The organism is Corynebacterium hylobatis (genome assembly GCF_003955685.1).
Lineage (GTDB): Bacteria > Actinomycetota > Actinomycetes > Mycobacteriales > Mycobacteriaceae > Corynebacterium > Corynebacterium hylobatis.
Map to the genome: position 1 here is coordinate 1 of NZ_RXHJ01000006.1, position 56377 is coordinate 56377.

Here is a 56377-nt window from a genome sequence, read left to right on the forward strand (position 1 = left end):
ACCCTTTCTCATCGGAAAGTGTTGCAACGACCCTTTGGACTCAAGCCGGACTTCGATGCCTGGGGTTTATCTGATCAACTCACAGCCAGATTCCCGGGATTTTCCCCAGAGTTGATCAGAAAACCCGGGCCCCTACCGCGCCGCCTCCAGCTCCTCGACCCGCTTGTGCAGCGCGCGCTCGCGATTCCAGCGCTTGGTCACGTCCCGCAGGATGGCTGCCACGCCCTCGATGGCCCCGTCCGCGTCCTTGAGCAGGGTGATGGAGAACTCCAGGGAGACGATGCTGCCGTCCTTGCGCAGCCCCGGCACGGCGAGGGGGTCAGCGCCGTAGCGGGTCAGGCCGGTGTCCATGACGCGGCTCCAGCCCCGCCGGTGGGCCCGGCGGTGCTTCTCGGGGATGATCATGTCCAGGTTTTCACCGATGGCCTCCGTCTCCCGCCAGCCGAAGATCCGCTCGGCACCCTTGTTCCACATCTGCACGGTGCCGCTGCGGTCGGCGTAGATGACCGCATCCTGTGTGTCGGCGACGATCCGCGCGGCGATCTGATCCTGCTCCATGGTGACCCACCTCATAAAATGTCCGGTTTTTCCCGAACTTACCTGAGGCCTCAGCGCCACACCAACGGTTCGCGCGGCAGGTCGTCGGGGTTGAAGACCTCGAGCAGCTTATGCAGGGTGAACACGTCCGGGTAGCCGAGGGATCCGGCGAGCTTGCCGATGACGTGGTGCACCGGATCCTCCAGCAGCATCTCCCGCAGAGTCACGGCCCCGTCGCGTTTGGCCAGCCGCTGCCCGGCCTGGTTGACCACGAGCGGAACGTGGACGTATTCGGGGGCAGGGATGCCCAGCAGGCTGGCCAGGTAGGCCTGGCGTGGGGTGCTGGGCAGAAGGTCCTCGCCGCGCACGACCTGGTCGATGCCCTGGAAGCCGTCGTCGACGACGACCGCGAGGTTGTAGGCCCAGTCCGTGTCCTGGCCGCCGCGGCGCAGCACGAAATCGTCGATCTCGGTGGTGTACTCACCGTGGTAGCGGTCGTGGATGGTGAAGGTGTCCACGTCCGCACGCAGCCGCAGCGCAGGTTTGCGGCCCTGGGCGGCGAGCTCTTCTCGACGTCGCTCCCGTGCGGCGTCGTCAAGCTCGCGGCAGGTGCCCGGATAGCTGCCCGGCACGTGGTGCGCGGCGCGGGGCGCGTTCTGGACGTCCTTGCGTGAGCAGTAGCACTCGTAGACCCGGCCGTGGGCGGTGAGGCGGTCGAGGGCGCGCTGGTAGGCGTGGGAACGGTCCGACTGGTAGAGGATGTCCCCGTCGAAGGTGAGGCCGAGGGTGAGCAGGTCATCGATCTGGCGGTGGGCGGAGTCGATCGTGGAGCGCTGGCTGTCCACATCCTCCACCCGCAGCAGGAACTTCCGTCCCGACTGGCGGGCGAAGAGCCAGGCGATGAGACCCGTCCGGAGATTACCGAAGTGCAGGTCACCACTGGGGGAAGGGGCATAACGTCCGGCGTGCGCAGTCATGACTTACAGACTACTGCGGAAGTTGTGCGAATATTCCAGTCATGCCTTCCAATGAACCTGCACCTGGGCAGGGGATGAACGACCGTTTCATCCCCCTCCAGCCCAGTTATTACCCCGTCATCGTCGCCGTTTTCGTGGCGGTCTTCCTCATCTCCAATATCCTGGCCACCAAGGGCGTGTCCATCGGCCCGCTGATCACTGACGGCGCCTTCTTCCTCTTCCCCATCGCCTACGTCCTCGGCGACGTGCTGGCCGAATGCTACGGCTTCAGGGCTGCCCGGCGCGCCATCTTCACCGGCTTCGCCGTGACCATCCTGGCGGTGCTGTCCTTCTACGTGGCCATCTGGCTGCCGGCGGCCGATTTCTACGGCTCGCAGGAGGAGTTCGCCCACGTCCTGGGCCTCGTACCCCAGATCGTCGTCGCCTCCCTGACCGGATACATGGTCGGCCAGCTGCTCAACTCCTGGGTGCTGGTGGCCATCAAGCGGCGCACCGGAGAGAAGTCTCTATGGGCCCGCCTGATCGGTTCAACGGTGGTCGGCGAGTTCGGTGACACCCTGCTTTTCTGCATCATCGCAGCGCCGGTGATCGGCATCGCGACGGGCGCGGACCTGCTGAACTTCGTCCTCGTCGGTTTCCTGTGGAAGACGCTCATCGAGGTGCTGCTGCTGCCGGTGACCTACGCGGTCATCCGCTGGGTCAAGCGCCGCGAGGGCTACGACCGGGTGCCGGAACCTGTCGCGGTAGATATTGCCGCGACTGGAACCGGCACCAGCACCCCTACTTCTTCTGCCCCGCGTAGTAGCGGCCCATGAACTCCGTGCGGTACTCCTCGAAGTAGCCACCGTCGATGGAGTCGCGGATGTTGTCCACCAGCGTGATCATGAAGCTGAGGTTGTGGATGGTGCACAGCGTCATGCCGAGGAATTCGTTGGCCTTGAACAGATGGCGGAGGTAGGCGCGCGAATAGTTCTCGGAGACGTAACCGCCGAACTCCTCGTCGATGCCCCGGAAATCACGCTTGAAGCGCGCCCCCTCGAGGTTCATGCGCCCGTCGAGGGTGTAGACGCCGCCGCGGCGGGCCAGGCGGGTCGGTGCCACGCAGTCGAAGGTGTCCGCACCCGCCTCAATGGCGGTGAACATGTCATCCGGTTCGGAGATGCCCAGCAGGTGGCGGGGCTTGTCCTTCGGCAGTTCATCGCAGACCCAGCCGACGATGGTGCCCAGGTTCTCCTTCTCCAGGGCACCGCCGATACCGAAGCCGCCGAAGCCGCGGCGGCCCTGCTCCACGGCGGCGTCGGAAAGCGAGATCAGCCCGCGGGTGGCCTGGCGGCGCAGGTCCTCGTAGTTCGCTCCCTGCACGACGCCCCACAGCGACTGCAACGGCTTATCGGCCCGCTCATGGGTGAGCCGGTCATGCTCGTCGAGGCAGCGGGCCGCCCAGCGGTGGGTGCGGTCGACGGACTTTTCCTGGTAGGAACGGTCATCCATGAGGGTGGTCAGTTCGTCGAAGGCGAAGAGGATGTCGGCGCCCAGCTGGTGCTGGATCTGCATGCTGACCTCGGGGGTGAAGCGGTGGCGGGAGCCGTCGATGAAGCTGGTGAAGTTCACCCCGTCCTCGTCGACCTTGGCCATGTTCTTCTTCGCCGGCAGGTGTCCCTTGGCATTGGCCTCGGCGACGTCCATGGAGATGGTCTTCTGCCAGCCGGAGCCCTGGCTCATCACCTGGAAGCCACCGGAGTCGGTGTAGGTGGGGCCGGACCAGTTCTCGAAGCGCCCCACTCCCCCGGCCTCGTCGACGATGTCCGCACCGGGCTGCAGGTAGAGGTGGTAGGCGTTGGACAGAATCGCCTGGGCGCCGGTCTGCCGGATCTGCTCCGGGGTCAGTGTCTTCACGGTTGCCTTGGTGGCCACCGGGATGAACGCCGGGGTCCGGATGTCACCGTGGGGGGTGTGGATCGTACCCGTACGGCCGTGCCGGCCGGGGCCGGATTCCAGTTCGGTGCCGAGGGTGAAGGAGAGGTCCGTCATGAGTTAACTGTATCCATCTTCTTCCGGTGCTCCTCTTCGGCTGCGTGCCGGGCCTCCCATTCCTTCTCCAGGGCGGTGCCCTCGATGTCCATGTGCGGGATGAGGCGGTTGAGCCAGCGGGGGATCCACCAGGTGGCGTTGCCCATGAGGAACATGGTGGCGGGCACCAGCGCCATGCGGATGAAGAAGGCGTCGAAGAGCACGCCCACGCCCAGGGCGAAGCCGAAGATCTGGATGAAGGGCAGGGGCTGGTCGATGAAGGCGATGAACACGGCGATCATGATCAGTGCGGCGGCGGTGACCACGCGGGCACCGCGGGTGAAACCGACGACGGTGGACTGGTCCACCGCGTTCAGACGCGAGATGGCCCGCGGGGTGTCCGGATCGGGATTCTCCCGTTCCTGCACCCGCAGGCTGATGTAGTGCTCGCGGATGCGGGTGACCAGGAAAACCTGGTAGTCCATGGCCAGACCGAAGGTGACGCCGATGAGGAAGATCGGCATGAAGGAGATCAGCGGGGCGGGGGTGTTCACCAGGTCCCAGAGGCCCTCCTGCCAGACCAGGACCGTCAGGCCGAAGGCCGCGCCCACCGAGAGCAGGAAACCCAGGCCGGCGACGAGCGGCACCATCACGGAGCGGAACACACCGAGCAGCAGGAAAATAGCCAGGCCGACGACGACGGCCAGGTAGGTCGGCATCGCCCCGGAAAGCCGTTCGGTGATGTCCATCTGCACGGCCGTCAGCCCGGTCAGGCCGATCTCCACGCCGGTGGCGTCGGTGATCTGCATCCCCTGTTCGCGCAGCGCATGGGAGACCTGGGCGGTGTACTGGTCGTCGGGCCCCGTCAGCGGGGTGACCAGGATCTGGGCGGCATTGGTGTCCGCGTTCATGGCGATGAGCTGGGCGTGCTTCACCCCGCCGACGTTCTTGAGCTGGCCGACGGTGTGCAGGAAGGAGGCGGTCACCGCTGCTTCGCGACGCTCCACCGGTTCACCTTCCGTCGCCATCGACTCCTGTGCCAGGATCAGCGGCTGCAGGGCGGGGGCGTCAGCATTGACCTCGTCGGCGTCGACGATGACCAGGAAGGGGGCGTTGACCCCCGCACCGAAACCCTCGGCCATGAGGTCAGCGGATTTACGCTGGGTGGTGTCGAGGTTGGAGGTGGAGTCCGAGGGCAGCGACAGCTCCATGTTGAGCACCGGGTAGGACATCGCCCCCAGGGAGAGCACCACGACGGCCATGACCAGCCCCGGGGCCCTGCGCACGAAGTTGATCCAGCGGTTGCCCATGGTGGGCTTCTGGCGGCGGGGGCGGTTGCTGCGGATGTCGCGCTTGCGTCGGTTCCCGGCCACGCCGGGTACCCGCCCGGCGAAGGTACGGTCGCGGAGCACACCCAGCAGGGCGGGGATGAAGGTCAGTGCGACGAGCACCGCGACGAACACGGTGAAAGCAGCCGACAAGCCCATGGCCGTGAGGAACTCGATGTTGACGATCGCCAGTGCCGCCAGGGCGACGATGACGGTGGCGCCGGCGAAGACCACCGCGGATCCGGCGGTGCCCACCGCCATTCCGGCGGCCTCGTCGGCGGGCATCCGTTCCCGTTCGGATCTGTACCGGGAGAGGATGAACAGGGCGTAGTCGATGCCGACGGCCAGGCCGATCATCACCGCCAGGACCGGGGTGATGTTGTTGAGGTCGGTGAAGGCCGTGGCGATGACGATGGTCAGCACGCCGATGCCCACGCCGACCACGGCGGTGAGCACCGGCAGACCGGCGGCCACCAGGGAGCCGAAGGTGAAGATGAGCACGATGAAGGCGATGATCAGGCCGACGATCTCACTGCTCGTCTTGATCATGATGGGATCGCCGAAACCGGCGCCGCCGGCCTCGACCTGGACGCCCGCCTCACGGCCCAGGTCCATCGCCTCGTTGACCACGCGCCGGTGCTCGTCGGTGACATCCATCGAGGAGGGGACGTCGATGGTGAAGGTGGTGTATCCGATGCGCCCGTCGTCGGAGAGCAGCGCCAGGTTCTCCGCGTCGGCGCGGGCGGTCTCCTCCGGCAGCCCCTGCTCCGTCATCATGGCGATGACGCTGTCCTGCAGCGCCGGGGAAACCTCCACCGGGTTACCGAACCGCTCCGTGCCCGTCAGATCGGGCAGGTTGGCTTCGATGTGGTCGACGACCCGGTTGATGGCAGCGGAGTTCTGCGGTTCCGCCAGGGTCTGCCCCTCGGGTGCGGAAAAGACGACGTTCACGCCGGCCGCGCTGACGGGGTTGCCCTCCCCCGGGAATTTCTCCACCAGGGAGTAGGTCGCGTCAATGGAAGGGGTGTTGCCCATGGGGAAATCATTGGTGAAGGGCTTCTGGAAGGTCACGGCCGCGCCGGCCACACCAGCCAGGGTCACCAGCCACAGGACAATGACAATCCACTTGTGCTGAAAGGACCAACGTCCCAGCTTGAACAGAAATTTAGCCACGAGGTGGGGGCTTCCTCAATACCGTCGACAATCAAACAGGGCCAGTCTACCGTCCGGACACGGAGAAGGGCCCCGGTGCGCATCACTGCGCACCGGGGCCCTTCAGCTGCGGTGGCGGAGGGATTTGAACCCTCGGTTGGGGGTTACCCAACAATCGCTTTCGAGGCGATCACCTTCGGCCGCTCGGACACGCCACCTGGTCAGGCCGATACTCGACCAGGATCCAAGACTAACGGAGGGTGTCCGGACGGGCCAAATCAGCGGCGCTTGTCGTCGTCCTGGAAGGAACCGAGTACCCGGTCGCTGGCCTCCTTGGCCTTGTCGCCGGCCTTCTCGACGCCTTCCTTGACGTTGGCCTTGGTCTGGTCCGCCTTGCCCTCGGCCTCCAGACGCTCGTTGTCGGTGGCCTTGCCCAGGCCCTCCTTGGCCTTGCCCTTCAGTTCCTCGGCCTTGTTCTCGAACTTGCTCATGATGATCACTCGCTTTCTTCGGTTCGGTGCTCGTTCCTCCACGCTAATGACACATCGGCAGGCGCGCATAACGTCAACGTAACGATCCGAAGAAATCTTCCAGCAGCCCGGCGCACTCCGTCTCCAGCACCCCGGCGCGCACTGCGGGGCGGTGGAGCTGGCCGGGGGCACGGACGGCGTCGATAAGCGAGCCGCAGGCGCCCGTCTTCGGTTCGAAGGCCCCGAAGATCAGCTCCCCGACCCGCGCGCCGAGCACTGCGCCCGCACACATCGTGCACGGTTCGAGGGTGACCACCAGGGTGCAGCCCGTCAGCCGCCAGGAATCCCCGTGCTTCTCGACACCCCGGCGGATCGCCAGCATCTCCGCGTGCGCGGTGGGATCCCGGTCGGCCTCCCGCCGGTTCGTGCCGGTGGCCAGCTCACACCCGTCAGGACCGAAGAGCACCGCCCCGACCGGGACATCCCCCGCCGGGGCGGCGCGTGCGATCTCGAGGGCACGCCGCATGAGGTGCTCGGCACGCACCAGACCTTCCTCGCGCGGCAGAACCCTAGTCCTCGATGCCGGCGGCGGCGATGAACTCATCCGCGAAACCCAGCTCCTCCGCAATCTGCACCAGCTGCTCCGAAGGCAACGTCTCCGTGTCATCCACAATGACGCCGAGTACCTCGTCGCTGAGCCCCAGGTCCGCGAGCAGTTCGAAGTCGCCGTCCGCCCAACCGTCGACCTCATCGAGCTCGTCCGGGTCCAGGTCGGGGATCTCCGCATCCAGTTCCCCGAGGATGGCGGCGGCGAAATCATCGTCCACCGCCATCGTCGCGTCCGAGAGCAGCGCCTGCACCCCATTGGGGGTGGGGCGGACGATGACGAAATAATCGTCGTCGACGCACAGCAGCGCGAAGGCGGGCCCCTCGCTGCGCAGCGCACGGACCGCGTTGACGGAGGTATCCAACGAGGAGAAGTCATCGTCGAAGGCACGCACCACCCACTCACCCTCCGTGCGGGTGACCGTGACGGCGAAACTCTGGCCGTACTCCTCGTGTTCCATACCGGTGAGATTAGCCTGCTTGTGCCACACTTGTCAGGTGACCTCGACAAACCTTTCCCGACCCATCTGCATCCTCGGCCTCGGTCTCATCGGCGGCTCCCTCATGCGCGACCTCGCCGCCCGGGAAGTCCACGTCTACGGGTACAACCGCTCCGTCGACGCGGCCCGCGCCGCGCACGACGCCGGCTTCGACGTCTCCATCGACCTCACCGCCACGCTCCAGCGCGCGGAGAGCGACGGAGCGATGATCGTCATGGCCACACCGATGCCCGCCATCCCGGTGCTTCTCGACGCCATCATCGAGCACGCCCCCTCCTGCGGCATCACCGACGTCGTCTCCGTCAAGGCCGCGGTGTACAGCCTGGTCAAGGAGCGCGACCTGCAGGACCGTTACGTCGGCGGGCACCCCATGGCCGGCACCGCCGAATCCGGCTGGGAGGCCTCCCGCACCGGCATGTTCACCCGCGCCGCCTGGGTGATCACCTACGACCACGCCCCCGGGGCCTCCCTCCGGTGGGTCGCCCTGTGGACCGACGTGGTCCGCATGATCCTGGCCGTGGGCGCCGACGCCATCCCCGCCCGCGTCGACCGCCATGATGCCGCCGTCGCCCGGATCTCCCACCTCGTGCACGTCTTCGCCGAGACCCTCGCCATCGTCGGCGACAACGGCGGGGCGCTGGCCCAGTCGCTGGCGGCGGGTAGCTTCCGCGACTCCACCCGCGTCGCCGGCACCCATCCCTCCCTGGTGCAGGCCATGTGCGAGACCAACGCCGCGGCCGTGGTCCCCGTCCTCGACGAGGCCCTCGAACTGCTTCACGACGCCCGCGCCTCCCTCGTGCAGGACAACCCCGACATCTCCGCCCTCGCCGAGGCGGGTTACTCCGCCCACGTACGTTTCGATGCCCGCCACGGCGCCCGCGGCGAGTCGGTCTCCCCCGTCAAGATCACCTCCCGGCCGCTCCTGCGCCTGAGCCCCGGTACCCCCGGCTGGGTCGGTCAGCTCGAGCAGGCTGAGGCCCTGGGCGGGCGGATCGAGATCTTCTGAGGGGTTTCCGGCCGGCTGGCCGGGGGATTCCCCTAATCCGGGGAAAGCAGAAGGTCGGCCACTCTCTTTACGGAGTGGCCGACCTTCTGATTGGTGCGCCCGGAGGGATTCGAACCCCCAACCTTCTGATCCGTAGTCAGATGCTCTATCCGTTGAGCTACGGGCGCCCGGCGTGTTGCTGTGCAACGAGAACTAACACTACATCGCCCTCGTCGCAGCAGACAAATCGCCAGGTAGTCGCCTATTTAGATGACGAGGCCGAAGACCGGCACAGCAACGAAGTAGGTCGCCAGGGTGATCAGCACAACCGCGATGAGGTTGAGCCAGATACCGCCCTTGATCATGTCGCCGATCTTGACGTAGCCCGAGCCGAAGGCGATGGCGTTCGGCGGGGTCGCGACGGGGAGCATGAACGCACAGGTCGCCGACAGGGCAACCGGGATGGTCAGGAGAAGCACGTTCATCTCGGTGGCGCCGGTCAGGCCGATACCGACGGCGACGCCGCCCATGATGGGCAGGAAGGTCGCGGCGGTGGCGGTGTTGGAGGTGAACTCGGTGAGCACCAGAACCAGCAGGGAGACGGCGGCGATGAGCAGGAAGGTCGGCAGCACCTCCAGCCCCTTGGCCACCTCACCGATCCACAGGGACAGGCCGGTGGCGGTGAACATGCCCGACAGCGACAGTCCACCGCCGAAGAGCAGCAGCACATCCCAGGGCAGTTCGTTGGCGGTCTTCCAGTCGAGGATGCGCACACCGGTCTTGTTGTCGGCCGGGATGGTGAACATGAGCAGACCGGCGATGATGCCGATGATGGCGTCATCGTAGGTGATGTCCGCGCCGACCCAGTCGAGGATCAGCGGAACGAAGATCCAGGACAGGGCTGCGCCCACGAAGATGACCGTCACGATCACCTGGGGGCGGGTCCAGGAACCCATCTTGTCGATCTCCCGCCGGATGAGCTCGCGCCCGCCCGGGATCTCATCCATCTCCGGCTTGAAGACGGTGATCAGCACCAGCCAGGCGATGACGGTGAAGATTGCCGCCACGGGAACACCGACCATCATCCACTGGCCGAATCCGATGGAGATGCCGTGGGCCTCCTCCATGTAACCGGCCAGGAGAGCGTTGGGCGGGGTACCGATGAGGGTGCCCAGGGAGCCGATGGAGGCGGCGTAGGCGATGGCCAGCATCAGTCCGGTGGCGAACTTCTTCTGGTTGCGCATGCCACCGACCAGGTCTGAGGTCAGGTGCAGCACGGACAGTCCGATGGGCAGCATGACCACGGCGGTGGCGGTGTTGGACACCCACATGGAGAGGAAACCGGTGGCGATCATGAATCCGAGGATCAGCCGCTTGGGGCTGGTTCCCACCGCCAGGACGACGGCCAGTGCCATCCGGCGGTGCACATCCCACCGCTGGAGACCCAGGGCGAGAAGGAAACCGCCGAGGAAGAGGAAGATCGTCGCACTGGCGTAGGGCGCACCGATCTGGGCGAAGGTGGCCACCTGCGAGATCGGGAAAATGGCGATGGGCAGCAGGGCGGTCGCCGCCAGCGGGATCGCCTCGGTCATCCACCAGGCACCCATGAGGATGGTGGTGGCGGCGACGATGCGCATGGCCTGGTGAGAGTACTCGGTCTCGGGATCTGCACCCGCGGACTGCAGCACGGTCTCCGCGGCATCCGCGGGGAAGAAAAGGTAGACGAGGACGGCCAGCAGCAGGCCGACGAAGATGCCGGTGGCCTGTCTGTGCCACTCACGGGGGTCACGGACCTCGGTGCTTTCACCGGGGGCGGGCTTGACCTGGACCTCCGCTCCCGTGGTCTCAGTATCGGAGGCGGGGGTGCTCATTGCAGTTACAGCATCTTTCTGATGAAGGGATGGATCGAATGAAAAATACCGGGTCCGGTCCCAGGGGTGAGACCCGTTCCCGGATCGTCGGCACTTGCCGACGGGCACTTCCCTTGCGGGAAGTGCGGCACGCCACATGTTCGCAAATCGAACGGCATCACGCGAAACGTAGCCCCCGCCTGCGGAAAATTGCCCTCATACGGGGGCAGGCGACCGGCCGGAAATTACAGGCCGAGCACGGCCTTCGCGATGAGGAAGTAGATGATCAGGCCCGTGGCATCCGAGAGCGTGGAGATGAACGGGTTGGAGAACACCGCCGGGTCCGCCCCGACCTTCTTCGCGACGATCGGCATGATCCCACCCACCGTCGCCGACATGGTGCACACCCCGAAGAGGGTGGATCCGATGACGATGCCGATGTCCAGGCCGTAGACGAGCGTGGCCAGCAGGAAACCCAGGGAACCGAGCAGCGCCCCCAGCAGCATGCCGACGCGTACCTCGCGCCAGGCGACGGCGCCGACGTCCCGGGGTCGGACGTCGCCGAGCGCGAGCGCCCGGGTGACTGTGGTGGCGGCCTGGTTGCCGGTGTTGCCTCCGGTGCCGGTGAGCAGCGGGATGAAGAGGCTGAGCACGACGGCCGCGGCGAGGGTGTCCTCGAAGGTGTCGAGCACCTGGACGGTCAGCAGTGCGGAGACCGCCAGCACCAGCAGCCACACGATCCGCGAGCGCACGATCTTCAGCAGCGGGGTGGACAGGTAGGGCTGCTGCAGGGGCTCATGGGCACCGGAGCGGGCGGTGTCCTCGGAATCAGCCTCCTCGATGATGTCGGCGGCGTCGTCGAAGGTGAGCATGCCGAGCAGGCGGCCGGACTCGTCGACGATCGGCATCGCGAGCATGTCCAGGGGCACGAACCAGCGGGCGGTCTCCTCCGCGTCATCATGGGCGGCGGCGAAGACGGGTTTGTCCATCAGCCCCGACACCTCTGCCGAACCGTCGGCGGTGAACAGGTCGCGCAGGGAGGTCACCCCGACCAGCCGGTGGTCGCGGGCGATGATCGGCAGGGTGTAGATGGTCTCCACGTCATCGGCGACCCGGCGCAGTTCCTGCAGTGTCTCATCGACGGTCAGGTCCTCGTAGATGTGCGGGACCTCCGGCGACATGCGCCGGCCGATGGAGCCTCTGGGGTAGCCCAGGACGACACCGGTGATGTCGCGTTCGGAGTCGTCGAGGTTGCGCAGGAAGCGTTCGGCGATCTCGGCCGGCAGCTCGTCGAGAAGCGAGACCCGGTCGTCGGGGTCGAGTTCGGAGAAGAACTCGTAGACGGCACGGTCACCCAGGGCGTCAATGAGGTCGGCCTGGTGGGCCGCGTCCAGGGTGTCGAAGACCTCGATGGAGCGGCGGCGTGAGAGCAGGCGCAGGACCACGGCGGCGCGTGTCGCGGTGGAGCGTTCGACCAGGCGCACGACGTCCTGGATCGGTGGCTCGTCGAGCATGACGGCCAGTTCAGCCGCGCGTTCCGGGGGGACGTCCTCATCGGAACGCAGGATACGTTCGAGGCGTTCCAGCACGTCGACGTCGCTCATGATGCCACCTCCCGGAGGTCAGGCGCCCGCCGGACAGCAGGCTCATCCGTCGGTCAACGCTAGCCCTTTTCCGGGCGGGCGGCCATTCCCTCAGGGTTGGATGAGATGGAAGGACGCGCCCTGGGGATCGGCGACCCCGGCGACACGTCCGAAGGGGGTGTCGCCGGGGTCGCTGAGAAGCGCGCCACCGAGTTCCCGGAGCTTGTCGACGCCTGCGTCCACATCCACCACCTGCACGTACATCCGCCAATGACTGCGGTTCCCTGCCCGGATCCCGGCGGTCAGGGTCGTGGCATAGCGGACATCGCCGTCCAGGGGCCTGAGCCGCCAGCCGAACACCTTCCCGTAGAAATCCACTGCCGCGTCGAAGTCCGTGCTCACAATCTCGAACCACACCGGGGTGCCCGGCCCGGACTCCCTGGCGAAACCCCCGAAACCGGCGGGTTCCCACAGGCCGAGGGCGGCACCGGTCGAATCCGTGATCATGGCGGTGGTGCCCAGGTCGGAGATCCTCATCGGAGGCATCGTCACGTGTCCACCGGCATCGACGACCTTCGCGGCGATCTCGGTGATGTCGTCGACCTTGAGGAATATCGTCCAACCGGTCTCCTCCGGGGCGGCCGCATCATCCATTCCCATGGCGGAACTCATCGCCCCGCCCACAGGGAGGCCACCCCTCTCCACCATGCGGTATTCCCCCAGTTCCGGGTCGTCGTGGAGAAAATCCCAGCCGAGCAGCTCCCGGTAGAAGACCGCGGCAGCGTCGACGTCGGTGGTGGACAGGTCCATCCAGGCGGGTTCGCCGTGCTTGATTTCGGGCATGTGCTCTCCTCGTTCCCCGGTAGGCGGGTGGCCGTGACTCCGCCCACAATTCTACGCCTGGTGCAGGGGCTCTGGACATACCCTGCACTTTCGAACCCACCGCCCCCGACAACGCGGAAGACCGGCCATCCGTGCAGGATGACCGGTCTTCACATGGTGCGCCCGGAGGGATTCGAACCCCCAACCTTCTGATCCGTAGTCAGATGCTCTATCCGTTGAGCTACGGGCGCGCGGAGACGAGAGGATTCGAACCTCCGGCCCGCCGCAAAGCGGGCAACTCCTTAGCAGGGAGCCCCATTCGGCCACTCTGGCACGTCTCCAGTTCCGTCACGGGATAGTGACGAGACTCCCGGTATCCTACCTGGCCCCGGCCCCCGGATCAAACCACCGGGGTGCCGCTATAGACTCCGGAGTCATGATTCGCCCTGACCTCGCCGATATGCCCGCCTACGTCCCCGGTACCCGTCAGCCGGATGCGCTGAAGCTCTCCTCGAACGAGGTGACCACTCCCCCGCTGCCGGCCGCCGTGGAGGCCATGGCGGAGGCCGCCGCGGAGGCGAACCGTTATCCGGACATGTTCGCCACCGATCTCAAGGAGGCGCTGGCCGAACACCTGGGTCTGCCTGCCGGGCAGGTGACCGTCGGTTGCGGTTCCTCGGCGTTATGCCAGCAGCTGGTGCAGATCACGGCCGCCCCGGGAGATGAGGTCATCTTCCCGTGGCGCAGTTTCGAGGCATACCCGATCTTCGTGCAGATCGTGGGTGCGAAGCCGGTGGCGGTCCCCCTGCTTGCCGACGGCCGCCACGACCTCGACGCCATGGCCGCCGCCATCACCGGGCGTACCCGGCTGATCTTCCTCTGCAGCCCGAACAACCCCTCCGGCACGGTGATCTCCCAGGAGGAGTTCGACAGTTTCATGGCGCGGGTGCCGGAGGATGTGGTCGTGGGCCTGGATGAGGCCTATTTCGAGTTCAACCGCAACGAGGACGCCGTGGTGGGTACCGAGGCCGTCACCCGCTACCCGAATGTGGTGGGGCTGCGGACCTTCTCCAAGGCCTATGGTCTGGCCGGGGTGCGCATCGGTTACGCCTTCGGTGCCCCGGAGCTGATCACCGCCCTGGACAAGATGGCCATCCCCTTCGGTGTGAGTTCGGTGGCGCAGGCCGGCGCGCTGGCTAGCCTTGACGCCGCCGATGAGCTGCTGGAGCGCACCGAGGAAACCGTCGTGCAACGTGACCGTGTCGCCGCGGCCGTCGGTGCGCGCCACAGCGAAGGCAACTTCGTGTGGCTGCCGGGTGTGGACGCGAAGGACATGGCGGACCGTCTGGCGGAGCAGGGCGTGCTCACCCGGGCCTTCCCGGAGGGACTGCGGATCTCCGTGACCACCGAGGATGAGGCGGATCAGTTCCTGGCGGCCTGGCGGTCCGCCGGTCTCTGAGCCGCCGTGTCACCATGGAGGCATGACCGGTATTCTCCGTTTCCTCCTTAACATCATCGTCACGGCCATCGCCCTGTATGTGGTTGCGCGTTTCGTCCCGGGCGTGAGCATCTCCCCGCCGGATGACCCGTGGGCGTTCATCTGGGTGGCGCTGGTGTTCATCGTGGTCAACGCCGTGGTGGGTCCAGTCCTGCGGCTGCTGGGCCTGCCGATCACGGTGCTGACCCTGGGACTGTTCGCGCTGGTCATCAACGCAGTGCTCTTCCTGCTCACGGGCTGGGTCTCGGAGCAGCTGGGGCTCGGCCTGCGGGTCGAGGACTTCGTGGCGGCGCTGATCGGCGCAGTGGTCATGGGCATCACCACGTGGGTGCTGAGCCTGGTGCTCGGCACAGTGGGCCTGCGCACGAAGTCCTGAGGACCTGCTCAGCCGCCGGCGAAGGGCGGCAGCACGTCGACCCTCGTCGCTCCCGCCAGGGGGGCGTCACGGTCACTGTTGCGGCCGTCGACGAGGAAGGTGCAGCGTTCGAAGATCTCCCCCAGGGTCATGCCGGCGTCGGTGGTTCCCTGGTGGTGGGTCGCGCGGTCGTCGAGAAGCTCTCCGAGCGTGGCGGCGTGGACGCTCTCCCTCTCGACGCCCGCGGCCGCACGGGCAGCCGCGAAATAATGAATCTCCACGCCTCCCAGCATGCCATCACCAGGGATAACATGTAAGCCATGCGTTCCCCCGAAGAGCACCTGGCTGCCGTCCGCGAGCTCGTACCGGCCCGCGGGGTGGTCACTGTCCCGCTTATCGACACCCCCGGGCGCACCCTCGCCCGCGAGCTCACCGCCGCGCACCCCTCCCCACGCTTCGACAACTCCCAGATGGACGGTTTCGCTCTCTCGGCGGTCCACCTCGCGCAGGCCCCGGGGGAGTTCACCGTCGGCGAGACGCTCGCGGCCGGCACCGACCCGGACGCGCTCTACCCGGCCGGCATCAGTGCGGCGATCGTGCCGATCATGACCGGTGCGAAAGTTCCACAGGGGACCGCGGCGGTCGTGCCCGTCGAGGCCTGCGATCCGCCCACCTTCCCCGCCGCGGGTGCCCGGATCCGGGTGACCGTCTCACCCACCCCGGGCCAGTTCATCCGCCCGGCCGGTTCCGACATCACCGCCGGGCAGGCCCTCCTGCCCGCCGGCACGACACTCGGCCCCGTCGCCGTCGGGGTCCTGGCCGGCCAGAACCTCCCGACGGTTGAGGTCCTCGAACAGGCCCGCGTGCTCATCTGCACGGGGGGCGCGGAGATCGGCGGCACCGGGGCCGCCGACATCCCCGACGCCAACGGGCCGATGCTCCACGCCCTGTGCCAACGCGCCGGCATTCAGGTTGCTGCCCGGCTGCACACCGATGACGACCCGGCGCGCCTGCGTGCCGATCTCGCGGCGGCCGTGGCGGAGCACCGGCCGACGGCGATCATCACCTCTGGCGGGATCTCGGCGGGGAAATTCGAGGTGGTCCGCCGGGTGCTGGAGGCTGAAGGCTGGTTCGGACATGTCGACCAGCAACCGGGCGGCCCGCAGGGGCTGGCGCGTTTCGATGGGGTACCCGTGATCTGCCTGCCGGGCAATCCCGTCTCCACGCTGGTCAGCTTCCGGCTCTTCGTCGCCCCCGTGCTGGGCACCGCCCCGGCGCCACTGACGCTGCCGCTGGCCCGGGATGCAGCGGGGCTGCCCGACCGCGACCAGTTCCTCCGCGGGCGGATCACCACCCTGGGAGCCGAGCCTGTCGGCGGTGCCGGCTCGCATCTGCTGGTCCAGGCGCTGGCGGCGGACTGCCTCATCCGCATCCCCGCCCCGGGCGGGTTGCTCGCGGGCGAACACGTTGAGGTCCACCCGCTCTAAGGTGGTGTCCATGACCCGAACCGGCCTCGTCCTCGTCGCCTCCACCCGGGCCGCCCGCGGGGAATACACCGACCGCTCCGGCCCGGTGCTGGTTGATTTCCTGCGCTCCCACGGTCTGGACACCCCGGATGCCCGGATCGTCGCCGACGCCGACATCGCCGCAGCCGTCGCGCAGGCCCTGGCAGAACGGCCCGCGGTGCTGTTGACCTCCGGCGGGACGGGCGTGAGCCCGGATGACCGCACTGTGGAGGCGCTCAGCCAGCTGCTGGAGCGCCAGTTGCCCGGCATCGTCCACGCTTTCTACGACCGAGGCCTGGAGTCCGTGCCCACTGCGGTGTTATCCCGCACGGTCGCCGGGGTGGCGGGCTCCACCTTCGCCATGGCGCTGCCCGGTTCGACGGGGGCGGCGAAGGACGCGGCAGCGGTGCTGGCTCCACTCCTCAATCATCTTCTCGCTCAGCTGGAGGGACACCGTGACCACTGACCCCGCCTACGTCGCCGAACAGACCGGCGTCGTCATCGCCGCGACCATGACGCAGGACCCCCTCGAACCCCTGCTTATCGACGCCCGCGCCGCCACCACCACCGAGGCCATGGGCGCGGTGGTCACCTTCGAGGGGGTGGTCCGCGACCACGATGGTGGCCGGGAGGTGGCCAACCTCAGCTACACCGCCCACCCCAGCGCGGGTGAGGTGATCGCCGCTGTCGCGAAGTCCGTGAGCACCCAGCATCCCGAGACCCGCCTGTGGACGGCCCACCGCACGGGTGAGCTGGCCATCGGTGAGCTGGCCTTCGTGGTCATCGCGGCGGCCGCCCACCGGAAGGCGGCCTTCGACGCCGCCGCCGAGCTGGCGGACCGGGTCAAGGCCGAGGTGCCCATCTGGAAGGAACAGGAACTTCTGGAAGGAGGTGTCCAGTGGGTGGGTCTGGAATAGCCTCGGTAGCACGTTACCGCCGTCAGATCTCACTGCCGGATTTCGGCACGGCCGGGCAGGAGAAGCTGGCGCAGGCACATGTCGCCGTGCTCGGCGCCGGCGGGTTGGGCTCCCCCGCGCTGCTCTACCTGGCCGGCGCCGGGGTCGGCCGCATCACCGTCATCGATGATGACGTGGTGGACCTGTCCAACCTCCACCGGCAGGTCATCCACCGCGATGCCGGGGTGGGCCGGTCGAAGGCGGAGTCCGCGGCTGAGGCGATGCGGGAACTCAACCCGGAGATCACCGTCACTGTGGCCGCGGAGCGGCTCACCCCCGGCAACGCCCTGGACATCATCGGTGACGCGCAGGTGCTTCTCGACGGCGCCGACAACTTCGACACCCGCCACCTCGCGTCCTGGGCCTGCGCCCGCCTGGGGATCCCACACGTGTGGGCCTCGATCCTCGGCCACGACGCGCAGCTCTCCGTCTTCCACGCCGGCCACGGCCCCATCTACGAGGACATCTACCGCGAACCCCCCGCCCCGGGGGTGGTGCCCAACTGCGCCCAGGCCGGGGTCCTCGGCCCGCTGGTCGGTGTCGTCGGTTCTGCCATGGCGCTGGAGGCCATCAAGCTGCTCACCGGGCTGGGCCGCCCCCTCATCGGACGTCTCGGAGTCTTCTCCGGTCTGGACGGCACGTGGGAGTACGTGCCGGTCGTCGGTACGCAGGCGACGCTGGAGGCGGTGCTGGCCGACGGGCCGGTCCTCTCCCCCGCCCTGCCCCCGGTACCGGAGATCACGGAGCTTCCCGACGCCGCCCTGCTCATCGACGTGCGCGAACCACACGAATTCGCCGGCTCACGCATCCCCGGCGCGCTCAACGTGCCATTGACGGAGGTCCTCGACGGCGACTGGGTTCCCCCCAGGCCAGAACCCGGGCAGGAAGTGGTCATCTACTGTGCCGGCGGCATCCGCTCAGCCCGTGCAGTGCGTGCCCTGGCGGAACGCGGGGTGACGGGGCCGGTGAGCCTGGCCGGTGGTATCGACGCCTGGCTCGACCGATAGGTCCCGACAGGTAGGTCCATTGCGTTAGGTCCCGACAGGTATCTCCCAGGTGGTCCGGCACCTCAGGCAGTGCGCCACCCGCGAGATACGTGTCGGGACCTAACGGACCAGACCTACACCAACGGGGGCTCCTTCCCCGGGATGGCCACCATCGACAAAACCCCCGGTCAACAACGACCAGGGGTTTCACCGGTAGCGGAGACGAGGGGATTTGAACCCCTGGAGGTGTGACCCTCGCTGGTTTTCAAGACCAGTGCATTCGGCCGCTCTGCCACGTCTCCTTCGTCGGCGGGGCGGAAAGCGCCGTCGACAAGCAGACACATTACCTGAAGCCCGGATTTTCCCTACCCTGGGAGGGCATGAAGGCGATTCAACTGACTGATCCTAAAGATCCCCGCTCCCTCGCACTCGTCGAGACCGACCTCCCCCAGCTCAAGGAGGGGGAGGTGCTGGTCAGGGTGCATGCCGCCGGCGTCAACCGCGGCGACCTCCTCCAGGCCCGCGGCCACTACCCGCCCCCGCCCGGGGCCTCGGACATCATCGGCCTGGAGTGCGCCGGTGTCATCGAGGATCCCGGCGCCACCGGCCGCACCCGCGGCGAGGAGGTCGCCTGTCTGCTCGCGGGCGGCGGCTACGGCGAGTACGTCGCCGTACCGGAGGGCCAGCTCCTGCCCGTCCCGGAGGGTTACTCCCTGACTGAGGCTGCCAGCGTCGTTGAGGCGGCCTGCACCGTGTGGTCCAACCTGGGGATGCTCGCGGGTCTGCGCGCGGGGCAGACGGTGCTCATCCACGGCGGGGCGGGTGGCATCGGTACCTTCGCCATCCAGCTGTGCAAGCAGCTGGGTGCGACCGTCGCGGTGACCGCTGGTTCCGCGGAGAAGCTGGAGACGTGCCGTGAGCTGGGCGCGGACATCCTCATCAACTACAACGAGCAGGATTTCTCTGAGGAGCTCAAGGGCCGCTGTGACGTCATCCTCGACATCATCGGGGCGAAGTACCTGCGTCAGAACCTGCGCGCCCTCAATGAGGACGGGCAACTGATCATCATCGGTCTGCAGGGCGGGGTGAAGGCGGAGATCAACCTCGGTACGCTGCTGCCGCGCCGACTCTCGGTGCGCGGCACGACGCTGCGCGCCCGCTCCGAGGTGGGCAAGGCGGAGGTTGTCTCCTCCACCATCGAGAATGTGTGGCCCATGCTCGCCGACGCCCGCATCACCCACCGCATCCACGCCACCCTCCCCCTTGCCGACGCCGCAGCGGCCCATGAGCTGCTGGACTCCGGCGAGGTCACCGGCAAGATCGTGCTGGAGGTCTAGTTCAGGCCAGGGAGGCCACGACGCGGGTGAGGTGCTCCAGGTCGTAGCGGGCGGTGAACGGGCTCAGGGAGATCGTCACCGCACCGCCGACCTCATCGATGCCCATGTCGGTGTACAGCTGCGCCGACGGCAGGATCGTGGTGACCAGGCCGTTGTCCAGCAGCCGCTGGTGCACCGTCTCCGCGGGCACGCCGCGCACCGCAAACGACAGACGTGGCACCCGGTCGGATTCCCCACCATCGCCGGCCTCCCCGGTCACGCCGAGGATGTGCACGGTCGGCAGGGCCCCGAGGAACAATCGTAGTTCGTCGGAGAGTTCCTGCAGGTAGCCGGACATCTCCCGCATCGCCCGCTGCAGGCGGGTGCGTCGGGTGCCACCCGGTTCCGCCTGGTCGGCGATGAGGTCGACGAGGGTGGGCACGCCGCCGGCGAGGGCCGGGGCCACGGGGGTCTCCAGGACGGGGTCCATGCGGCGGAACATGGCCGTGTCCCGGAAGACCAGTGCCGCGACCTGCGGGCCCCCCAGGGCGGAGACGTCCACCGCGACGATGTCGGCGTCCCACTCGTCGACGTCGAGGAGGCGGTAGGGGGCGTAGGCGGAGGCGTCGACAAGCACCCAGGCACGGGAGCGTGCGCGGGTGTGCTCCACGATCTCCGCGACGGGGGCGACGGTGCCCAGGTGGTACTGCGCGGCTGAGAGGGCGACGAGGCGGGTGGAGCCGTCGACAAGCCCGGTGTACTGCGATGCGGGCAGCGTACCCGTGCCCAGATCCGGCTGCGCCCGCCGCACCCGTGCCCCCACCTCCGCGAAGGGTGCCGTCAGCGCCGGCTGATCCAGGTCCGAGAGCACCACCGAGGACGTGTTGCGCAGCAGCGGACGCATCGCCCGCGCCAACGAGATGTACAGGGCGTGCAGGCTCGGCCCCAGGACCACGCGGTCCGGGGTCGCGCCGCAGAGATCGGCGACGGCGGTGCGGGCGGCGTCGAGAAGCGAATCCCCCTCGAGCCGGCCCGGCTCATGCGGACGCGAATGGGAACCGGAGGACTTCTCCACCTCAGCGACGCTGGTGGCCAGACGGAAGGAACGGGACACCGCCGCAGACACCCGCTCCGGGATCTGTGCGCACTGGTGGGCGTTCAGATAGGTCCACCCGTCACCGAGGGACACGTACTGCCCCCGCACCCGGGCGACGTCATAGGCCATCAACGACACTCCTTCCGACACGTCAGTCCAGTATGCCCCCTCCGGCAGCCGGATACAGCATCAACCCCACCATCAGCGATGCAGCGGGAAACCCCAGGTAGGAGTATGCACCAGGCAGGACGATCTTAACCGGGTTCCCATGAAACTCACAGGGTCCGGGTGTGAGGGACCCACCCGTGCCGGATGTCCCCGAACCGCCCCCGCGGGGTTAGTGTTGTCGGTGTGCAGGAACAATCCCCCCTTCGAGACCAACGAGCCGAACAGCAGTTGCGTGACGACGTCGCCCGGATGACGTCGAGCATCGCCACCGATCCCCCGGCCTCACAGTCCAAGACCTTCCGCGCCGCCTGGAACGACCTCGTCCGCGGATTCCAGCAGCACGAGCTGTGGCTGCAGCTCGGCTGGCAGGACATCAAACAGCGCTACCGTCGCTCCACCCTCGGACCGCTGTGGATCACCATCGCCACCGGCGTCATGGCCCTGGCCCTGGGACTGCTGTACTCCATGCTCTTCCAGATCCCCCTCGCCGAATTCCTCCCCCACGTCACCGTGGGCCTGATCATGTGGGGTTTCATCTCCGGCTGCATCAAGGACGGCGCCGACATCTTCATCGACAACGAGGGACTGATCAAACAGCTCCCCTCCGCCCTGTCGGTACACGTCTACCGGCTGGTGTGGCGACAGGCGCTCTTCCTCGGCCACAACCTGGTCATCTGGGTCCTCCTCATGCTCATCTTCCCCCGACCACTGGGCTGGGAGGTGCTCATGGCGATCCCCGCCATGGCGATCCTGATCCTCAACGGCGTGTGGGTGACCATGTTCTTCGGTATTGTCGCAACGCGCTACCGCGACGTCGCCCCGCTTCTCGAGGCCATGGTACAGCTGCTCTTCTACGTCACCCCCATCGTCTGGACCACCCAGACCCTGAAAGAACAGGGCGGCGACATCGCCCAGCGTGCCCTGCTCGCGGAGATCAACCCCCTCTTCCACTACATGGAGATCATCCGCGCTCCCCTCATCGGCCAACCCCTGGCCGCCTACCACTGGTGGATCGTCCTGGCCTGCACCGCAGTCGGCCTCATCCTGGCGCTGCTGGCCATGAAGCAGTGGCGATTCCGCGTCAGCTACTGGGTCTAGGAGGATCCCTTGGTTTCCATCGACACCTACAACGCCTGCGTCGACTTCCCCATCTTCGACGCCAAATCACGTTCCATGAAAAAAGCCTTCCTGTCCACCGCAGGCGGCGCCATCGGCCGCAACAAGGACAACACTGTCGTCGTCGAGGCGCTCAAGGACATCAACCTCCACCTGCGCGAAGGTGACCGCGTCGGCCTCGTCGGCCACAACGGCGCCGGCAAATCCACCCTGCTGCGCCTGCTGTCCGGCATCTACGAACCCACCCGCGGCTCCGCCGACATCCGCGGCCGCGTCGCCCCCGTCTTCGACCTCGGCGTCGGCATGGACCCGGAGATCTCCGGCTACGAGAACATCATCATCCGCGGCCTCTTCCTCGGGCAGACCCGCAAACAGATGCGGGCGAAGATCGACGAGATCGCCGAATTCTCCGAGCTCGGCGAATACCTCAACATGCCGCTGCGCACCTACTCCACCGGCATGCGCGTGCGCCTGGCCCTGGGTGTGGTCACCTCCATCGAGCCCGAGATCCTGCTTCTCGACGAAGGCATCGGTGCCGTCGACGCCGCGTTCATGGCCAAGGCCCGCGTCCGTCTCCAGGAGCTGGTCAAACGCTCCGGCATCCTCGTCTTCGCCTCCCACTCCAACGACTTCCTCGCCCAGCTGTGCAACACCGCCCTGTGGATCGACCACGGCGAGGTGCGCAAGGCCGGGCTTGTCGACGAGGTCGTCGAGGCCTACGAAGGCAAGGGCGCCGGCGACTACGTCCGCTCGCTGCTGCGGCGTTTCGACGAGGATCAGGCCTGATTCAGCGGCTCCTCGGATTTATCTGGTCAACTCCGGGCCGGAAATCACGTTTCCGGCCCGGAGTTGACCAGATAAATCCTCCACCGGGATGCACCGCCGTCTCCACTCCCTTATGGTCACCGTTCAGGGGGATGAATGAAATTCGAGGAGAATTGTGTCGTCGATACGGCGGAGCTGAGCGCCCGGGGGCTGGCCCAGAAAGAGATCAGTGCGCTGGTCGAGCAGGGAAAGCTGCACCGGGTGGAGAAAGGGGTGTTCACCACCTCGCCGCCCGAGGGGAAGCTGCTGTTGCAGGCCCTGAGCCATCGGCGACCCTACCTGGTGTTCACGGGCCGGACAGCGCTGCAGCTGTACTGCGGGACGCAGGTCACCACCCCGCTGTTCGGTCTGGTCCGTCCGCCTCGGTCAGTACACGGTTCAGCACTGCTCACACTGCGCCGGCGGCGACGGGTCTTCTACCGGGAGCACGAGGGAGTACTCGTGTCGCCCCCGGTTATCACGGTTGCGGACTGTCTCGGGGAGGTCGATGAGCAGGTGCTCCTGGCGTTCCTGGAGCAGCAGTACTCCGGTCACGAGGGTCGTGAGCTGCTCGAGCGGGAACTGACAGCTGTGCCCCAGCTTCCCCGGCAGCTGCGCGAGCTGATCAACCGCGCGGCCATCGGTGCCGACAGCGAGGTGGAGCGCAAGGTCTTCCGCGCCCTGCGCGCCCGGGGGCTGAGGGTGGTCCAGAACCACGGGATCGGCGGTTACTCCTTCGACGGGGTGCTCCCGGACGCCAGGTTGATCGTGGAGATCGACGGTTTCCGCTACCACGCCGGGGAGGTCCGGGAGACCTTCGTCATCGACCGGTGGAAGGCGAATTACGCCGTCCGCAACGGCTACCGGGTGCTGCGTTATTCGGGCAGTTGCGTGAAACATCACCTGGATCTGGTGGTGGAGCAGATCGTCGCGGCCGCCCACGACCTTGAGGAACCGTTGTTCTCTGAGGAGCATCAGGTATGGGACTGGCACGAAACACTGAACCGGGACGGCCCGTGGATCCGCGAGGTGGCACAATGACCACCATGTCCGGTACCGAACTTCCCCCTCTCTCCCGCTCCGACCGTGTCGCGGCGGTGATCGTCACCCATAGGCGCGTGGAGCTGCTGCGGGCCTCCCTGGAGCAGGTGGTCAACCAGACGCACCCGGTGGACTGGGTGGTTGTGGTGGATAACGGGTGTGAGGAGAGCGTCGAGAAGCTCGTGAAGGAACTGGCGGGCGAGCGGGCGGTGTACCTGTCCAGCCGCACGAACCTGGGTGGGGCGGGTGGTTTCGCCTACGGTTTTCTCACGGCGCTGGCGCTGGGGGCGGACGCCATCTGGTGTGCGGATGATGACGGCCGACCGGCGGACGGTCATGTCCTGGAGACGCTCATCGACGTCGCCGTCACCCACCGTCTCCACGAGGTCTCCCCCGTCGTGTGCAACATCAACGACCCCGGCCAGCTGGCTTTCCCGCTGCGGCAGGGCCTGGTGTGGCGCCGGCGTCTGGATGAGCTGGAGGGGGATTTCATCCCCGGCATCGCGAGCCTGTTCAACGGCGCACTGATCTCCGCCCGCGCCATGGAGATCATCGGTGTTCCCGACTACCGCCTGTTCATCCGCGGCGACGAGGTCGAGTACCACCGCCGTCTGGTGCGATCGGGACTGAATTTCGGTACGGCGCTGACCACGGCGTACCTCCACCCGGACGGCTCCGACGAGTTCAAGCCGATCCTGGGTGGGCGGATGCACACGCAGTACCCGGACAACGATTCCAAGCGTTTCTTCACGTACCGCAACCGCGGCTACATCATGAGCCAGCCGGGCATGCGGAAGCTGCTGCCCCAGGAGTACGCCCGCTTCGGCTGGTTCTTCCTGGTGCAGCAGCGCGACCCGAAGGGGTTCGTGGAGTGGCTGCGCCTGCACCGCCAGGGCCGACGGGAGCGTTTCACCCGCCCCTAACGGAAGATGAACGCCCGCTGGACGATGAAGTTGATCACCGTCGCGGTGCCCTGGGCGATGAGGAAGGCAATGATGACCGCCACGGAACTGGCCCAGTCCCAGTCGGTGAACAACCGGTAGAACACGGCATGCAGGCCGACGTTGACGAAGTAGGTGATGGTGTACAGCCCCGCCACCTGCAGGAACCGTCGCAGGGAGGGTTCGGCCTGGAAGGTCCAGCGCCGGTTGATCAGGTAGGCGGTGGTGGTGCCGAAGATGAAGCCCACAGACCGTGCGGGGACGGGACCTGTGCCCAGGAGCACCTGGAGGATGAAGGTCAGACCGAGGTCGACGACCGCCGACACGCCGCCAGAGATGATGAATCGGATGGCCTGGATGCGCAGGCCCTTTTCCTTGGGTTGTACCTCAATTGCCACGAGGCACTACCCTACCCCGCCTGTCCGCCTACGCCCGAAGGAGTTCGCGGTAGATGTCGAGCCGGTCGACGGGTGAGAGCGCGTCCGCGCCGTAGGCACCGAGGTCGCTGAGCCGGTCCAGGGAGCGCGCGCACAGCTGACGGATGCGTCCGCCGCTCAGGGGGGTGCCGTCGTCATCCTCCCAGCCGAGGGCGGACATGGTGGTCTCCAGGACGTGATCACTGAGGAGTTCATCGCCCATGCAGGCGAGGGCGAGGACAACGGTCCAGAAGGCATCGCGGGCGGGCGGGGCTGTTTCGAGGGGTATTTCGGCGAGGACGTCGGCGACGTCCCGGGGCAGGTCGACCTCCCGGGTGAGGTCGAGGGCCTGGAGGAGGGGGACAAAGTCGAAGATGCCGGAGCGGTCGATGAGGCGGCGGACGGCGGGGGCGGTGGCGGCGAGGACGTCGCGGATGGTGGCGGTACCGGTCAGTTCGGCGTTGATGGCGGCGAGGTCAAATTCCGTGTCACCGAAGGCACCGGAGCCACCGACGCAGAGGGCACGCGGGGTGCCGTCATCACGCAGGTAGGACTCGACGGCGGTGATGATGATGTCCCACAAGCCGAAGTGGTAGACGATCGAGTCGCCTTCCTCGGCGAGGTGATGGTGGAGTTCGTCGGCGGCGTCGAGACGCTCGTTGCGGTCCTCGTGGGTGGAGAAGTGCCAGGGGGCGGAACCGCGGTGTTCCTCAAGGCCGAAGGCGATGACGAGGACATCGTGGAGGTCGGCGAGGTGGAGGCCGTCGTTGACACCGATATGGCGGTGGACCTCGGCGTCGGCACGCAGGTTGGCGGCACGGAGGATGACGGTCCTGGGCTGCCGTTGTCTGCGGGCGCGGACGGCCGTCAGGTCGACGACCTGTCCTGTGCTGTTCCCGCTCTCTGACGACATGACACCCAGGGTAGCGATTTTTTTCAGTCCAGCGGCAGAGGCAAGGTCTCCGCCCCGTACCGTTCCTGCAGATACTTGCGCGAGCGACGCTGGCTCTCGATGGTGTGCCAGGCCTCCACCAGCTCTGTCAGAGCGGTGGCATAGGACCATGCCCTCTGAGCTGCAGGTTCGCCGTGGTAGGCGGTGGCGATCTGCTCGAGATCGACGGTCTCGGGGGCGTCGAAACGCGGGAGAGTGAGCTGGGGATTCGCCTCCTTCGCGGCCTTCGCCGCGGCCTTGTACTCGGCGAGGCGCTTCTCAACGCCCGCCCGGATCGCCCGCAGCGCCTCCCCGTCCCCGTCAACGTCGAGGACATGTGCGCCGGCGGTGAGGTCCACCATGCGCGCCGGATCCACCTCACCGGGGCCGAGCAGCCACGCGCCGGACATGATGCCGGAGGGCGAGTCCGGGGAGGTCTGCACCTGCCACACGACAGTCGTCTCCCCCTGCCTGTCAACGACCGCGATCACCGAATGCCCGCTCATGCCCGCTGCCCCCTGCGCTGGTGGGCGATCTCGGCGATGGCGAAGACCACGGCTGCTGCCACGCCGCCGAGCCAGGTGTTGGGCCGGGAGAGCCCGCAGCGTCGCAGCCAGGCGACGAGGCGGCGCTGGAGGGCGGCATCGAGCCTCAGCAGTGCGGTCAGCACCGCCAGTGCCCCGATGATGACGGTCCACGTCTGCACTGGTGAGTCCGTGGAAAAATCCCCCGCCGGGGTGTCCGAACCCGGGCCCGGCACCGAACCGATCTCGCCGATGGAGCGGCGCAGCTGATCGAACATCACCGTCGGATCATTATCCGGGTCCTCATCGAAGGAGTTGAGCACGGCCACCAGCGCCGCCCCGCCGGCCCCGACCCCCGCCGTGGCCAGGGCCCGCAGGGGGCGGGAGGAGATGTAGTCGGGCAAGGCGACGGTGGCCCCCACCATGCCCGCCTGCGCGATTCTGCCCGCCAGGGTGTCATCGAGACTGTAGTAGTCGGTCATGCCCTAACCCTATCCCCTCACCCCCACCGGATCAGGGCTGTCTACGCTGGTGGCATGTTCGGAAAGAAGAAGAGCCGTGACGGTTACGACGAGGAGAAGGATCTGCGCGAGGGACGTTTCGTTGCTGCCGAGCAGACCAACCTGCCCCTCAATGACTTCATGACCCGTCTGCTGGCACAGGAACTGCCCATCCTCGACAGCCACGACCGCACCGAGGTCTACCGCCTGCTGCGCGAGTATGCGGCCTCCGGCCGGCCCGTGATCACTTCACAGGAGGAGCTGCCAGCGGATATACGCGGGATCCTCGATCTCTGAACCCACCGGAGAAGCAAAGATCCGGTCCCCTCACCGAGGGCAACCGGATCATGAAAGCGGACTTCTGTTGGGCGACTGCCTAGAAGAGCCAGCCCAGGCCGATGGAGTTGACGAAGAAGTGGAAGAGACCCTGGGCGGAACCGAATGCGGCATGGGCACCGGCCACGGTGCTTCCGAGCAATGCAGTGATAGTGGACATAAGCGTGATTTTCCTTTCCTTAGGGCCATGTTTCCCGCCATTCGGCGGTGACCCACCTTCAACTATGGCAATCCCCGCTGCAGCCTGCAACTGCCCGAAGGTAATCAGGAAAATAAAACTGTCCGGGTAACACCCGAAAAGGCTGCACCCGGACAGTAGAAATGAAGAAGACCCCGGGAAAATCCCGAGGTCTTCCAGATATCCCTAAGGGATTATCTTCATCTGACTTAGACGCCCCAGAAGACGCCAGCGGACAGGTTGAAGATGGAGTCGGTGACGCCACCGATGACGGAGTAGAGGACGTGAGCGGCGTGGAAAACGATCCAATCCAGCATGTTGATTCCTTTCGAAGGGAGTTAAGAACAAACCGTGCGGCCTGCCCTATGGCTATACTATGGCAAATCCGCATCCATCCGGCAAGCCATGTAAGCCACACCACTCCCCGGAAAGATGCACCAAAAAGCCGCACAAGGAGCGTTTATGCAGCACAGGCGATATTTCCCCTCCAAGAGGGAAGTGCTCCTGCCCGCATAAATTCCCCCCATATAAGGGTGGGGGAGCCGTGCCAGTCACCCAATGCCGAGGGCGGAAATCATGCCGAAACCCACCCGCCATCAATCAGCGAGTGATCAAAGCCACATCAGGCGCGAAAAGTTTCTTTATCGCCTGTCAAGATGATAAGGCATGATGAATCGAAAAACAACTATTGAATGTTACATTGCCCAAATTTTTGGTGAATTTTCGCTCAATCTCACCCCATCCTGTTAACAAACGGGTACATGAGAGCGATGATAGATTTTTCCGGTTGCAGCTGCGGCAGAGAAACTCGGTGCCCGCCCGGCTGCGGATACCAGTCGTCCGCTTCCCGACGGTAGGCTTCTCCGTGATTCAGATATGCGCCTCAGCGCGTATACCTCCGTCCAGTCAGAGAATCGGAAGATGGAACTTCAGACCACCACCAAGTCCCTCACGGGGTGGGGCCGCACCGCCCCGTCCACGGCGCACGTCCTGGCCACGCCGGATGTCGAGAAGATCATCGCGGCCGTGGCGCAAGTCGCCGACGCCAACGCGGATAAACCCTCCCACCTGCGCCGTGGAGTCATCGCGCGCGGTATGGGACGTTCCTACGGCGATCCGGCGCAGAACGCCGGCGGCCTGGTCGTGGACATGCAGCCCCTGAACAGGATCCACTCGATTGACCCGGATTCCGCCATTGTCGACGTCGACGGTGGCGTGACCCTCGACCAGCTGATGAAGGCCGCCCTCCCCTACGGGCTGTGGATTCCGGTGCTGCCGGGTACACGCCAGGTGACCATCGGCGGTGCGATCGGGCCGGACATCCACGGCAAGAACCACCATTCCGCAGGCTCTTTCGGCGACCACGTCGTCTCCATGGAGCTGCTGGTCGCCGACGGCCGCGTGCTCCACCTCGAGCCGGAGGGCACTACGGATGACCCGGACGGCACGCTCTTCTGGGCGACGGTCGGCGGCATGGGGCTGACCGGCATCATCCTGCAGGCTCGGATCCGGATGACCAAGACGGAGACCGCCTACTTCATCGCGGACACCGACCGGACGGAGAACCTCGAGGAGACCGTCGCCTTCCACTCGGACGGCTCGGAGCACAACTACACCTACTCCTCCGCCTGGTTCGACGCGATCAGCCCGGAGCCGAAGCTGGGCCGTGCCACCATCTCGCGTGGTTCGCTGGCAACCCTGGACCAGCTGCAGGAGCTCGCCCCGAAGCTCGCGAAGGATCCGCTGAAGTTCAACGCCCCGCAGCTGATGACGGTGCCGGACATCTTCCCGTCCTTCACCATGAACAAGCTGACGATGAGCGCGATCGGCCAGGCCTACTTCATGATGGGCGCCCCGGCGCGGAACCAGATCAAGAATCTGACGCAGTTCTACCAGCCTCTCGACCTGGTCGGTGAGTGGAACCGCGGCTACGGCCCGGCCGGTTTCCTGCAGTACCAGTTCGTGGTGCCGATGGATGCGGTGGAGCCGTTCAAGGAGATCATCCGCGATATCCAGCGCTCCGGGCATTACTCCGCGCTCAATGTGTTCAAGCTCTTCGGGCCGGGCAACCGGGCCCCGTTGTCCTACCCGATGCCGGGCTGGAACGTCTGCGTGGACTTCCCCATCCGTCCGGGCCTCAACGAGTTTCTCGACGACCTGGATCGCCGGGTCATGGAGTTCGGCGGCCGACTGTACCTGGCCAAGGAATCCCGCACCTCCGCGGAGAACTTCCACCAGATGTATCCGGGCCTGGAGGGTTGGCTGAAGACCCGCAACGGAATCGACCCGACGGGTGTCTTCGCCTCCGACATGTCCCGCCGTCTCGAACTGAACTGACACAGGAGTAATACAGAACCATGCTCAACGCAGTGGGCCAGGCCCAGAACATTCTGCTGCTCGGCGGCACCTCCGAGATCGGCCTCGGCATAGTCGCCGAGTTCCTCAGCCGTGGACCCGCCCGGGTGACGCTGGCGGCGCGCAAGGACTCGCCGCGCATCAGCACGGCGGTGGACCAGATCAAGGCCGCCGGCGCCTCCGAGGTGGAGGTCGTGGATTTCGACGCCACCGACTTCGACTCCCATCCGGCGACCATCGAAGCCGCCTTCGCACACGGTGACGTGGATGTCGCGATCGTGGCCTTCGGCACCCTGGGGGACCAGGAGGCGCTGTGGCAGGATCAGGCCGCGGCCGTGGCCTCCGCCCAGACCAACTACACCGGCCCCGTGTCCGTCGGTGTGCTCCTGGGGCAGCGTTTCAGGGAGCAGGGCCACGGCACCATCGTCGCCCTGTCCTCCGTCGCAGGTGTGCGGGTGCGCCGCTCCAACTTCGTCTACGGCGCATCCAAGGCCGGCCTCGACGGTTTCTACACTCAGCTGGGTGAGGCCCTGCGGGACTCGGGCGCGAAGGTGCTCGTTGTCCGTCCGGGTCAGGTGCGCACGAAGATGTCGGCGGGCACGAAGGAGGCACCGCTGACCGTGGACATCGACGACGTGGCGAAGGCCACCGTCGAGGGTGTCCTCAAGGGCCGGGACATCATCTTCGTCCACCCGGCCTTCGAGGCCGTGGCGGCGGTGTTCAACATGATCCCGCGCCAGATCTTCCGCAGGCTACCCTTCTAGGCATGTCGACGCGCACCGAGGACTACACCACTGACCTGCTGAGCCGGCGCCGGACCCTGGCGGGCATCGTCGTCGCCGGCATCGCCGGCGGGGTGGTGACGTTGGCCGCGTGGCTGCTGCTCCGGTTGACCAGCTGGCCGGCCTTCAACACGTCGAACATGACGTACGCGTTGTCGACGGTCGCGACCGTCGTCACGCTCCTGGTCCTCGGGGCGCTGACCATCGCCTGGCTGTTTGATGAGCAGAAGGCGAGGGGACGTCGCGAAGCAGGTGAGGATGAGGCCATCCGGCGGCCACGCTGGCGGGTGGTCCTCACCTACCTCGTCTCCTACCTCTCGCCGGCGGCGCTGGTGCTTTCCACGACCGCGATACCGTTGTCCGCCACGCGTCTGTACCTCGACGGTGTGCAGGTCGACCAGCGTTTCCGCACCCAGTTCCTCACGCGGATGGCCACGACGTGGGGCAACCAGGACATGAACTACATCGACCTGCCCACCTACTACCCGCTGGGCTGGTTCTGGGGCGGCGGCCGGCTGGCCAACCTGCTGGGTATGCCGGGCTGGGAGGTGTATCAGCCGTGGGCGCTGATCTCCTTCGCCGTGGTCGGCTGCATGCTGGTGCCGGTGTGGCAGCGCCTGAGCGGTTCGCTGCCGGTGGCGGTGGCTATCACGCTGGTCACACTGTGTGTTGCGCTGGTGATGAGCCCGGAGGAGCCCTACGGCGCGGTTGTCGCCATGGGTGCCCCGGCGGCCACCGTGCTGGTGGGCCGGGCGCTGCTGGGTTCCTGGTTCGCCACGGTGGGCATGGCCCTCTACCTCGGTGTCTCGGCGAGCTTCTACACCCTGTACACCGGTGCGGTGGCGCTGTCGGTGGTGGCCATCGGCACGCTCTTCGCCGCGATCTTCTTCCGCACCTGGCGTCCGCTGCTCCACCTGCTGGTCATGGGTGTCGGTTCCATCCTCATCGCCCTGGTGACGTGGGGGCCGTATCTGTGGCTCACCGTCACCGGGCACCCCTCGGACGGTTCCGCCGCCCCGAACTATCTGCCGTTGGAGGGCGCGCAGGTCCCGGTGCCCTTCCTCTCAACCTCGGTGCTCGGCCTGCTGTGCCTCTTCGGCCTGATCTGGCTGGTCATCCGGGCCACGGACCTGGACGCCCGCAGCATGGGCATCGCCCTGGTCGGCTTCTACCTGTGGTCCATCGGCTCGATGGTATTCACCCTGGCCGGCACCACGCTGCTGGGTTTCCGCGTGGACATCCTCATCGTCTCGCAGCTGGCCACCGCCGGTGTTCTGGCGCTGGCCCAGCTGCGGCTCATCGGGGTGGAGGCGCTCTACCCGGACCGGCTGGGCGCACGCGCCCGCCGCTACATCACGGTGCTCATGGTGGTTATCCTCGCCGGCGGTGGCCTGCACTACGCGCAGCAGATACCGGTGGTCAACCAGCGCGCCATCGACCAGGCCTACGCCGACACCGACGGCTACGGTGAACGCGCCGACCGTTTCGCCGCAGACGCCGGCCGCTATTATCCGGCGATCGACGAGGAGATCCGTTCCCACGGCCACGACCCGCTGGACACGGTGGTGCTCACCGACGAAATCAACTTCATGTCCTTCCACCCCTACTTCGGTTTCCAGGCCTTCACCAGCCACTACGCCAACCCGCTGGGTGAGTTCACCGCCCGCAACGAGACGATCGACGACTGGGCCACCGGTTCCTGGGAGGAGTTGTCCGACCCCGCGGCCTTCGATGAGGCACTCACCGGCACCCCGTGGCGGGGCCCGGACGTGTTCATCCTCCGCGGCACGCTGGACCAGCCCGTCGGGGACGCCCCGGATGCGGGGTGGAAGACCCATCTGTCGGAGGACATCTTCCCCAACAACCCGAACACCCGTTACCACGGTATCTTCTTCAATCCGGAGGTCTTCCGCGCGGATCTGTGGCATACCTCCCAGATCGGCCCCTTCGTTGTGGCGACGCGTATAAAGGACGCGGGCTGACGTAGACTCCACTTCTGTGTCTGCAACTGCCGTGTCTAACCGTGAGACGTCCCCCGCCCCGCATGCGGGCAGGGACACCGCCCCGGAATGGCTGAAGAACGTCGCGATCATCTCCGGCCTGCTGGGGTTCCTGCTGTTTCTGGCGACCCCGTTTCTGCCGGTCAACCAGACCCAGGCGTCCTTCTCCTGGCCGCAGGGTGACAGTCTCAACTCTGTCAACGCACCGCTGGTCTCCTATGCGCCGGAACGCATCGACATCACTGTGCCCGTCGCGGAGGCCATCGACGGTCTCCGGGAGGATCAGACCCTCCTGCTGTCGACGCTGCCGGCCGATTCGACCGACGCGACCTCCCGTGGCCTGTTCGTCCGCTCCTGGGAGGGCGGGGTCGACGTGGTCATCCGGGACCAGGTGCCCTTCGAGCTGAGTGCGGAGGAGGTCTCCGAGCTTCCCGACGACGCCGTGCTCACCATCTCCTCGACGGAGGAGGAGACCGTTGTGTCGGTCCCGGGGGTCCGGGACTCCGACGGCGATGAGCTCGAGGGCATCATCGATGAGGAGGATGTCCGACCACAGGTCACGGGCATCTACACCGAGATCGAGGACACCGCCGGCAGCCATGACGCGCTGGTCGACGCCGGTCTCACCGCCGACGTCGAGATCAACTCGCGTTTCACCTCCGCCCCCTCCGCGCTGAAATACATCGCCATGTTCGGCGGTCTGATCTGCGTCCTCGTCGCTCTGTGGGCGCTGCACCGGATGGACCGCCTGGACGGGCGGAGCACGCGACGCTTCCTGTCCCAGGGCTGGTGGCGTCCCCGCCCGCTGGACGGTGTGGTGGGTTTCGTCCTCGTCTACTGGCACATCTTCGGTGCCAACACCTCCGACGACGGCTTCATCTTCAGCATGGCCCGGGTCTCCGAGAACGCCGGCTACATCGCGAACTACTACCGCTGGTTCGGTGTACCGGAGTCCCCCTTCGGTTCCCCGTTCTACGACCTGCTGGCCCTGTTCACCCAGGTGTCCACCGCCTCCGTGTGGATGCGGGTGCCGGCGCTGCTGTCCGGTCTCGTCATCTGGTTCGTGCTCTCCCGCGAGATCATCCCCCGTCTGGGCGCGCGCATCGACGGCCGCCGGGTCGCCCACTGGACCGCCGCGATGGTCTTCCTCGCCTTCTGGCTGCCCTACAACAACGGCACCCGCCCCGAGCCGATCATCGCCATGGGTGCGATCCTGACGTGGGCCTCCTTCGAGCGTTCCATCGCAACCTCCCGGCTGCTGCCGGCGGCCATCGGTGTCATCCTCGCGACGCTCTCCCTCAGCGCCGGGCCCACCGGCCTCATGGCCGTGGCTGCCCTGCTCGCCTCCCTGTCGAGCATCATCCGCATCATCAACCGCCGTCTGCCCCTGGTGGGTGCGGGTGAGGGAGCCTCGCGGGGCAGCATCCTCAAGGCTGTCGCCGCGATGGCCGCGCCCTTCCTCGCTGCGGGTACCGCCATCCTCATCGCTGTCTTCGGCGACCAGACCCTGGCCTCGGTGCTCGAGTCCATCCGCGTCCGCTCCGCGAAGGGTCCGGCCCTGAGCTGGTACGACGAATGGGTCCGCTATCAGACCCTCATGGAGCAGACCGTCGACGGTTCGCTGACCCGCCGCTTCGCGGTGATCATGCTCTTCCTCTGCCTGGCCATCGTCATCGCCGCGATCCTGCGCAACGGCCGGGTCCCGGGTGCCGCGAAGGATCCTTCGCTGCGCCTGGTACTCATCATCTTCGGCACCATGTTCTTCATGATGTTCACGCCGACCAAGTGGACCCACCACTTCGGCGTCTACGCCGGCATCGCCGGTGCCCTGGCTGCGCTGGCCGCCGTGGCCCTGAGCGCGATGGCGCTGCGTTCCAGCCGGGCCCGCACCCTCATGATCGGTGCCGTGGTCTTCCTCATGGCGATCTCCCTGGCCGGCATCAACGGCTGGTGGTACGTCTCCAGTTTCGGTGTCCCGTGGTTCGACAAGACGGTCCAGCTCAAGGGCTTCGAGGCCTCCACCCTGGTGCTGTTCATCGCCCTGGTCATCCTGGTCATCGGCGTGGTCCAGTCCTTCGTCGGCGATGTCCGCACCGCACGTGCCGAACAACAGGGCACACTGAAACAGCTCGAGGCCGAGCAGGCCGATAAACGCTCCCGCTGGACGGGTGTCGCCGCGGCCCCCATCGCGGTCGCCAGCGCTCTGGTCGTGTTGTTCTCCATGGCCTCCTTCGCGAAGGGATTCATCTCCCAGACGCCGGCCTACTCCGTCGGCATGGGCAACCTGCGTTCCCTGACGGGTGACACCTGCAGCCTGGCCAACGACGCCCTCGTGGAGACCAACTCGAACGATTCCTTCCTCACCCCGGCCGGCGGGGTGGCGCTGGGCGAATCACTCGAATCCGAGGACAACCGCGGCTTCGAGGCCAACAACGTTCCGCCGTCCATCGGCCAGGACACCGTGTACACCTCCTCCGTCGGCGCCATCGCCGACACCGAGAACACCGGCGGCTCCGATGAGGCCACCGGCCAGGAGACCGGCAACACCGGTGGCGTGCGTGCCGAGGTCGGTGTCAACGGCTCCCGTGCCCGCCTGCCCTTCAACCTCGACTACACGACGGTGCCGGTCGTCGGTTCCTGGACCTCCGGCCAGCAGTACCCGGCCGACATCACCACCTCCTGGTACGAGCTGCCGGAGCACACCGACGAGGCCCCGCTCATCGTCGTCTCCGCCGCCGGCCGCATCGAGCACTCCGATATCAACGGCGTGCGCCACAACGGTCAGGAACTCCTCCTCGAGTACGGCACCCGTGAGGCGGACGGCCGCGTGCGCGACATCGACGAGACCGAGCTCCTCGACATCGGCCCGCTGCCCTCCTGGCGTAACCTGCGCCTGCCGATCGAGGCCCTGCCCGAGGAGGCCAACGTCATCCGTATCACCGCGACCGACCACAGCCTCGACCCCGAGCAGTGGCTGGCCTTCACCCCGCCGCGTGTACCCACCCTGGACACGCTGAACAACGTCGTCGGTTCCGAGGACCCGGGTCTGCTCGACTGGTCCGTCGGCCTGCAGTTCCCCTGCCAGCGCACCTTCGACCACTTCGCCGGTGTCGCGGAGATCCCCCAGTTCCGCATCTCTCCGGACCACCCGGGCAAGGCGACGCTGACGCCGTTCCAGGACTACGAGGGCGGTGGTGTCATGGGCACCGCCGAGGCCGTCAACTCCTCCTATGAGCTGCCGAGCTACACCAGGCAGGACTGGCACCGCGACTGGGGTTCCATCGAGATCTACGAACTGCGGACCAACTCCGCCGACGTCACCCCGGCTGATGCCGAGATCGACTACGAGCTCATCCAGCGGCCGGGCTGGTGGAAACCCTCCAACATGAACATCACCACCAGCAACTGACCCGGGGGGCCGGCCTCAGACCCCCAGCGGCCGGTCCGTGGGCGCGACCACGGACGGCAGCGTGGTGGTGCCCATGAGGTCGGCGTCCACCGCCGCGGCGGCGGCCCTGCCCTCCGCGATGGCCCAGACGATGAGTGACTGGCCGCGGCCGTTGTCGCCGGCGACGTAGACGCCCGGCACGGTGGAGCGGTAGGAGCTGTCGCGGACGATGCGCCCACGCTCATTGATCTCCACGCCGAGTTCGGCGTGCAGCCCGCCGGGCTCCGAGCCGGTGAAACCCAGCGCGATGAGGACCAGGTCGGCCTCGACCTCGAAGTCGGTGCCGGCCACGGGCACGCGCCGGCCGGCGATGACCTCGACCTCGTCACCGCGGATCCGACTCACGTGGCCGTCCACCCCGGTGAAGGCGACGGTGTTCACGGAGAAGATGCGCCCGGCCAGCGGTGCCCCCACCTCGCGGTGAGCCAGGCCGAGGGCGACGATCTCGTCGGCGGATTCGTCGCCGGTGATGACGTACTCGCCCTCCTCATGCGCGGTGGCCTGCCGCCAGATCAGCGGCTGCATGGGCCAGGGAGTGCTCACGGCCCGCTCGTGGGGAGCCTTCGGCCGGATGTCGAACTGGGTGACGCTCGCCGCCCCCTGCCGCAGGGCGCTGCCGAAACAGTCGGTGCCGGTGTCGCCGCCGCCGATGATCACCACGCGTCGGCCGCGGGCGTTGATCGTCGGAGCCGAAGCCGAGGCGTGCGCCAGGAAGTCCATGGCGTGATGGATGCCGGTCAGCTCGCGGCCGGGGACGTCGAGCTCACGGGGGACGGGGGTGCCGGTGGCGAGGACGGTGGCGTCGAAAAGCGAGAGATCCGCGACGCCGGGGGAAAAGCCGGTGCGGAAGATGGTGCCTTCGGCACGCATCTGCTCGAGGCGGCGGTCGAGGAAGCGGGACTCGAGTTTGTACTCGGGCACGCCGTAGCGCATGAGGCCACCGGGCGCGGCGTCGCGTTCGAAGACGGTGACGTCGTGGCCGGCGCGGGTGAGCTGCTGTGCGGCGGCCAGGCCTGCGGGTCCACTGCCGACGACCGCGACGGTTTTCCCCGTGCGGGTGGCGGGTCGGACGGGGACGGCCCAGCCCTCGCGGAAGCCGTGTTCGGCGATGGCGAGTTCGATCTCGCGGATGGTCACGGCGTCGTCGTTGATGCCGAGCACGCACGCCCCCTCGCAGGGGGCGGGGCAGACACGGCCGGTGAACTCGGGGAAGTTGTTGGTGGCGTGGAGCCGGTCCCAGGCCTCCCGCCAGCGGTCGCGGCGCACGAGGTCGTTCCATTCGGGGATGATGTTGCCGAGCGGACAGCCGGCGTGGCAGAAGGGCACGCCGCAGTCCATGCAGCGGGCGGACTGTTCGCTGTGGTGGGCGGCGGGACCGTGGTCGTGGACCTCGCGCCAGTCGAGCAGGCGCAGCGGGACCGGGCGGTGGGCTGCTTCGCTGCGGGCGTGGTTGATGAAGCCGTGTGGATCAGCCATGGTGGACAGCCTCCCGGGTTGGGATGAGTATGCGTGGGTAGTCGCGCGGGATGATCTTGAGCAGGTCGCGGGCCTGCCAGGGGGTGGTGGAGCCGGTGAGCCGCCGGTGGCGGTCGATGAGGCGGTCGAGGAAGTCGAGGTCGTGTTCCGAGAGCTTCTCGACGTCCACGAGCCCCGGGTTGATCTTGCCCCTCAGGTCGCCGACGGGGGCGAGGTAGGCGATGCCACCGGACATGCCGGCGCCGAAGTTGTCGCCGACCTCGCCGAGGACGATCACGCGGCCGCCGGTCATGTATTCGCAGCCGTGGTTGCCGATGCCCTCGACGACCGCGGTGGCGCCGGAGTTGCGCACGCAGAAGCGTTCGCCGACCCCGCCGCGGATGAGGATCTCCCCGCTGGTGGCACCGAAACCGATGACGTTCCCGCCGATGATGTCGGGGTCCGCGCCCGCCAGCTGGGGTGGGGCCTGCGGATGCGGGCGGAGGATGACCCGGCCGCCGGACAGCCCCTTGGCCAGGAAGTCGTTGGCGTCGCCGACCAGGTCGAGGGTGAGTCCGGCGGGTAGGAAGGCACCGGCGGAGTTGCCGGCGGAGCCGGTGAGCCGGACGCGGACGGTGTCCTCCGGCAGGCCCGCTCCCCCGGTCAGGCGGGTGATGCGGGAGCCGGTCAGCGTGCCCACGGTCCGGTCGGTGTTGCGGACCGGGTAGGCCAGCTCGATGCGGGCACCACCGTCGAGGGCGGCGGAACGGATGGTGGGGGTGGCATCGGCGAGCAGGCGCTCATCGAGGACCCCGTCGAGCCCGGTCTCCTGCCGGGTGGTGCAACGCGGTTCCTGGCCCGGGAAGAAGGGGGAGGCGGCGGCGTGCAGGAGGGGTGTGAGGTCGAGCCGGGCGGCCCGCGGGTGGGCGGTGGTGAAGGCCGCGTCGGTGCGCTGGCGCAGGACCTGGGACTGGCCGACGGCCTCGTCGATGCTGCGGAAGCCCAGCGCTGCCAGGTGTTCGCGGACCTCCTCCGCGAGGAAGGTGAAGAAGTTGACCACATGCTCGGCACGGCCGCTGAATTTCGCCCGCAGGTCCGGATTCTGGGTGGCGATGCCCACCGGGCAGGTGTCGAGGTGGCAGACGCGCATCATGATGCAGCCCTCCACGACGAGCGGGGCGGTGGCGAAACCGAATTCCTCCGCGCCGAGCAGGGCGGCGACGACGACGTCGCGGCCGGTCTTGAGCTGGCCGTCGCACTGCACCCGGACGCGGTCGCGCAGCCCGCCCCGCAGGAGGGTCTGCTGGGTTTCGGCCAGACCGAGTTCCCAGGGACCACCGGCGTGCTTGAGGCTGGTCAGCGGAGAGGCACCGGTGCCGCCGTCGTGGCCGGAGATGAGGACGACGTCGGCGTGTGCCTTGGCCACCCCGGCAGCGACGGTGCCCACCCCCTGTTCGGCGACGAGTTTCACGTGGACCCGTGCCTGCGGGTTGGCGTTGCGCAGGTCGAAGATGAGCTGGGCAAGGTCCTCGATGGAGTAGATGTCGTGGTGCGGCGGCGGGGAGATCAGCCCGACCCCGGGCGTGGTGATGCGCACCTTCGCGATCCACGGGTAGACCTTCTCCGGCGGGAGCTGGCCACCCTCACCGGGCTTGGCGCCCTGGGCCATCTTGATCTGGATGTCGGTGCAGTTGTTCAGGTAGTGACTGGTCACACCGAAGCGTCCCGAGGCGACCTGCTTGATGGCGGAGCGCCGCCAGCTGCCGTCCGCATCGGGGTGGAAACGGTCGGGATCCTCGCCGCCCTCGCCGGAATTGGACATCCCGCCGAGCCGGTTCATGGCGATGGCCAGCGTCTCGTGCGCCTCGGCGGAGATGGAGCCGTAGGACATCGCGCCCGTCGAGAAGCGCTTCACGATCTCGCTGACCGGTTCGACCTCATCCAGCGGCACCGGCGGGCGGTCGGAGTGGAACTCGAGCATGCCGCGCAGGGTGGCCAGGCGGGTGGACTGCTCGTCGACGGCACGGGTGTAGTCGCGGAAGATCGAGTACTGGCCGGTGCGGGTGGCGTGCTGCAGCTTGAAGATGGTCTCCGGATTGAACAGGTGGTACTCCCCCTCCCGACGCCACCGGTACTCCCCGCCGGGGTCGCGCTCGGGACGGGTGGCCCCGGCCGGGTGGGGGTGGAAGGCGAAGCGGTGGCGGGCGGCGACGTCCGCGGCCAGTTCGTCCAGGCCCACGCCGGAGATGGGTGAGGGCAGGTGGCCGAAGAAGGCGTCGAGAAGTTCCTGGGACAGGCCGGTGACATCCGCCAGCTGCGCGCCGCGGTAGGAGGCGACGGTGGAGATACCCATCTTGGACATCACCTTGAGCACCCCGGTGGTGGCGGCGGTGACGTAGTTGGTGCAGGCGGCATCGAGGTCGAGTTCGCCCAGGCGCCCGGCCAGCCGCAGCTCATCGATGGTCTCGAAGGCCAGGTAGGGGTTGATGGCGTCGGCACCGAAGGCCAGCAGCATGGCCAGGTGGTGGACCTCGCGGGCGTCACCCGATTCCACGATGAGGGAGGCACGCAGGCGGGTGCGCTCGGTGACCAGGTGCTGGTGCACCGTGGAGGTGAGCAGCAGGGCGGGAATCGGGGCGAGCTCCTCGTCGGATTCGCGGTCGGAGAGCACGATGAGACCGGCGCCTTCGAGGATGGCAGCATCGACCTCGGCGAGAATGCGCTCGAGCGCCCGGCGCATCCCCTCCCCGCCCTGGGCCACGGGATAGAGCCCGGAGATGACCGCCGCGCGGAAGGAGGACCATTCCCCCTGGTCATCGGCGTGGACGAGGGTGGCGAAGTGATGGTTGTCCAGGACCGGGGTCTCCAGCCGGATGCGGCGGGCGGCCTCGGCGGAGGGATTGAGCACATCGGACTGCGCGCCCAGCAGCGTGATCATGGAGGTGACGGACTTCTCCCGGATGGCGTCCAACGGGGGGTTGGTCACCTGGGCGAAACGCTGGGCGAAGAAGTCGTAGAGCATCCGCGGGCGGGCCGAGAGCGCCGCGATGGGGGTGTCCGAACCCATGGAACCGATGGCCTCAGCAGCGTTGTGCGCCATCGGCTCGATGATGAGGTCGACGTCCTCCTCAGTGACACCGAAGACGCGCTGACGCAGCACCACCCGCTCATGCGGCATGTAGCGGTAGCGGGTCTGCGGCAGACCGGCCAGCGGGACGAAGTTCTCCGTGATCCACTTCCCGTAGGGGGCGGACGCTGCGAGTCCGGCCTTGATCTCGGCGTCCCCGACGATGCGGCCGGCGGCGGTGTCGACGAGGAACATCTTCCCCGGCTGCACCCGCGTGCGCTTGGCCACCCGCTCCGGTGCGATGTCCACGACACCGGCCTCGGAGGCCATGATGACGGTGTCATCCGTGGTGATCCACACGCGCCCGGGGCGCAGGCCGTTGCGGTCGAGGACGGCACCGATGAGGCGGCCGTCGGTGAAGGCGATGGCGGCCGGGCCGTCCCACGGCTCCATGAGGCAGGAGTGGTACTCGTAGAATTTGCGCAGCTCAGGATCGAGGGTGGGGTTGTGTTCCCAGGCCTGCGGCACCATCATCGCCACGGCGTGCGGCAGCGGGTAGCCGCCGAGGTGGAGCAGCTCCAGGGCCTCGTCGAAACGCGCGGTGTCCGAGCCCGAGGGCGTGCACACGGGCAGGATGCGTTCCAGGCTGCCGAGCTCCGGGGAGGTGATCAGCGCCTCGCGGGCCCGCATCCAGTTCTCGTTGCCGGTGACGGTGTTGATCTCCCCGTTGTGGGCGACCAGCCGGTAGGGGTGCGCCAGCGGCCAGGAGGGGAAGGTGTTGGTGGAGAAGCGCGAGTGCACCATGGCCAGCGCGGACTCCAGGCGCGGGTCGCGCAGGTCGGCGTAGAAGGCGGCCAGCTGCGGGGTGGTGAGCATGCCCTTGTAGATGATCGTGCGCGCGCTCAGGGAGGGGAAGTACACCCCGGGTAGTTCCCGCTCACAGCGCTTGCGGATGAAGAACATCACCCGGTCGAGTTCAATACCCGTCCGCTCCCCCGCGGCGAGGAAGATCTGGTGGAAGGAGGGCATCGCGGCCAGGGCCATCGAACCCAGGCCTGTCGGCTCGACCGGCACCTCGCGCCACCCGAGGACCTGCGCCCCCTCCTCCCGGGCGATGGCCCCGATGGCGTGCCGGGCGGCAGGGACGGCGGCGGCGTCGGCAGGCAGGAAGGCGATGCCGGTGGCGTAGGCCCCCGGCGCGGGCAGCTCGAAATCGACGACCGCGCGATAGAGGCCGTCGGGGATCTGCAGGAGGATGCCGGTGCCGTCCCCGGTGTTCTTCTCCGCGCCGGCGGCTCCGCGGTGGTCGATGTTGGCCAGGATCTGCAGGCCGTGGTCCACGATGCTTCTCGACGCCCGCCCGTGCAGGTCAGCGACAAATCCGACGCCGCAGGCGTCGTGTTCGTGGGCCGGGTTGTAGAGTCCCTGTCTGTGCATTTCTGCCTCCTCACGAGTTATCTGTCTGTCGATCTACAGAAAACTACATGTGAGCCTGTCGCGCAATAGTTAATGGAGCGGAAGTGGAAAATTTCACTGCACAGGATCCCGTGACCTGCGCCACATATTCGGCCATACTGGAGGGAAACGCGCAGCGCCAGGAGAGGAATACCGATGTCCTTCCGGGAAGCAATGGAGATCACCGGCCAACTTGTCGATGTCGCCGGCGTCGCCGCGATGGTGATCGGCATCGTCGTGGCGACACTGCTGGCCGGCGGAGCCCTGCTCCGCCGGCGCCGAGGCGAGGACGTCTACCACCGCTACCGGCAGCAGCTGGGCCGCTCCATCCTCCTCGGACTGGAGCTGCTCGTCGCCGCCGACATCATCCGCACCGTCGCGATCACCCCCACCTTCCAGTCGGTCGGCGTCCTGGGACTGATCGTGATCATCCGGACCTTCCTCAGCTTCTCCCTGGAGCTGGAGGTCACCGGCCGTTGGCCGTGGCAGAAGGAGGAAAAACCCGCCACCGCCTGAGGTGGGCGCACATTCAGTCCGGCAGGTTCGGCTGGAATTCCAGCCCCTCCGCCGCCGCGATCCGGACCGGAGTATCGGCGGTTTCCGTGTGGACCACCCCCTCGTCGCGCAGCTGCGCAACCACCTCATCCACCGCGCCCAGGTGTTCGCGCCAGCCTTCCCCACCGACCACCCGGGCGACATCATCCGTTACGAAAGCACCCTCCCCCCGGGCACGGGCGAGCGTCCTCACGGTCGCCGCGATACGCTGCCGCCGCCCCTCCGCGGTGGGCTCCCACCAGGGGTCACCACGCTCCCCGAGCGACACCTTCGCGTCATGGACCATCACCCGGGCGGCGTCCCCGTGGGTGCGGACCATCCGCCGTCCCGTCATGAGCGCGGCGACGAGTTCAGCGCGCAGCGGCTCCGGGATCGACGGGTCCGCGGCCCGCCACCGCCGCCCCTTGACCACAATGTAGCGGCCGTCCGGGGTGTGTTCCACATTCCCACTGCTCATGCCTGCTCCAGCTGCCCCACCGAGGTGATCGGCACCGGGGTGTACCCGTAGGAGTTGTCGTCCCTGGCTTCCCTGTTGGCGGTGATCCACACCCAGACGAACAGCGGGTACACCACCAGGGCGACGGCGATGTAGTTGACCACCCTCATCCAGTACTCGGCGGGCAGCAGGTTCCAGGCGAAGTGCAGGCCGAAGGCCACCAGCAGCCAGACTCCGGCGGTGCACAGGCGCCAGGCGCGGGACCGGTCGGCGGTGAACAGGGCCAGGCCGAGACCCCAGCCGGCCAGGGCGGAGAAGATGATGTGCAGACCGGGGCCGAGGAAGATACGCGCGGCCCAGACCGCCAGGGCGCCGGCCAGATCCGTGTTGGGGTCCAGCAGCGAGCCGAAAGCCCCGTACATGGCGTTCTCGGTGACCTCGAAACCCAGGCCGACCACCGCCCCCGTCATCAGACCGTGCCAGGGCCGGTTGAGGGCCCGGAAACTGAAGAGGATGACGCCGATGCCGAGGACCTTGGCTATCTCCTCCGGATAGGCCCCGCCGAGGGAGGCGACGATCAGCTGCAGACCGAGCCGGTCGGCGATCTCCAGGATGGGCAGACCGCCGAGTGTGACCAGCAGGAAACTCACCCCGCCGCCCCACAGCAGGCTGGCGGCCACCCACAGCCAGCCCGCCCCGGCGCGGTCCGGCCACATCGGGGAGCGGCTGAGCAGCCACAGCACGAGGGTCACGTAGAGCACCGAGAACAGCGTGCTCAGGGTGGCGCCGACCGGGGAGACGAGGAAGTTCACGCCGGAGAAGTAGAGGAAGACGGGGGTGCCCAGGATGCTCAGGAGGAGCAGGGAGATACGGAATCTGCGGCTCATGAGGCGCTCACCTGCACCAGCTCGCGGGGGAGGATCAGTTCCCGGTGGTCCTGGAGGAGGGGCGTGGCGATGGCCTCCTTGACTATCTCGGGCAGGCCCTGCCCCGTGAAACCCTCCCACACCATGTCGGCGATGGGGACGATCTGGTCGCCGGGGCCGGTGAGCACGGCCACCATGGCCAGGCCCTCATTCTCCCCGCTGCCTTCCAGGGACATGCCGACGGTGTTGGCGCGCTCGTCGATAAGCATGCGGGCCTGCCCCTCCCGGAGGATCTCCGCGCCTTCCGGCGGGGGGACGATGAGGGCGCGCATCATGCGCCGCAGGGTGCGATCGGGTTCAGTTCCCCCCTCCGCAATCATCGTCTGCACGGAGACGGACCCGCAGGTCCAGCCACCCGCCATGGCACCGGCGTCGGGCCGGCACGTCAGATCCAGCGGGATCGACCAGCTGTAGCCGACCATTCCGAGGCGGACATCCGAGACGACGGACCGCGTCGGCGTGACCGGAAGCAGCACGGTGGGCAGCAGCAGTATGACGGTGGTGATCCCGAACAGCGACCACCACCACCTGTGGTCCGCGGCCGGCTGGAGACGATAGGAACTCATGACTCACAGACTAACGGGGTCCGGCTCACCTAGAGTTGACGGTATGAATGACCTCTACGCCTATGTCAACGGCCCCTGGCTCGCCACCCACGTGATTCCGGACGACCGCGGCGTCGACGGCACCTTCCACAAGCTCCGCGATCAGGCCGAGATCGACGTCCGCGAGATCGTCGAGACCGACACCGGCCGCGCCGGCACCCTCTTCAACTCCTTCATGGACGTCGAGGGCGTCAACGCCGCCGGCATGCGTCCCCTCGACGCGGACCTGGACCTGCTCAGCGTCGCCGATGCGAAGGAATTCGCCGGTCGCCTCGGTGAACTCGAGCGTATCGGTGTCGCTTCCCCGCTCACTTTCTGGGTGGAGAAGGACTCCAACTCGGAGGACGCGCTGGCCTACCTGATCCAGTCCGGCCTCGGCCTCCCCGACGAGGCCTATTACCGCGAACCGCAGCACGCCGAGACGCTCGCCGCTTACCGGCGGCACGTCACCGAGATGCTGCAGTTCCTCGACCCCGCCCGCCTCTTCGGGCTGACCCCGGAGATCGCGACCGAGCGGATCGTGGCCCTGGAGACGGAGATCGCCGCCGGCCACTGGGATGTGGTGGCCACCCGCGACGCTGTGAAGACCTACAACCCGACCGAGTTCCAGGCACTGCCCCGGGCCATCCGGACCCTGCTCATCGGCACCGGCCTGCCCGAGCAGCGCCTCGTGTCGATGATGCCCTCCTACGTCGACCACCTCGCCGGACTGCTCACCGACGACCGGCTGGCCGACTGGCAGCTCTGGGCCACCTGGCACATCCTGCGCTCCCGCGCCAGGGTGCTGCCCGAGGAGGTCGGGGCGAAGAACTTCGAGTTCTACGGCACACGGCTGTCCGGTGCGACGCAGCAGCGCGACCGCTGGAAGCGTGGCGTCGGCATCGTCGAATCCCTGGTGGGCCAGGAGATCGGCAAGGTCTTCGTTGACCAGCACTTCCCACCGAGCTCCAAGGAGGAGATGCTCGAGCTCGTCGACTACCTCGTGGAGGCCTACCGGGAGCGCATCAACCAGCTGCCGTGGATGACCGGGGAGACCCAGGGACGTGCCCTGGAGAAGCTGGACCAGTTCAAGGCGAAGATCGGCTACCCCGATGTGTGGCGCTCCTACGAGGGCCTGTCCTTCGGGTCGGACGGCGGCTCCCTGCTGGAGAATATGCGCGCCGCCTCCTCCTTCCTGCAGGACTACGAGCTGAACAAGATCGGCAAACCGGCGGACCGGGAGGAGTGGTTCACCACCCCGCAGACCGTCAACGCCTTCTACAACCCGGTGGTCAACGACATCACCTTCCCCGCCGCCATCCTGCGCCGGCCCTTCTACTCCCCCGACATGGACGCCGCGGAGAATTTCGGCGCCATCGGCGCGGTCATCGGCCACGAGATCGGCCACGGCTTCGACGACCAGGGCTCGCAGTATGACGGCCACGGCAACCTGCGTTCCTGGTGGACCGAGGCGGACCGGGCGGCCTTCACCAAGCTGACCGATAAACTCGTCGCCCAGTTCAACGGCCTGGTCCCCACCGTGCTGCGCGAGGCGGGCATTGAGTCCGAGGGCGTCAACGGTGAGTTCACCCTCGGCGAGAACATCGGTGACCTCGGCGGACTGGGTATCGCCGTGGTGGCCTACCGCCGTTACCTCGAGGAACGTGGACTGACCTACGAGACCTCCCCGGTCCTGCCCTTCGAGGTCGAGGACGCTGATCCGGGTCTCGCCGGCCGCGAGTTCAACGGCCTGCAGCGGCTGTTCCTGTCCTGGGCGCGGGTCTGGCGCACCGCCATCCGCCCGCAGCAGTCGCAGCAGTACCTGGCGATTGACCCCCACTCCCCCGCCGAGTTCCGCTGCAACGTCATCGCCGCGAACATCGACGAGTTCTATGAGGCCTTCCCGGAGATCACCGCGGACTCCCCCATGTGGATCGCCCCGGAAGAGCGCGTCACCATCTGGTAGGTTTCTGGCCCTGAAAACACGGAGGGCACCGGGTCTCTACCCGGTGCCCTCAGCGTTCACTCAAGGTTCACTGCTTGGCGATGCCGTAGGAATCGCGCAGCGTGACGGTACGCTCACCGCCGTTGTGCAGATCGCCCTCCACGACGTAGAACTCGATCTTGAAGGTGTCCTCGTCGAAGGTGTAGATGGCGAAGGTCTGGGTCTCCGACTGGCGGTAGTTGTCGTGCCTGTGCTCGAACTTCGGGGAGTCCTCCGGCTGCTCCGCGATGTCGAAGAGGCCGTTCCAGAGCTCGGTGTCCTCCTCGGTCATCCAGTCCAGACGGGGGCGGACCTTGGCGACGTGCTCGGCACCCTTCTGGTAGATCGCGTCGTAGGTCTTGGTCCCGGAGGTGTTCGGGATGACGTAGGTGACGCCCTCCGGGTTGACGTGGTACTCGACGCCGTCGATCTCGGTCTTCCGGGTCTCCTCGACCTCGCCGTAGGCGAAGTTGTCGGGGGTGTAGAGCAGGGACTTGGTACGGGTCAGGTTGTGGTCGTGGCCCTGCAGGACGAGGTCTACGCCGAGTTCGTCCGCGATCTGGACGAACTCCTCGCGGGTGACCTGGACGTCGGTGTCCTGGAGTGCGTGGTAGGAGGCGGAGTAGACCGGCTTGTGGTACATCAGCACGATCCAGTTGGCGCCGTTATCGCGCGCCTGCTGGATGTCGGCCCTCGCCCACTCCATCTGCTCGGCGCCGATGGCACCCTGCTCCGGGTTGTCCGCGGATTCCTTGTTGTCGTTGGTGTTGAGGACGACGAAATGGGCACCGGAGTGGTCGAAGGAGTAGTAGGAACCACCGTTGACGGCACCGTTGGTCACGGGCACGTTGGTGTGCTCGTTGAATGCGCTCTCATCCACGGCATCGGACTCACGGATGTAGTTCAGGTTGTACTCGTCGTGGTTGCCGGGGGTGTAGGCGTGGGGCAGGTTCATCTTCGACTCACGCGACATATCGAGGTTGTCCACCCACTCGTCCTCGACCTGGGCGATCTCCACGAAGTCACCGGTGTGGACGGCGAATTCCGCATCCGGTGCGGTCTCCCTGGCCAGTTCCAGGGTGTTGGCGCCGTAGGCCGCCTCATTGTTGACGTTGGCGTTCCAGTAGGCGTTCTGGGTGTCGGTGTAGTGGATGAACTGGGTCGGCGACACGCCCTCGGTGGCGGTCCGGAAGGAACCGGTCTCGGAGAAACCCTCCGATTCGGATCCCAGCTGGAAGTAGTACTGCGTGTCCGGCTCCAGGCCGCTGGCGGTGGCCTTGTGGGAGTGCTCGGCGACCTCCTGCAGCGCCAGGTAGCCGAGACCGTCGCCGTCCGCGGTCCACTCGGTGTTCTCCCGGGTGATCTGCTCATCGGTGAAATAGCCGAGGACCTCCTCCGGTGCACCGTTCTCATCGACGAGGAAGTCGCCCTCATCATCGGTGGTGACCGATGCGTAGATGTAGTAGCCCTCGGCGTCGCGTTCGGCGTACTCGGAGACGACCTCCGACACGTCGGCAGGGAACTCCACGGCGTCCGCCATGTCCTCGCTGGTGGAGACGCGGACAACGGAGTCGGTGAGGTTGTCGGTGGTGTACCAGTTGAAGGACATCGCGGTGGCGGGGTCCTCCGGCAGGTTCATCGCGATGCGGTTGGGCTCGTTGCTGGCCGGGACGGGAGCCACATCCGGCTTGGCATCCTGCAGCTCGATCAGGTCGAGGCCGTTTGTCTCGCCGTACACCGGATCGACATCTGCGGTGGCCGTCTGGGCGGCAGGCGAGGTCTCCTGTCCCCCGTCAGTTCCTGTGCAGCCGACCAGGACGAGCGCGGAGACCGACACCGCCGTGAATTTTTTGAGTGTGTTGGACCAGTGTGCCACGAGAGTTTTCCTTTTCCCTCAGTTTCTACAGACCCATAGAATCTACGATTATGAAGTGACCAAATAGTTAGATCAACCTATAAACGAGATGAACTCTGGGTGAGCAGGCGGTTTCCGGAAAAGAAAACAGCGGATCCCCTCAGGGGACGGACGTGGGCTCGGTTCAGTCGCGGATGCTGAGTTCGGCAACCACGACGCGTTTCTCCGGCAGGGCCGGCAGCCAGCCGATCAGGTGCAGGCGCGCGGTGTCGGCGCTGGTACCGCCGGTGTTCATGCGGCGCAGCAGGTGCGGCATGCGCAGCTGGAAGGAACGCACCCGGCCGTCGAGGTTGACGGTGCCCACGGCACGCTGGCGGGTGACCTCATAGAACTCCACGTCGCCGACGTCGACCTTGCCTTCCTCGCCGGAACCCCGCAGATCCAGCACGGCGGGCACCCCGTCGGAACGGGTCGCCCCGTCATCGCCCTCGAGGATGGTGCGGATGAACTGGGCCACGGCCACCGGATCCCCCAGTGCGTTGGATACCCAGCGGTGGCCGAGGACGCTGTGGTCCATCTCGGTGAGGGTGTGCTCCGGGTTGATCTCGGAGGGACGATAGGTCACGGGGAGCTGCACAGTGCGGCCGTCGATGTCCGCACCGACGAGGACCTCGATCCCGACGACGTCATCGGGGTCGACCAGACGGCAGGAACCGAGGAGGGTGACAATACCTGCGTGACGGGCTGCGATATCTTCCTTGGAAGGGCTGAGTTCTGCGTCATAAATGTGTGCTACACCGCTCATGGTCATGCTCCTGCCTGGATGTCTTCTGTCGTGATTCCCAGCGTAGCCGCATTGAACCGTGAACGTGGGCCGTCCGCGGCAACTAGGCTGGTCGCCATGACTGACACCCCCGCACACAATGCCAGAACTCCCGAGGAGCTGCAGGAGGAGCAGTTCCGTGCAGAGTTCCAGGTAGGCGGCGTCGACAGGCAGCTCTCCGCGGAGGAGCAGCTCGCCCAGCTGGCCTCCTACATCGACGTCCACTACGAGCTGCCCGACTTCACCCCGCCGTGGAAGGGCGGGGTGGGGGATCCGGACCCGGCGGACAACTACATCGCGCGTCTGCCGGACCGGATCACCCACACGGCGATGCTCATGCTCGGTTCGGGTCTCGACCACTCCATGCCGGGTGTGGTGTGGGCCGAGGGCGTCGAGGTGGAGGAGGTCCCGGAGGTCGGCGGCCGCCTGTTCACCCCGAGCCAGCCCACCGGCGCGTGGGCCCTCAGTCTCCACTCGGGTGGTTGGTGGCGGGGTTCGGGCAACGCCCTGGAGATCGCGTGGCGTCCCGAGGTGGCCGCAGCCGCGCAGCGCTCCGGCACGATCATCCTGGACCTGGATTATCCGTTGGCCCCGCAGAGCACGGTCGCGGAGATGAACGCCATGGTGCGCACGGCCGCGGGTGTCGCGCAGCACCACAACGCGACCTCGCTGACGGGTTGGGGCTATTCCTCCGGGGCGGCGCTGGCCGCCATGAACGCCCCGCTTTTCGACGCCCTCGTGCTCACCTTCCCCGACCTCGGCAGCGTCGCAGGTCTGCCCGCGGAGGTCCTGGCGGAGCAGGCGGTGCCCGAGCCCGCCACCTGGCCGCGCACGCTGCTGCAGGTGGCGCTGCAGGACGAGATCGCGCAGCGCCCCACCGGCCTGGAGCAGGTCGCCGACCTCACTGTCCGGGAGTACGTCTCCCGCCACCGCATCTCCACACCGGAGGTGGCCCGCCAACGGGTCGCAGACGTCGCGGACTTCCTGCGCGCTCAGTCCTCGAGGTAGTCCAGGCGCAGGTCTCGACCGCGTTCGGCCATCTTCTCCCGCGCGGCCTCCCGCTGGCGGGTACGGCGGATGGAACGCGGCGGCAGCTGGAGCTGCCGTTCCGCCCGCACCCCGGCCTTCAGCTGGTGGACGCGTTCGATCTCCGCATCGATCTTCACACCGAGGATGAGGAAGATATTCGCACCCCACAGCGCGAACATGAGGGCCAGCACACTACCGATCGCCCCGTAGGAGCCCAGGGCGGGGAAATAATTCAGGTAGATCCAGAAGCCCACGCTGACCAGCGCAATCCCGATGAGTGCGCTGCAGGCTCCGATGCTGAGCCACCGGAAGCGGGCCTGCCGGACGTTGGGGGTGACGTAGTACAGCACGGCCAGCAGCAGGGCGGACAGGGCGAAGATGATCGGCCACTTCAGCCACCGCCACACCGGCAGGAACACCCCCAGCAGGTAGTCGAGGACCCGGGACAGGCCCAGGGGTTCGGCGATGAGCCCCAGGGTGGCGTTGACCACCGTCTCGTTGAGCATCACTGAGGCGAGGATGAGCACCATGCCGACCACCATGAACAGGGTGGTGCCCAGCATCGTCGCCAGCTTGGCGATCATCGGCCGTCCCTCCGTCTGCTCGTAGACGGTGTTGGCGCAGCGGGAGAAGGCGCGCACATAGGCCGAGGCCGACCACAGGGCCACGACCGTGCCCACGATGAGGCCGACGATGCCGCCGGTGGAGGAACCGATGACCGTATTGACCAGATCCGTGACCGCCGCCCGGTACTCCTCCGGGATGTAGGTGGTGATGAAGTCTGCGGTCAGCTCGGAAACCAGCGCCGCGTTATTCGCCAGGACGATGGTGGCGATGGAGTAGATGGCCAGGATCGTCGGCGCCACCGCGAGCAGAGTGAAGAAGGTGAGCTTGGCGGCCATGTCGATGACACCCAGGAGGAAGAATTCCCGGACCACACGTCTGAGTACGTAGCGGGCTCCACGGGCATCCAGACGCAGCAACCTCGGCTCCTCCACTGCGTCCCTAGAAGGTGGCCGCGTCGATGACGAAGCGGTAGCGGACGTCCGAGGCGACCGTGCGGTCATAGGCCTGGTTGATCTGCTCCGCGTCGATGAGCTCGATCTCGGCGGTCACACCATGTTCCGCGCAGAAGTCGAGCATCTCCTGGGTTTCGCGGATCCCGCCAACCAGCGAACCAGACAGCGAACGGCGCCGCGTCGTGAGCATACGGGTCGGGGTCTGCAGCGGCAGGCCGGGCAGGCCGAGCTGGACCAGCGCACCGTCGAAACGCAGCAGGCCCAGGTAGGCCGAGGTGTCCAGATCGACGGAGACGGTGTTGAGGATCAGGTCGAAGTAGTTGTGCAGGTCCTCCGGCAGACCAACCGCGGTGGAGACGTGGCGGGCGGCACCGAAACGCAGGGCATCGTCACGCTTGGCGGTGGAATGGGAGAGGACGGTGACCTCCGCGCCCATGGCCGCGGCGATCTTCACACCGACGTGCCCGAGACCACCCATGCCGATGATCGCGACACGCTTACCCGGGCCCGCGCCCCAGTGCCGCAGCGGCGAGTAGGTGGTGATGCCCGCGCACAGCAGCGGGGCAGCCGCCGCCGGATCCAGGCCCGGCGGGACCGCCACGACGAAGGACTCACGCACCACGATGGCCTGCGAATACCCGCCCTGGGTCAACTCGCCACCATCGTAGGCGCCGTAGGTGAGCACCGGGCCCTGCTCACAGTAGGAGACCTCCCCCAGCTCACACGGGTGGCACTGCCCGCAGGAGTTGACGAAACAGCCCACCCCGACCCGGTCACCTGGACGGTAATTGAGCACCTTGTCGCCGACCTGCTCGACGATGCCGACGATCTCATGGCCGGGCACCAGCGGGTACTCGCGTTCGCCCCAGTCACCCCGCATCGTGTGGATGTCGGAATGGCAGATGCCGGCGAACTCGATTCGGATGAGGACGTCATCCTCCCGCAGGGGACGGCGCGTGATGGTCACCGGCTCCAGCGGCTGCGAAAAACCCGGGGTGCCCCAGGCGCGGACGGTCAGATCAGTCATGCAGCCAGGGTAAGTGTTCAGGCGCGGTCCCGCACGATCTTCTGCGGCCAGGCCGGACCCGGGCCTGTTCCCTCCCGGATCGGCCGGTGCACTGCGAGGGTGAAGTCCGGATGCCGTCCCTCCGCCCGGCCGGTGACCGCCAGATCGCGGGCCAGCTCGCCGATCACGGGGGCGAGCTTGAAGCCGTGGCCCGACAGTCCGGAGACCACCACGACGTTGCCCACCCTGTCGATGATCGGGTCGCGGCTGGCGGTGAAGGTGTCGAAGTGGACGGAGAAGCGGTTCGGCTCCGGCTGCACGCCGGGGAAGAGCCTGGACACCTGCGAACCGAAGTCGGAGACCTCGTCAGGATCGAGGTGGAGGTCGGCCTGTTCCACCCTCTCGGTATCGGGGGTCCCCCACCGGTCCATGGCCGCGATCTTGACGCTGTAACCGTCCACGCAGGGGGCCCCGAAAATGTGGAAGCCGTCGCGATCGCGGATGAAGCAGGGCAGGTGGGCCGGTTCGAAGTCCGAGGAGATCCGGGGCAGAAACCAGGTGAGCACCATCTTCCGCACCTCAACCAGGTCGGCGATCTGCGGGAACAGTCCCGTCACCCAGCTGCCGGCGGTGACGATCACCCGGTCGACGGTGATCTCCCGTCTGGCGGTGGTCACGATCACCCCCTCCCCCGTATCGGAGATATCCAGGACGGGTTCGTGGTCGTGGACCGCCGCGCCGTTCTTCTGAGCCTGTTCAACGGCGCTGAGCACCGCCAGCTCCGGGCGCAGCGCGCCACCGAGTTCGTCGAAGACCCCGGCCTCATCCTCCCGGAAATCCAGACCCGGGTAACGGTGGCGGAGCTGCTCGACATCCAGCCGTTGATGGGGAAGATCGTGCGTGGTCACCGATGCCAACAGCCGCTGGAAGGGGGCCGAATCCTCACGGCCGACGGTGAGCACCCCATAAGGGTGGAACAGTTCACGGCCCACGGCCTGACCGAGCTGACGCCACAGCTCCCGGGCGCGTTGGAGAAGGGGGACGTACTTCGCACCCTCGTGATAGGCGGTGCGGAACAACCTGGTCTCACCGGTGAATGCCCCGTAGCCGTGGCCGAGTCCGAACTGCTCCAGACCGATGACCTCGACGCCCGGGGACCGGCTGAGCTGCCACAGGGCCATGGACCCGGTGGTTCCCAGACCAATGACTGCTACGCGAAGTGGGGGCATGAGATTACCTCGATTCCACCGCGAGCGTAGCAGCGCTGCCCGGAGTCATCCAGGGTTCAGGAGAACTCCCAGCGACAGGCCCCCAGGACCACCCGGCCGTCGCGGTGCGGGATGCCCTCCGCATCCCAGAACCGGGACGCCTGCGCGGCAACGGCGGAGGTGCCGTCGGCGCGGACCACCCGCCACCAGCAGGTCAGGTGACCGACGCGGGCCAGGATCCGGCCCACCTGCCGGGGACCGGTGCCAGCCCGGGCGGCGACGTCACCGTAGCTGACCACCCTGCCGGCGGGCACCCGGTCAACCAGATCGAGGATGCGTGAGCTCAGTTCGTCGAGCTCCATGACCCCGCTCAGAGCTCAAGGCCCCCCAGCAGATCCGTCTCGTGGAGCTCCTCCTCGACCGGTTCATCGACCTCACAGAGCACGACCACCGCACCGGTGGAATCCGCGATCCGGCACAGGCGGCCGAACTCCGAGTCCCAGGGCCGGGTGATGATCTCGCCGCCGAGGTCCGGGATGCGGGCCACGGCGGCGTCGATATCCGCCACCCCCAGGTAGGACTGCCAGAAGCTGGGGACCTGCGGCGGGAAGACACCTTCTGCCTTCCAGATACCCGCGAAGGGGGCACCCTCCGCCACGGCGGTGGTGTAGGTGAAGTCCTCACCGGCCTCCATCGCGATCAGCTCCCAGTCGAGCAGACCATGGTAGAAATCCACCGCCTCCCTGAAACCGGCCGTGGCGGTCAGCTCATGCCACACCGGGGTGCCCGGCTCGCCGGCGGCGACGAAGGCATCCTCCCCGGCGGGCTCGATGAGTCCGAACATGGCGCCGGCGGCGTCGACAAGCACGGCCATCCGGCCCAGGCTGACCTCCGTCGGCTCACTGAGCACCCGGCCACCCAGACGCTTGACCTGCGCGACCTGGCCATCAATGTCATCAGCGAGGAAATAGGTCACCCATGTGTCCGGGAACGCACCCCCACCCTCCGGCTGCGGAATGAAACCCGCGACGGGCAGACCCTGGACGCGCGCCAGGCGGTAGCCGTCACCCTCGATCTCCCAGCCGAGGAGCTCAGAATAAAAATGCGCGGACTTCCGCACGTCAGAGGTGGTCAGGTCGATCCAGTACGGCATGCCGCCGACGGCCTCGAAAGCTGGCATCTAGAGGTTTCTCCACTTCTCAGGATCAAAATCATCATCGGCGGTGGCCTCGTCGAAGTAATCGTCCTCGTCCTCGGCCGCCGACGTCACACGGGCACACGCCTCCCCGATGCACACGAGATCCCCGTGGTGCAGCGTCCGCCCCCGGCGGGTATCCACCTCACCGTTGACGGTCACCTCGCCTTCGGCGATGAGCTCCTTGGCCTCACCACCGGTGGCCACCAGGCCGGCAAGCTTGATGAACTGGCCGAGCTTGATCGACTCATCACGGATCGCAACATCATGGGCGTGCATGGTCGCCCAGTCTAGCCCGCAGCCGGCCCCAGCCGGACGGCGGTACCGGTCGCCGAGACCATCATCATGCCGTTGTCGCTGCCCAGGGACTCGTAGTCGATGTCCACGCCGACAATCGCGTCGGCCCCCATCGCCTGCGCGCGGGCGACCAGCTCCGCGATCGCGGACTCACGGGCCTGGAAAGTCTCGCGCTCATAGGAGGACGAACGCCCACCGACGATGTTGCGGATGCCGGCCGCGAAATCCTTGATGACGTTGATGCCGACAATGGTCTCCCCCGCGACGATGCCGAGGTAACCCGTGATGCGGTGCCCCTCGACGGTGGGGGTCGTGGTGATGATCATGCCTGGTCCCGCGGCATGATGTTGAGGGTGTCGATGTTCACGTGCGCCGGCAGGGACGCCACCCACCGGACTGCCTCCGCCACATCCGCTGCCGTGAGATTGAGCTTGTCGGCGTAGACCTTGCCGGCCTCATCCGCGTCACCCTTGAAACGCACCAGGGAGAACTCGGTCTCTGCCCGGCCCGGATCGATCTGGGTGATGCGTATCGGGTTGCCGACCTCCTCCAGACGGAAGGCACGGGTCAGAGCACGCAGGCCGAATTTGGCGGCGTTGTAGCCGGCGCCCTTCGGGTAGGCCGTGAAGGAGGCCATGGAACCGATGTTGATGATCAGGCCCTCGGCAACGTCGATGAGCGGGAGCAGCGCGCGGGTCACCCGCACCACGCCGAGGACGTTGACGTCGTACATCGTCTGCCAGTCCTCCAGATCGGCCTCCCGCAGCGTGTCCAGGCCGTGGGCACCGCCGGCGTTGTTGACCAGCACGTCCACCCGGCCCAGCTTGGCCACCTCCTCCGCGAAGGCCGCCACCGATTCATCATCGGTCACATCCAGCTGGACGGCCGTGCCGTTGTTCCGCCGGGCCACCTCCTCCACCCGGTCGAGTCGGCGCGCGGCAACGACGACGTGGAAACCATCCCCGGCCAGGGCATCAGCAGCGGCGGCGCCGATACCGGAGGAGGCACCGGTGATGACGGCGATCTTCTTGTTGTTCATGGTGGTGTCAGTCATGGCGTCCAGTGTGGCACGGTGTGGCGCGCTGCACCGGGGAAACTATCTCAGGCGGAACGGGACTGGGGAAAAACAAGGGAACTGATGAAAAAGTTCAACTGACGAACATCCCGGAGCATGCCGGCCGTGACCCTTAAGCTCCGCCACCCCCAGGCCGCCAGCTGCGCGGTGATCAGGGAATCCTGGTCCCGCTGCCCACGCTCCAGATGATGTTCCCCGTCGTAGTAGAGGGCCAGTCGACGGGAGGGGGCGGCGAGATCAATCACCGTGAACAGGGTCTGTCCCGGATCGCGGCTCCCGGGAGCACCGACCCTCCCGTTCCGGTACACCGGTACCTGGGCCTGCCAGTCGATACCG

At 67.1% G+C, this 56377-nt stretch carries 53 protein-coding genes and 5 tRNA genes (1 of these 58 cut by a window edge); 21 read left to right on the top strand and 37 right to left on the bottom strand.

Annotated features, from left to right (window positions below):
- Window positions 1-132: 132 nt before the first annotated feature.
- Together EAH68_RS05705 and gluQRS are read right to left on the bottom strand one after the other, a co-directional pair.
- Complete coding sequence (locus EAH68_RS05705) at window positions 133-558, bottom strand: PAS domain-containing protein (protein WP_126120373.1); 426 nt, start codon at window positions 556-558, stop codon at window positions 133-135.
- Between the two features lie 50 nt (window positions 559-608).
- The gene (gene gluQRS, locus EAH68_RS05710) at window positions 609-1514 is read right to left on the bottom strand and encodes a tRNA glutamyl-Q(34) synthetase GluQRS (protein ID WP_126120374.1); all 906 of its coding nucleotides are present in this window, start codon (window positions 1512-1514) and stop codon (window positions 609-611) included.
- A 41-nt stretch (window positions 1515-1555) separates the two neighbouring features.
- On the opposite strand from gluQRS, the gene EAH68_RS05715 reads away from it, so the two are divergent.
- Window positions 1556-2329, top strand: coding sequence for a queuosine precursor transporter (locus EAH68_RS05715; protein WP_126120375.1), 774 nt, complete (start codon window positions 1556-1558; stop codon window positions 2327-2329).
- Here the strand turns inward: EAH68_RS05715 and tgt are convergent.
- The 6 genes from tgt to EAH68_RS05745 form a co-directional block, all read right to left on the bottom strand.
- Window positions 2295-3545 (bottom strand): tRNA guanosine(34) transglycosylase Tgt, encoded by a 1251-nt coding sequence (gene tgt / locus EAH68_RS05720; protein ID WP_126120376.1) that lies wholly within the window; start codon window positions 3543-3545, stop codon window positions 2295-2297. The two genes, EAH68_RS05715 and tgt, sit on opposite strands and share 35 nt — an antisense overlap.
- The gene (locus EAH68_RS05725) at window positions 3542-6025 is read right to left on the bottom strand and encodes an MMPL family transporter (RefSeq protein WP_126120377.1); all 2484 of its coding nucleotides are present in this window, start codon (window positions 6023-6025) and stop codon (window positions 3542-3544) included. Before EAH68_RS05725 ends, tgt begins: the two co-directional genes overlap by 4 nt.
- 109 nt (window positions 6026-6134) lie before the next feature.
- Window positions 6135-6222 (bottom strand) — tRNA-Ser (locus EAH68_RS05730).
- A gap of 60 nt (window positions 6223-6282) precedes the next feature.
- Window positions 6283-6495: a CsbD family protein gene (locus tag EAH68_RS05735; RefSeq protein ID WP_126120378.1), complete on the bottom strand. Its 213-nt coding sequence runs from the start codon at window positions 6493-6495 to the stop codon at window positions 6283-6285.
- A 73-nt stretch (window positions 6496-6568) separates the two neighbouring features.
- Window positions 6569-7078, bottom strand: coding sequence for a nucleoside deaminase (locus tag EAH68_RS05740; protein WP_126120379.1), 510 nt, complete (start codon window positions 7076-7078; stop codon window positions 6569-6571).
- The gene (locus tag EAH68_RS05745) at window positions 7044-7541 is read right to left on the bottom strand and encodes a tRNA adenosine deaminase-associated protein (RefSeq protein ID WP_126120380.1); all 498 of its coding nucleotides are present in this window, start codon (window positions 7539-7541) and stop codon (window positions 7044-7046) included. Before EAH68_RS05745 ends, EAH68_RS05740 begins: the two co-directional genes overlap by 35 nt.
- Before the next feature lie 37 nt (window positions 7542-7578).
- Between EAH68_RS05745 and EAH68_RS05750 the strand changes: the two genes are divergently transcribed.
- A complete protein-coding gene (locus EAH68_RS05750; protein WP_126120381.1) occupies window positions 7579-8586 on the top strand; it encodes a prephenate dehydrogenase in 1008 nt (335 codons plus the stop codon).
- A gap of 91 nt (window positions 8587-8677) precedes the next feature.
- On the opposite strand, the gene EAH68_RS05755 is transcribed toward EAH68_RS05750, so the two are convergent.
- From EAH68_RS05755 to EAH68_RS05780, 6 genes are all read right to left on the bottom strand, one after another.
- Window positions 8678-8753 (bottom strand) — tRNA-Arg (locus EAH68_RS05755).
- 78 nt (window positions 8754-8831) lie between these two features.
- Entirely contained in the window at window positions 8832-10436 is a 1605-nt protein-coding gene (locus EAH68_RS05760) for an SLC13 family permease (protein ID WP_126120382.1), read from the bottom strand.
- Between the two features lie 224 nt (window positions 10437-10660).
- Window positions 10661-12019 carry a magnesium transporter gene (mgtE, locus tag EAH68_RS05765; protein ID WP_126120383.1) on the bottom strand — a complete coding sequence of 453 codons (1359 nt, stop codon included), beginning with the start codon at window positions 12017-12019 and terminating at the stop codon, window positions 10661-10663.
- A gap of 90 nt (window positions 12020-12109) precedes the next feature.
- Entirely contained in the window at window positions 12110-12841 is a 732-nt protein-coding gene (locus EAH68_RS05770) for a VOC family protein (RefSeq protein ID WP_126120384.1), read from the bottom strand.
- A 154-nt stretch (window positions 12842-12995) separates the two neighbouring features.
- A tRNA-Arg gene (locus EAH68_RS05775) sits at window positions 12996-13071 on the bottom strand.
- Window position 13072: 1 nt separating this feature from the next.
- Window positions 13073-13161 (bottom strand) — tRNA-Ser (locus tag EAH68_RS05780).
- A gap of 95 nt (window positions 13162-13256) precedes the next feature.
- Here EAH68_RS05780 and EAH68_RS05785 point away from each other — a divergent pair.
- Both EAH68_RS05785 and EAH68_RS05790 read left to right on the top strand, forming a co-directional pair.
- Window positions 13257-14279: a pyridoxal phosphate-dependent aminotransferase gene (locus EAH68_RS05785; protein WP_126120385.1), complete on the top strand. Its 1023-nt coding sequence runs from the start codon at window positions 13257-13259 to the stop codon at window positions 14277-14279.
- Between the two features lie 22 nt (window positions 14280-14301).
- Window positions 14302-14694 (top strand): phage holin family protein, encoded by a 393-nt coding sequence (locus EAH68_RS05790; RefSeq protein ID WP_126120386.1) that lies wholly within the window; start codon window positions 14302-14304, stop codon window positions 14692-14694.
- 8 nt (window positions 14695-14702) lie between these two features.
- On the opposite strand, the gene EAH68_RS05795 is transcribed toward EAH68_RS05790, so the two are convergent.
- Window positions 14703-14954, bottom strand: coding sequence for a MoaD/ThiS family protein (locus EAH68_RS05795; protein ID WP_126120387.1), 252 nt, complete (start codon window positions 14952-14954; stop codon window positions 14703-14705).
- 39 nt (window positions 14955-14993) lie between these two features.
- On the opposite strand from EAH68_RS05795, the gene EAH68_RS05800 reads away from it, so the two are divergent.
- From EAH68_RS05800 to EAH68_RS05815, 4 genes are read left to right on the top strand one after another with little or no spacing between them, the layout of a single operon-like run.
- Window positions 14994-16160: a molybdopterin molybdotransferase MoeA gene (locus EAH68_RS05800; protein ID WP_126120388.1), complete on the top strand. Its 1167-nt coding sequence runs from the start codon at window positions 14994-14996 to the stop codon at window positions 16158-16160.
- Between the two features lie 10 nt (window positions 16161-16170).
- Window positions 16171-16644, top strand: a complete 474-nt coding sequence (locus EAH68_RS05805) for a molybdopterin-binding protein (RefSeq protein WP_126120389.1) — start codon at window positions 16171-16173, stop codon at window positions 16642-16644.
- On the top strand, window positions 16634-17095 hold the full coding sequence (locus tag EAH68_RS05810; RefSeq protein ID WP_126120390.1) for a molybdenum cofactor biosynthesis protein MoaE: 462 nt from the start codon (window positions 16634-16636) through the stop codon (window positions 17093-17095). The genes EAH68_RS05805 and EAH68_RS05810 overlap by 11 nt, the downstream gene beginning before the upstream one ends.
- Entirely contained in the window at window positions 17077-18141 is a 1065-nt protein-coding gene (locus EAH68_RS05815; protein WP_241228313.1) for a ThiF family adenylyltransferase, read from the top strand. The genes EAH68_RS05810 and EAH68_RS05815 overlap by 19 nt, the downstream gene beginning before the upstream one ends.
- Before the next feature lie 196 nt (window positions 18142-18337).
- Here the strand turns inward: EAH68_RS05815 and EAH68_RS05820 are convergent.
- Window positions 18338-18422 (bottom strand) — tRNA-Ser (locus EAH68_RS05820).
- 78 nt (window positions 18423-18500) lie between these two features.
- On the opposite strand from EAH68_RS05820, the gene EAH68_RS05825 reads away from it, so the two are divergent.
- On the top strand, window positions 18501-19457 hold the full coding sequence (locus EAH68_RS05825; protein WP_126120391.1) for an NAD(P)H-quinone oxidoreductase: 957 nt from the start codon (window positions 18501-18503) through the stop codon (window positions 19455-19457).
- A gap of 1 nt (window position 19458) precedes the next feature.
- Here EAH68_RS05825 and EAH68_RS05830 read toward each other — a convergent pair whose 3' ends face one another.
- A complete protein-coding gene (locus tag EAH68_RS05830) occupies window positions 19459-20661 on the bottom strand; it encodes an aminotransferase class V-fold PLP-dependent enzyme (RefSeq protein ID WP_126120392.1) in 1203 nt (400 codons plus the stop codon).
- A 288-nt stretch (window positions 20662-20949) separates the two neighbouring features.
- On the opposite strand from EAH68_RS05830, the gene wzm reads away from it, so the two are divergent.
- The 4 genes from wzm (at window position 20950) to glfT1 (ending at window position 24584) form a co-directional block, all read left to right on the top strand.
- Window positions 20950-21798 (top strand): galactan export ABC transporter permease subunit Wzm/RfbD, encoded by an 849-nt coding sequence (gene wzm / locus EAH68_RS05835; protein ID WP_241228332.1) that lies wholly within the window; start codon window positions 20950-20952, stop codon window positions 21796-21798.
- Between the two features lie 9 nt (window positions 21799-21807).
- A complete protein-coding gene (wzt, locus tag EAH68_RS05840; RefSeq protein ID WP_126120394.1) occupies window positions 21808-22602 on the top strand; it encodes a galactan export ABC transporter ATP-binding subunit Wzt/RfbE in 795 nt (264 codons plus the stop codon).
- Between the two features lie 135 nt (window positions 22603-22737).
- Window positions 22738-23661 carry a DUF559 domain-containing protein gene (locus tag EAH68_RS05845; protein WP_126120395.1) on the top strand — a complete coding sequence of 308 codons (924 nt, stop codon included), beginning with the start codon at window positions 22738-22740 and terminating at the stop codon, window positions 23659-23661.
- A 5-nt stretch (window positions 23662-23666) separates the two neighbouring features.
- Window positions 23667-24584: a galactofuranosyltransferase GlfT1 gene (gene glfT1, locus EAH68_RS05850; protein WP_126120584.1), complete on the top strand. Its 918-nt coding sequence runs from the start codon at window positions 23667-23669 to the stop codon at window positions 24582-24584.
- Here glfT1 and EAH68_RS05855 read toward each other — a convergent pair.
- The 4 genes from EAH68_RS05855 to EAH68_RS05870 are packed head-to-tail and all read right to left on the bottom strand — an operon-like array spanning window position 24581 to window position 26955.
- Window positions 24581-24994 (bottom strand): GtrA family protein, encoded by a 414-nt coding sequence (locus EAH68_RS05855; RefSeq protein WP_126120585.1) that lies wholly within the window; start codon window positions 24992-24994, stop codon window positions 24581-24583. The two genes, glfT1 and EAH68_RS05855, sit on opposite strands and share 4 nt — an antisense overlap.
- 34 nt (window positions 24995-25028) lie before the next feature.
- Window positions 25029-25931, bottom strand: coding sequence for a plasmid pRiA4b ORF-3 family protein (locus EAH68_RS05860; RefSeq protein WP_126120396.1), 903 nt, complete (start codon window positions 25929-25931; stop codon window positions 25029-25031).
- A gap of 23 nt (window positions 25932-25954) precedes the next feature.
- On the bottom strand, window positions 25955-26455 hold the full coding sequence (locus EAH68_RS05865; protein WP_126120397.1) for a DUF6218 family protein: 501 nt from the start codon (window positions 26453-26455) through the stop codon (window positions 25955-25957).
- Window positions 26452-26955, bottom strand: a complete 504-nt coding sequence (locus EAH68_RS05870; protein ID WP_126120398.1) for a hypothetical protein — start codon at window positions 26953-26955, stop codon at window positions 26452-26454. The genes EAH68_RS05865 and EAH68_RS05870 overlap by 4 nt, the downstream gene beginning before the upstream one ends.
- A 54-nt stretch (window positions 26956-27009) precedes the next feature.
- Between EAH68_RS05870 and EAH68_RS05875 the strand changes: the two genes are divergently transcribed.
- The 5 genes from EAH68_RS05875 (at window position 27010) to EAH68_RS05895 (ending at window position 36033) form a co-directional block, all read left to right on the top strand.
- Complete coding sequence (locus tag EAH68_RS05875; RefSeq protein WP_126120399.1) at window positions 27010-27270, top strand: hypothetical protein; 261 nt, start codon at window positions 27010-27012, stop codon at window positions 27268-27270.
- A gap of 1138 nt (window positions 27271-28408) precedes the next feature.
- Complete coding sequence (gene dprE1, locus EAH68_RS05880) at window positions 28409-29824, top strand: decaprenylphosphoryl-beta-D-ribose oxidase (RefSeq protein ID WP_126120400.1); 1416 nt, start codon at window positions 28409-28411, stop codon at window positions 29822-29824.
- A 20-nt stretch (window positions 29825-29844) separates the two neighbouring features.
- Window positions 29845-30606: a decaprenylphospho-beta-D-erythro-pentofuranosid-2-ulose 2-reductase gene (gene dprE2, locus EAH68_RS05885; RefSeq protein WP_126120401.1), complete on the top strand. Its 762-nt coding sequence runs from the start codon at window positions 29845-29847 to the stop codon at window positions 30604-30606.
- Between the two features lie 2 nt (window positions 30607-30608).
- A complete protein-coding gene (locus EAH68_RS05890) occupies window positions 30609-32606 on the top strand; it encodes a galactan 5-O-arabinofuranosyltransferase (protein ID WP_126120402.1) in 1998 nt (665 codons plus the stop codon).
- A gap of 16 nt (window positions 32607-32622) precedes the next feature.
- Entirely contained in the window at window positions 32623-36033 is a 3411-nt protein-coding gene (locus EAH68_RS05895; RefSeq protein ID WP_164546412.1) for an arabinosyltransferase domain-containing protein, read from the top strand.
- A 15-nt stretch (window positions 36034-36048) separates the two neighbouring features.
- Here the strand turns inward: EAH68_RS05895 and EAH68_RS05900 are convergent, their stop codons facing one another.
- Both EAH68_RS05900 and gltB read right to left on the bottom strand, forming a co-directional pair.
- Window positions 36049-37548, bottom strand: coding sequence for a glutamate synthase subunit beta (locus EAH68_RS05900; protein WP_126120403.1), 1500 nt, complete (start codon window positions 37546-37548; stop codon window positions 36049-36051).
- Window positions 37541-42031 (bottom strand): glutamate synthase large subunit, encoded by a 4491-nt coding sequence (gltB, locus tag EAH68_RS05905; RefSeq protein WP_126120404.1) that lies wholly within the window; start codon window positions 42029-42031, stop codon window positions 37541-37543. Before gltB ends, EAH68_RS05900 begins: the two co-directional genes overlap by 8 nt.
- Before the next feature lie 174 nt (window positions 42032-42205).
- Between gltB and EAH68_RS05910 the strand changes: the two genes are divergently transcribed.
- Entirely contained in the window at window positions 42206-42565 is a 360-nt protein-coding gene (locus EAH68_RS05910; protein ID WP_126120405.1) for a DUF1622 domain-containing protein, read from the top strand.
- A 13-nt stretch (window positions 42566-42578) separates the two neighbouring features.
- On the opposite strand, the gene EAH68_RS05915 is transcribed toward EAH68_RS05910, so the two are convergent.
- Genes EAH68_RS05915 through EAH68_RS05925 form a run of 3 tightly spaced genes read right to left on the bottom strand, consistent with a single transcriptional unit; the run spans window position 42579 to window position 44532 of the window.
- Entirely contained in the window at window positions 42579-43061 is a 483-nt protein-coding gene (locus EAH68_RS05915) for a DUF3253 domain-containing protein (RefSeq protein WP_126120406.1), read from the bottom strand.
- The gene (locus EAH68_RS05920) at window positions 43058-43927 is read right to left on the bottom strand and encodes a PrsW family intramembrane metalloprotease (protein WP_126120407.1); all 870 of its coding nucleotides are present in this window, start codon (window positions 43925-43927) and stop codon (window positions 43058-43060) included. The genes EAH68_RS05915 and EAH68_RS05920 overlap by 4 nt, the downstream gene beginning before the upstream one ends.
- Window positions 43924-44532 carry a hypothetical protein gene (locus EAH68_RS05925; RefSeq protein WP_126120408.1) on the bottom strand — a complete coding sequence of 203 codons (609 nt, stop codon included), beginning with the start codon at window positions 44530-44532 and terminating at the stop codon, window positions 43924-43926. The genes EAH68_RS05920 and EAH68_RS05925 overlap by 4 nt, the downstream gene beginning before the upstream one ends.
- Window positions 44533-44575: 43 nt before the next feature.
- Here EAH68_RS05925 and EAH68_RS05930 point away from each other — a divergent pair, with 43 nt between their 5' ends.
- A complete protein-coding gene (locus EAH68_RS05930; protein WP_126120409.1) occupies window positions 44576-46516 on the top strand; it encodes a M13 family metallopeptidase in 1941 nt (646 codons plus the stop codon).
- Between the two features lie 67 nt (window positions 46517-46583).
- On the opposite strand, the gene EAH68_RS05935 is transcribed toward EAH68_RS05930, so the two are convergent.
- Window positions 46584-48410 carry a purple acid phosphatase family protein gene (locus EAH68_RS05935; RefSeq protein WP_126120410.1) on the bottom strand — a complete coding sequence of 609 codons (1827 nt, stop codon included), beginning with the start codon at window positions 48408-48410 and terminating at the stop codon, window positions 46584-46586.
- Between the two features lie 163 nt (window positions 48411-48573).
- Window positions 48574-49194 carry a CG0192 family protein gene (locus EAH68_RS05940; RefSeq protein ID WP_126120411.1) on the bottom strand — a complete coding sequence of 207 codons (621 nt, stop codon included), beginning with the start codon at window positions 49192-49194 and terminating at the stop codon, window positions 48574-48576.
- Window positions 49195-49290: 96 nt separating this feature from the next.
- On the opposite strand from EAH68_RS05940, the gene EAH68_RS05945 reads away from it, so the two are divergent.
- Window positions 49291-50220 carry an alpha/beta hydrolase family protein gene (locus tag EAH68_RS05945; protein WP_126120412.1) on the top strand — a complete coding sequence of 310 codons (930 nt, stop codon included), beginning with the start codon at window positions 49291-49293 and terminating at the stop codon, window positions 50218-50220.
- Here EAH68_RS05945 and EAH68_RS05950 read toward each other — a convergent pair.
- The 9 genes in view from EAH68_RS05950 to EAH68_RS05990 are tightly spaced (at most 56 nt apart) and all read right to left on the bottom strand, a layout consistent with a single transcriptional unit that may run on beyond the window.
- Window positions 50205-51224: a YihY/virulence factor BrkB family protein gene (locus EAH68_RS05950; protein ID WP_164546413.1), complete on the bottom strand. Its 1020-nt coding sequence runs from the start codon at window positions 51222-51224 to the stop codon at window positions 50205-50207. The genes EAH68_RS05945 and EAH68_RS05950 overlap by 16 nt on opposite strands.
- Before the next feature lie 22 nt (window positions 51225-51246).
- Window positions 51247-52287, bottom strand: a complete 1041-nt coding sequence (locus EAH68_RS05955) for an NAD(P)-dependent alcohol dehydrogenase (RefSeq protein ID WP_126120414.1) — start codon at window positions 52285-52287, stop codon at window positions 51247-51249.
- 17 nt (window positions 52288-52304) lie between these two features.
- Window positions 52305-53495 (bottom strand): N-methyl-L-tryptophan oxidase, encoded by a 1191-nt coding sequence (solA, locus tag EAH68_RS05960; protein WP_126120415.1) that lies wholly within the window; start codon window positions 53493-53495, stop codon window positions 52305-52307.
- 56 nt (window positions 53496-53551) lie between these two features.
- On the bottom strand, window positions 53552-53836 hold the full coding sequence (locus EAH68_RS05965) for an MGMT family protein (protein WP_126120416.1): 285 nt from the start codon (window positions 53834-53836) through the stop codon (window positions 53552-53554).
- 8 nt (window positions 53837-53844) lie between these two features.
- Entirely contained in the window at window positions 53845-54654 is an 810-nt protein-coding gene (locus tag EAH68_RS05970; RefSeq protein ID WP_126120417.1) for a VOC family protein, read from the bottom strand.
- A complete protein-coding gene (locus tag EAH68_RS05975) occupies window positions 54655-54948 on the bottom strand; it encodes an RNA-binding S4 domain-containing protein (RefSeq protein WP_126120418.1) in 294 nt (97 codons plus the stop codon).
- Window positions 54949-54959: 11 nt separating this feature from the next.
- Window positions 54960-55292 (bottom strand): heavy metal-binding domain-containing protein, encoded by a 333-nt coding sequence (locus EAH68_RS05980; RefSeq protein ID WP_126120419.1) that lies wholly within the window; start codon window positions 55290-55292, stop codon window positions 54960-54962.
- Window positions 55289-56020: an SDR family NAD(P)-dependent oxidoreductase gene (locus EAH68_RS05985; RefSeq protein ID WP_241228315.1), complete on the bottom strand. Its 732-nt coding sequence runs from the start codon at window positions 56018-56020 to the stop codon at window positions 55289-55291. Before EAH68_RS05985 ends, EAH68_RS05980 begins: the two co-directional genes overlap by 4 nt.
- A 47-nt stretch (window positions 56021-56067) precedes the next feature.
- Window positions 56068-56377, bottom strand: partial view of a putative endonuclease domain-containing protein gene (locus EAH68_RS05990; protein WP_126120420.1) — the 3' end only. The gene runs 827 nt beyond the window's last position; 310 of the gene's 1137 nt are visible here — the last part of the coding sequence; the start codon falls outside the window, past its right edge; the stop codon is at window positions 56068-56070.

Excerpts from the sequence above, each read along its gene's own strand:
- EAH68_RS05705 (WP_126120373.1), bottom strand. The coding sequence starts at position 558 with ATGGAGCAGGATCAGATCGCCGCGCGGATCGTCGCCGACACACAGGAT.
- gluQRS (WP_126120374.1), bottom strand. The coding sequence starts at position 1,514 with ATGACTGCGCACGCCGGACGTTATGCCCCTTCCCCCAGTGGTGACCTG.
- EAH68_RS05715 (WP_126120375.1), top strand. The coding sequence starts at position 1,556 with ATGCCTTCCAATGAACCTGCACCTGGGCAGGGGATGAACGACCGTTTC.
- tgt (WP_126120376.1), bottom strand. The coding sequence starts at position 3,545 with ATGACGGACCTCTCCTTCACCCTCGGCACCGAACTGGAATCCGGCCCC.
- EAH68_RS05735 (WP_126120378.1), bottom strand. The coding sequence starts at position 6,495 with ATGAGCAAGTTCGAGAACAAGGCCGAGGAACTGAAGGGCAAGGCCAAG.
- EAH68_RS05740 (WP_126120379.1), bottom strand. The coding sequence starts at position 7,078 with ATGAGTTCATCGCCGCCGCCGGCATCGAGGACTAGGGTTCTGCCGCGC.
- EAH68_RS05745 (WP_126120380.1), bottom strand. The coding sequence starts at position 7,541 with ATGGAACACGAGGAGTACGGCCAGAGTTTCGCCGTCACGGTCACCCGC.
- EAH68_RS05760 (WP_126120382.1), bottom strand. The coding sequence starts at position 10,436 with ATGAGCACCCCCGCCTCCGATACTGAGACCACGGGAGCGGAGGTCCAG.
- mgtE (WP_126120383.1), bottom strand. The coding sequence starts at position 12,019 with ATGAGCGACGTCGACGTGCTGGAACGCCTCGAACGTATCCTGCGTTCC.
- EAH68_RS05770 (WP_126120384.1), bottom strand. The coding sequence starts at position 12,841 with ATGCCCGAAATCAAGCACGGCGAACCCGCCTGGATGGACCTGTCCACC.
- EAH68_RS05785 (WP_126120385.1), top strand. The coding sequence starts at position 13,257 with ATGATTCGCCCTGACCTCGCCGATATGCCCGCCTACGTCCCCGGTACC.
- EAH68_RS05790 (WP_126120386.1), top strand. The coding sequence starts at position 14,302 with ATGACCGGTATTCTCCGTTTCCTCCTTAACATCATCGTCACGGCCATC.
- EAH68_RS05800 (WP_126120388.1), top strand. The coding sequence starts at position 14,994 with ATGCGTTCCCCCGAAGAGCACCTGGCTGCCGTCCGCGAGCTCGTACCG.
- EAH68_RS05805 (WP_126120389.1), top strand. The coding sequence starts at position 16,171 with ATGACCCGAACCGGCCTCGTCCTCGTCGCCTCCACCCGGGCCGCCCGC.
- EAH68_RS05825 (WP_126120391.1), top strand. The coding sequence starts at position 18,501 with ATGAAGGCGATTCAACTGACTGATCCTAAAGATCCCCGCTCCCTCGCA.
- EAH68_RS05830 (WP_126120392.1), bottom strand. The coding sequence starts at position 20,661 with ATGGCCTATGACGTCGCCCGGGTGCGGGGGCAGTACGTGTCCCTCGGT.
- wzm (WP_241228332.1), top strand. The coding sequence starts at position 20,950 with ATGACGTCGAGCATCGCCACCGATCCCCCGGCCTCACAGTCCAAGACC.
- EAH68_RS05845 (WP_126120395.1), top strand. The coding sequence starts at position 22,738 with ATGAAATTCGAGGAGAATTGTGTCGTCGATACGGCGGAGCTGAGCGCC.
- glfT1 (WP_126120584.1), top strand. The coding sequence starts at position 23,667 with ATGTCCGGTACCGAACTTCCCCCTCTCTCCCGCTCCGACCGTGTCGCG.
- EAH68_RS05860 (WP_126120396.1), bottom strand. The coding sequence starts at position 25,931 with ATGTCGTCAGAGAGCGGGAACAGCACAGGACAGGTCGTCGACCTGACG.
- EAH68_RS05865 (WP_126120397.1), bottom strand. The coding sequence starts at position 26,455 with ATGAGCGGGCATTCGGTGATCGCGGTCGTTGACAGGCAGGGGGAGACG.
- EAH68_RS05870 (WP_126120398.1), bottom strand. The coding sequence starts at position 26,955 with ATGACCGACTACTACAGTCTCGATGACACCCTGGCGGGCAGAATCGCG.
- EAH68_RS05875 (WP_126120399.1), top strand. The coding sequence starts at position 27,010 with ATGTTCGGAAAGAAGAAGAGCCGTGACGGTTACGACGAGGAGAAGGAT.
- dprE1 (WP_126120400.1), top strand. The coding sequence starts at position 28,409 with ATGGAACTTCAGACCACCACCAAGTCCCTCACGGGGTGGGGCCGCACC.
- dprE2 (WP_126120401.1), top strand. The coding sequence starts at position 29,845 with ATGCTCAACGCAGTGGGCCAGGCCCAGAACATTCTGCTGCTCGGCGGC.
- EAH68_RS05890 (WP_126120402.1), top strand. The coding sequence starts at position 30,609 with ATGTCGACGCGCACCGAGGACTACACCACTGACCTGCTGAGCCGGCGC.
- EAH68_RS05900 (WP_126120403.1), bottom strand. The coding sequence starts at position 37,548 with ATGGCTGATCCACACGGCTTCATCAACCACGCCCGCAGCGAAGCAGCC.
- gltB (WP_126120404.1), bottom strand. The coding sequence starts at position 42,031 with ATGCACAGACAGGGACTCTACAACCCGGCCCACGAACACGACGCCTGC.
- EAH68_RS05910 (WP_126120405.1), top strand. The coding sequence starts at position 42,206 with ATGTCCTTCCGGGAAGCAATGGAGATCACCGGCCAACTTGTCGATGTC.
- EAH68_RS05915 (WP_126120406.1), bottom strand. The coding sequence starts at position 43,061 with ATGAGCAGTGGGAATGTGGAACACACCCCGGACGGCCGCTACATTGTG.
- EAH68_RS05920 (WP_126120407.1), bottom strand. The coding sequence starts at position 43,927 with ATGAGCCGCAGATTCCGTATCTCCCTGCTCCTCCTGAGCATCCTGGGC.
- EAH68_RS05925 (WP_126120408.1), bottom strand. The coding sequence starts at position 44,532 with ATGAGTTCCTATCGTCTCCAGCCGGCCGCGGACCACAGGTGGTGGTGG.
- EAH68_RS05930 (WP_126120409.1), top strand. The coding sequence starts at position 44,576 with ATGAATGACCTCTACGCCTATGTCAACGGCCCCTGGCTCGCCACCCAC.
- EAH68_RS05940 (WP_126120411.1), bottom strand. The coding sequence starts at position 49,194 with ATGAGCGGTGTAGCACACATTTATGACGCAGAACTCAGCCCTTCCAAG.
- EAH68_RS05945 (WP_126120412.1), top strand. The coding sequence starts at position 49,291 with ATGACTGACACCCCCGCACACAATGCCAGAACTCCCGAGGAGCTGCAG.
- EAH68_RS05955 (WP_126120414.1), bottom strand. The coding sequence starts at position 52,287 with ATGACTGATCTGACCGTCCGCGCCTGGGGCACCCCGGGTTTTTCGCAG.
- solA (WP_126120415.1), bottom strand. The coding sequence starts at position 53,495 with ATGCCCCCACTTCGCGTAGCAGTCATTGGTCTGGGAACCACCGGGTCC.
- EAH68_RS05965 (WP_126120416.1), bottom strand. The coding sequence starts at position 53,836 with ATGGAGCTCGACGAACTGAGCTCACGCATCCTCGATCTGGTTGACCGG.
- EAH68_RS05970 (WP_126120417.1), bottom strand. The coding sequence starts at position 54,654 with ATGCCAGCTTTCGAGGCCGTCGGCGGCATGCCGTACTGGATCGACCTG.
- EAH68_RS05975 (WP_126120418.1), bottom strand. The coding sequence starts at position 54,948 with ATGCACGCCCATGATGTTGCGATCCGTGATGAGTCGATCAAGCTCGGC.
- EAH68_RS05980 (WP_126120419.1), bottom strand. The coding sequence starts at position 55,292 with ATGATCATCACCACGACCCCCACCGTCGAGGGGCACCGCATCACGGGT.
- EAH68_RS05985 (WP_241228315.1), bottom strand. The coding sequence starts at position 56,020 with ATGACTGACACCACCATGAACAACAAGAAGATCGCCGTCATCACCGGT.